The sequence below is a fragment of the uncultured Xylophilus sp. genome, from assembly GCA_913776965.1.
Lineage (GTDB): Bacteria > Pseudomonadota > Gammaproteobacteria > Burkholderiales > Burkholderiaceae_C > Xylophilus.
Genome location: CAJYQL010000101.1, coordinates 1 through 56811, shown reverse-complemented (window position 1 = coordinate 56811; position 56811 = coordinate 1). Strand labels below are relative to the sequence as shown.

The following is a 56811-nucleotide window of genomic DNA, read 5'->3' as shown; positions in this document are numbered from 1 at the left end:
CCTGTAGCACCTGGCGGGTCACGTCGAGCCGGCTTTCGTAGGCGATGGCGGCGAACAGCGCCCCGATGGCCAGCGTGGGCACGGCGGCCAGCACCAGCAGCGCGCGGCGGGAGGACGAGAACAGCGGCATCGGTGAAGGCGGCAGGCGGGGACCGGAAGGCGGCGGGGACGCGCCGATTCTAGGGACGCGCCGCCGGGGCCACCGCCGCACGCACCCCGGCCCCGCGGACCTCGATGCGCACCGTGTCGCGCACGGTCCCGCCGGCATCGACCAGCTCGACACGGTGGCGGCCGGGCCAGGGCAGCCAGTCGACCCGCGCGCCGCGGCCGAGCGGCCGGCCGTCGAGGCGCCACTGTGCCGCGCCTGCCGCACCGGCCGCCTCGAACCGCAGGCGCTGGTGGCGCGGCGGGATGTCCGGGTCGAGCGCCACGATCGTGCCGTCGGCCGGGCCGGCGATGCGCAGCATCTCGGCGTTTTCCGATGATTTTCGGCCTCCAGCGCCCGCTGCGCCTGCGCTTCCAGCTATCGAATCAGGAGCATCCGGCACCGCGAACAACCGCTGCTCGGTGCCGGCGAGAAACCATTCCTCGCGCGGCGCTTCCAGCCCCGGGCCGAAGCGCACCGCGGTGTGCACCAGCCCGGCGGGCGGCGCCGGCGGCTGGCCGGGGGTGCTCCGGTGCAGGAACTGCATCGTCTGCGCCCACACCGGCGCCGCACCCGACACCCCGGACACCGACTGCATCGGCGCGCCCGAGGCGTTGCCGACCCAGACACCGACGGTGTAGCGCGCCGACCAGCCGACCGCCCAGTTGTCGCGCATGTCCTTGCTGGTGCCGGTCTTCACCGCCGCCCATGACCGGGTGGCGAGCACGCTGTCGGTGCCGAAGGTGCGGGCGCGGGCGTTCGGGTCGGCCAGGATGTCGCCGACGATGAAAGCCGCGCGCGGATCGACGGCCGCCCGGGCGGGCGCCGCGGGCGGCGCATCGGCCAGCAGCCGCGTCTCGCCGGCCCGGCCGCCGTTCGCGAGCGTGCGGTAGGCGTTGGCGAGCGACAGCAGCGACACCTCGGCGCTGCCGAGCGCCAGGCTGTAGCCGAAGTAGCCGCCCGACTCCCGCAGCGGCAGGCCGGAGGTGCGCAGCTGATCGAAGAAGGCGTCGGGCGTCACCATCACCAGCGTGCGCACCGCCGGCACGTTGAGCGAGGCCGCCAGCGCGGTGCGGACCGACACATAGCCCTTGAAGCGCCGGTCGTAGTTCTGCGGCACGTACAGGCCGCCGGCGGTGGCGATCTGCTCCGGCGAGTCGAGCACCAGCGACGCCGCGGTGAGCCGCCGCTCGGCGATCGCCTCGGCATACAGGAAGGGCTTGAGTGTCGAGCCGGCCTGGCGCTGCGCCAGCACGCCGTCGACCTCCGCCGCACGGCTCAGCGCGCCCGACGAGCCGACCCAGGCGAGCACGTCCCCGCTCGCGTTGTCGAGCACGACGACCGCGCCGTCCTCCACCTGCCGGCCGCGCAGCTCGCGCAACTGCTGCTGCAGCGCCTGCACCGCGAAGCGCTGCAGCGGCGCCGACAGCGTGGTGCGGACGGTGCCCCCGTCCGGCACGCCGGCACGGCGCAGCGCGAGCCGCGCCAGGTGCGGCGCGATGCCCTCGCTCGGATCGAAGGCGCGCCGCTGCAGCGCCGCGGTGACGAACAGGTCCAGCCCGCCGCAGCCCGCGGGGGTGCTGGCGTCCTGCGCGCGCAGCGCCTCGCAGGCGCGCCGCGTGACCGCTACGGCGCCGGCATTGGGCGCCCGTACCAGGGCGGCGGCGACCGCCGCCTCGCGGGCGTCGAGCCCGTGCGGCGCCTTGCCGAACAGCGTGCGCGCGAGTGCGTCGATCCCCACGATCTCGCCGCGGAACGGCACCAGATTCAGGTAGGCCTCCAGAATCTGGTCCTTGCGCCAGCCGCGTTCGAGCTGCTGCGCGACCACCGCCTGGCCGATCTTCTGCCCGACGCCCCGGCCGCCGGCCCCGCGCTGCAGGTCCTCGTCGAGCAGGCCGGCGAGCTGCATCGTGATGGTCGAGGCGCCGCGGGTGCGCCGGTTCCACAGATTGCCCCAGGCCGCGGCCGACACCGCCCGCCAGTCCACGCCGCTGTGCTCGTAGAACCGCCGGTCCTCCGACAGCACCAGCGCCGTGCGCAGTGCGGGCGAGACGTCGGCGATGCCGGTCCAGTCGCCGCGGCGGGCGGCCGCGTCGGTCCGCAGCCGGTGCAGCAGCGCACCGTCGCGGTCGAGGATGCGGGTGTCGGACGGGCGGAATTCGCGGCGCACGGTGTCGAAGGTCGGCACGGCGGCGACCGCCGTGGCGGCGCAGAGGGACAGGGCCGCACACGCCAGTGCTACCCACTGGGGCCCACGACGGGCCGCCCGCCGCGACGCTGCCAAGGGCGCGAACGCGAAAGGGGAACGGTCAGGCGCGTGACGGGTGGGTCGGGTCATGGAATGAAAGCCGCGGATGGTTGAGTATCGCGCCGGCCCGCGCACAGCCCGTCCGGTTCGCCATCCGGTTTGCGGCATTGGCCGACAGGCCTGCGCCCGGACGCAGCCTAAGGTGACTGTTTCTGATCCCTCTCACCGACCCCACGACCATGACCGGCACTGCCTCGCCCCTCGCCGCCCTTCCGCCCGGCCCGCCCTTTGAACGTACCCGCTACGACGGCGCGGTAATGATCTGCGGCAAATGCCAGAAGCGCGACAGCGGGCCGTCCGGTGTGAAGGCGAAGGACCTGCGCCAGGATTTTCGCGACGCGCTCGGCGAAGCCCGCCGGCACCTGCGCATCGTGCAGACCAGCTGCCTCGGCCTGTGCCCGAAAAAAGCGATCGCGGTGGCGGCACTGGCACCCTCGAACACCAGCCTGCTCGCCGCGGTACGGAACAAGGACGATGTGCGGGCGGTGGCGCAGCGGCTCACTGCTGTCAACGCTGAGCGCTGAGCGGCGCAGGCGGCCGCGCCACGCGTCGTGCCACGATAGCGGCCGCATGACACCTCTTCACTCCTTCCCCCTTCCCCCGCCCGCCGTCGTCGGACAGCCGCTGGCATCGGTCGACACACCGGCGCTGCTGCTCGACCTCGACGCCTTCGAGCGCAACCTGGACCGGATGCAGGCGGCCGCCGACGTGGCGGGCATCGCGCTGCGGCCGCACGGCAAGGCGCACAAGACGCCGGCCATCGCCCACGCCCAGATCGCCCGCGGCGCGGTCGGCATCTGCTGCCAGAAGGTCAGCGAAGCCATCGCGTTCGCCGCGGCCGGCATCGGCGACATCCACATCAGCAACGAGCTGGCGTCGGCGTTCAAGGCCGCGCTGGCGGCCGACTTGGCGGGCCGGGTGCGGCTGAGCGTCTGCGTCGACGACAGCGCCCAGGTCGCGGCGATCGGCAAGGCGGCGTCGCGGGCCGGCACGACCGTCGGCCTGCTCGTCGACATCGACATCGGGCAGGGCCGCTGCGGCGTGGCGGATGCGGACGCCGTCCGACGGCTGCTGGACGCGGCGGCACATCACCCGGGCCTCGATTTCCGCGGGTTGCAGGCCTACCAGGGCAGCGTGCAGCACATCCGCGGCCATGCCGCCCGGCAGGAAGAAGCGCAGCGGGCAGCCGACCGTGCCGGCACGATCCGCCGCGCGCTGGAGCAGGCGGGCATCCGCTGCGCCACCGTGACCGGCGGCGGCAGCGGCAGTGCCGAGTTCGACCTGCAGAGCGGCGTCTACACCGAACTACAGGTGGGCTCCTATGCCTGCATGGACCGCGACTATGCGGACAACGAAAGCGGCGCCACCCTGCCCTTCGAACATGCGCTGTTCCTGGCCGCCACGGTGATGAGCACCGCGTCGGGCCGCCATGCGGTGGTGGATGCGGGCCTCAAGTCGCTCGCCGTGGATTCAGGCCTGCCGACGGTCTGGCCGCAGGATGCGGGACTGGTCTACCGGCAGGCGAGCGACGAGCACGGCATCGTCGAACCGGCGGCCGGTGCTGCGTCCGTGCCCGCGCTCGGCACCCTGCTGCGGCTGGTGCCCGGCCATTGCGACCCGACCTTCAACCTGCACGACACGCTGGTCTGCTTCCGGGGCGACACGGTGGCGGACCTGTGGCCGATCGCCGCGCGCGGCATGTCGCGCTGAGCCGGCCGGCAGGCGGCTGTCGCTACACCAACAAAAAAAGCCGCTCGAGGAGCGGCCTTTTTGTGGGGTGGCGATGCTGCCTTCGGCAGCTGCCGTGCGATCAGCGGAAACGCGGTTCCGGCACCGTCTTCAGCTCGCCGTCGAGCGAACCGATGTAGTTGGCCAGCGCCTTCAGTTCGGCATTGGAGAACTGCTTGGCCACACCGGCCATCACGCCGTTGGAGCGGCCGATGGTGGCGTTGTTCTCGGTCTTGTACGACTTGAGCGCGACGAACAGGTAGTCGGCGTTCTGGCCGGCGATCTTCGGGTACGACGGATCGATCGGCTTGGAGAAGTTGGCGCCGTGGCAGGACACGCAGATGCCCTTCTGCAGCAGGGCGGCGACCTGGGCGCTCGGCTCGCGCGAGGGCTTGTCGGGCAGCGTCTTGGCGGCGTCCTTGCCGTGCTGCTCGTAGTAGGCGGACACGTCGGCGATGTCCTGCTCGCTCAGCGTGTCGGCGATGCCGCGCATGGTCGGATGCTTGCGGTCGCCGGCCTTGTAGGCAGCAAGCGAAGTGGCGATGTACTTACCGCTCTGGCCGGATATCTTCGGCACCTTGTAGACCTCGGGGAAGCTCGCCTGGTAGCCGACGATGCCGTGGCAGCCGATGCACATGGCGATCTTCTTCTCGCCGGCCTTGGCATCGCCCTTGACCTCCTGCGCGTGGGCCGCCGGGAGGAACGTCGTCGCGGAAGCGACGGCCAGGGCGTACATCGTGGTCAACAGCTTATTCATTTTGCGAGCACAATCTGGTGGAGGTTCAGACGTCGAATCAACCTTTGATTATAGCCAGCGGGTCTGTCCCGGCCCGCTCCCCGCAGCACCTCCGGGACGCCTCCGGTCCCGGCTCCAGCCCGACCCGCCCATGAAGTTCCAAGGCTCCCAGAACTACGTCGCCACGCCAGACCTGATGCTGGCGGTCAACGCCGCGGCGGCGCTGAAGCGGCCGCTGCTCGTGAAGGGCGAGCCGGGCACCGGCAAGACGATGCTCGCCGAGGAGGTCGCCCAGGCGCTCGGGATGCCGCTGCTGCAGTGGCACATCAAGTCCACCACCAAGGCGCAGCAGGGCCTCTACGAATACGACGCGGTGAGCCGCCTGCGCGACAGCCAGCTCGGCGACGAGCGGGTCAAGGACATCCACAACTACATCGTGCGCGGCGTGCTCTGGCAGGCCTTCACCGCCGACGAACCGGTGGCGCTGCTGATCGACGAGATCGACAAGGCCGATATCGAATTCCCGAACGACCTGCTGCGCGAACTCGACCGGATGGAGTTCTACTGCTACGAGACCCGCGAGGTGATCCGCGCGAAGAACCGCCCGCTGGTCTTCATCACCTCGAACAACGAGAAGGAGCTGCCGGACGCCTTCCTGCGCCGCTGCTTTTTCCACTACATCCGCTTCCCCGATCCCGAGACGATGCAGCGCATCGTGGACGTGCATTTCCCGACGATCAAGCGGGAGCTGCTCGCCGCGGCGATGAAGACCTTCTACGAGGTGCGCAACCTGCCCGGCCTGAAGAAGAAGCCGAGCACTTCCGAACTGATCGACTGGCTGCGGCTGCTGGTGGCCGAGGACATCCCCACCACCGCGCTGCAGTCGCCCGACCAGAAAGTGGCGGTGCCGCCGCTGGTCGGCGCCCTGCTGAAGAACGAACAGGACACCACCCTGTTCGAGAAGCTGGTGCAGATGAACGCGCGCAACCGCTGATGGCCTTCGTCGAACCGGTCACCCTCGCCGCCCGCGGCATTGCGCTGGTGCCGCTCGCTGCCGGCCATGCCGACGGCCTGCGCGCCGCCGCCTCCGACGGCGAACTCTGGCGGCTGCGCGTGACCTCGGTTCCGGAACCGCAGGACGTGGAGGCCTACATCGCGACCGCGCTGCAGATGCGCGAGGCCGGCTCCCGCTTCCCCTTCGCCGTGACCGACGAGGCGACCGGCGTCGTGCTGGGCACCACCAGCTACCACGACATCCTGCCGGCCGTGCAGCGGCTGGAGATCGGCTACACCTTCTACGGCCGCCGCTGGCAGCGCACCCACGTCAACAAGGTCAGCAAGCTGCTCTTGATGGCCCATGCGTTCGACACGCTCGGCTGCCAGGTGGTCGGCTGGCGGACCGACAACTTCAACTACGCGTCGCAGCAGGCGATCGAGCGGCTCGGCGCAAAGAAGGACGGCGTGCTGCGCGGCCATGCGCTGCGCCGCGACGGCACCATCCGTGACACCGTCATGTACAGCCTGCGCGCCGGCGAATGGCCGGAGGCCCGCGCCCAGCTGCTCGACCGGCTGGACCGCGGCGACCGCGCCTGACCGGAGCGGCGACGTGTCAGGCCGCCGCCTCCGCGTCGTCGAACCGGCCGGCCCGTGCGCGCTGCAGGGCCGGCAGGTGCGGCAGCGGCAGGATTTCGCCGAGGCGCTCCGCGACCTTACCCCCATAACTGTCTGGCGACTTGCGCGCCACGAAGGCCAGCGCGGCGATCAGCTCGCCGAGCAGCGCCGCTTCGTCTGCGGCACCGCGCAGCGCACGGATGCAGTCGCCGGCGAGCGGGTCGCGGATCAGCTCCAGCATGCCGACCATGTACATCTTGGCGGCGACCATCGACCGGCGGGTCGAACCCACGTCGGGCGCCAGATCCGCGACTTGCGGCTCCGCCACCGGTGCGGCCGGCGCGGCCTGCTGCAGGTACCCGGCCTCGACCAGCCGCGCGATCGTCGCGTCGGCCGACGGGCCGAACATCGCCCGCAGATCGTCCGCGCCGTGCCGGCCGTTGCACAGGATCAGCAGCTGGCGCTCGGCCGGCCGCAGTCCGCCGGAGCGGTCCTGCAGCGCGGCGAGCGCGCGGTCGGTCTTCAGGTAGGGCATGCCGGCGGTCCTGCGTTGCGGAAGCCGCAGGCTAGCGGCGGGCAGTGAAACCGACATGACAGGAGCATCGCCACCATGCTGACCGACTTCTTCTACACCCTGCGCAGCGCCCGGCTGCCGGTCTCGGTGAAGGAATACCTGACGCTGCTCGAGGCGCTGCAGGCCGACGTGGTCGGGCCGCAATCCGACGGTGCCTGGACGATCGACGACTTCTACCACCTGGCCCGCACCGTGCTGGTGAAGGACGAGAAACACTACGACAAGTTCGACAAGGCCTTCGGCGCCTATTTCCACGGCGTGCAGCAGGTGACCGACCCGACGCGCGAGATCCCTGCCGACTGGCTGCGGCAGCTCCTGGAACGCGAGCTCACGCCCGAGCAGCGCGCGGCCGTCGCCAAGATGGACTGGGACGAGCTGATGCAGACGCTGCAGAAGCGGCTCGACGAGCAGAAGGGCCGGCACGAGGGCGGCAGCAAGTGGATCGGGACCGGCGGCACCTCGCCCTTCGGCCATGGCGGCTACAACCCGCAGGGCGTGCGGATCGGCGGTGCCGGAAAGAATCGCAGCGCGGTCAAGGTCTGGGACCAGCGGGCGTATAAGGACTACGACGACAGCCAGGAACTCGGCAGCCGAAACATCAAGGTCGCGCTGCGCAGGCTGCGCCGTTTCGCCCGCCAGGGCGCGCCCGACCAGCTCGACCTGGAGGACACCATCCATTCGACCGCCGCCAACGCGGGCTGGCTCGACCTGCGCATGGTCCCCGAACGGCGCAACAACGTGAAGCTGCTGCTGCTGATGGACGTCGGCGGATCGATGGACGAGCACGTCGGCCGCGTGGAAGAACTGTTCTCGGCGGTGAAGAGCGAATTCAAGCACCTCGAATTCTTCTACTTCCACAACTGCGTCTACGACTTCATGTGGAAGAACAACCGCCGGCGGTTCGCCGAGAAGTTCGACACCTGGGACGTGATCCGCCGCTACAACAAGGACTATAAACTGGTCTTCGTCGGCGACGCGACGATGAGCCCCTACGAGATCCTGCAGCCGGGCGGCAGCGTCGAATACAACAACGACGAGGCCGGCGCCGAATGGCTGCAGCGCCTGACCCACGCCTTTCCGCACTACGCCTGGATCAACCCGGAACCGCAGGGTGTCTGGCAGTACCGGCAGAGTATCGGCCTGGTGCAGCAGCTGATGTCGCAGCGCATGTACCCTTTGACACTCGCCGGGCTCGAGGAAGCGACGCGGCTGCTGTCAAAATAGGTCGGATGCGATCGAGTCGACACGCCGTACCCTCCTCCCTCCCAACGCCGGCTCGCTTGCCGGCGTTTCTTTTTGTTGCGGCGCTTTCGCTGCAGGGCTGTAGCGTTTTCAAGAAGAGCGACGACGCCGACGCACCGGCCGACGGCAGCCGCATCCTCAGCAGCGCCGAAGCCGGGCAGGACCCGGAGAAGACGCAGGGCGCCGACCGCCGCGATGCCTTCGTGCTGACCGTGCAGGCACCGCCGGAGATCCGCACCTACCTCACCCGGCATCTCGAACTGCAGCGCTACCGCACGCTCGACGACCTGGATGCGCGCGAACTCTCGCGGCTGCTCGGCGCGGCCGAGGCCAATGCACGCGAACTGCTCGGCACGCTCGGCTACTTCGCGCCGCGCATCAGCCTCGAACTCAACGAAACCCCGGCCAGCGGCAAGGCGCCGCGCGAAGTGCTGCTCGCCGTCGATCCCGGCGAGCAGACGCGCATCACCGACGTCGACATCGCCTTCGCCGGCGAGATCGAGAACGACGCCCGCGCCGCCACGCAGCGCAGCGAGGTGACGTCCAACTGGTCGCTGCGGCCCGGCCTGGGCTTCACCCAGGACGCCTGGGACGGTGCCAAGGCGGGTGGCCTGCGCCGCATCACCGCGTTCCGCTTTCCCACCGCCAGCGTGAAGGCAAGCCGCGCCGAGGTCGACGCCGACACGCAGCGGGCAAAGCTCTCGGTCACCTACGACTCGGGGCCGGCCTTCCGCTTCGGGCCGGTGCAGGTGCGCGGCGCCGAACGCTATCCGCCCGAGGTAGCTCAGCGCCTGTCGCGGCTGCCGGTCGGCGCCGACTACGACCAGGCCAAGCTGCTGGAGGCGCAGCAGCGGCTGGCGAGCAGCGGGTACTTCGACTCGGTGTTCCTGACGCTCGATCCCGACGCGCCGAACCCGCTCGCCGCGCCCGTCATCGCGCAGGTGCGCGACGCCAATTTCCAGAAGGTGGTCTTCGGCATCGGCTTCAGCACCGACAGCGGCCCGCGGGTGTCGCTCGACCACACCCACAACCGGCTGCCGCTGATCGGCTGGCGGGCAGTGTCCAAGCTGTCCTTCGACCGCAAGACCAAGGTGCTGAATTCCGAGCAGACCTCCTTGCCCGACGAGAACCAGTGGCGCTGGGTCACCGCGCAGCGACTGCAGCGCGAGACCACCGGCAGCTACGAGGTCAACAGCGGCCGGCTGCGCGGCGGGCGGGCCAAGGGCACCGACCACATCGACCGCAGCTACTACCTGCAGTACGACTATGCGAAGAGCCAGGGGCCGGACGCGCCGCCCAACGCTTCGGCGCTGAGCGTCAACTACAGCTGGACCGGCCGCTACTTCGACAACAACACCGCACCCACCCGCGGCTACGGCTTGGCGCTGGAAGCCGGCCCCGGCTACACGCTGACCAATGAGCGGGCGCCCTTCGTCCGCACCTATGCCCGCGGCCTGTACTTCGTGCCGCTCGGTACGGTGCAGCCGACCGGCGGCGGCGAGGCGCGCCGCAGCCGCCTGCAGCTGCGGGCCGAAGCCGGCGCCGTCGCGACCCGCGCCACCGCGGACGTGCCCGCGCCGCTGCTGTTCCTGACCGGCGGGGACACCACGGTGCGCGGCTACAGCTACCGCCAGATCGGCGCCCGCACCGTCAACGGCCAGCTGTATGCCGGCCGCTACCTCGGCGTGGCGAGTGCCGAATGGCAGCGCCCGATCGTCTGGAACGGCGAGATGACCGAATTCGAAAGCGCGGTGTTCCTGGATGCCGGCGCGGTCGCCGACCGCATCGGCGACCTGCAGGCCAAGGTCGGTGTGGGTGCGGGCGTGCGCTGGCGCAGCCCGGTCGGGCCGCTGCAGGCGGACGTGGCCTACGGCGTCGATGCGAAACAGCTGCGCCTGCACCTGCGGCTCGGCTTCACCTTCTGATCCGGCGCGGCATGGTGTCTTCTGCTTCCCTTCCTTCTTCCGCGCCGGGCGCCCCGACGGGCACGCTCCCCGGCAGCGATCCGCTGGCCGACGTCCGGCCCGACGCGCCCCGCCCGCCGGCACCGCCGCCGCGCCGCCGCCGTCCGCTGCGCTGGCTCGGCTGGCTGCTTGTGGTCATCGGCCTGCTGGTAGCCGGATTGGTAGCCGGCCTGTGGATCTGGACCGGCTCCGACCAGTCCCTCGCCAGTGCGCTGCACCGCGGCGCCCGCTACCTGCCGGCAGGCCAGACGCTCGAGACCCGCGACGTCACCGGGTCGCTGCGCACCGGCGGCCGCATCGGCTGGCTGCGCTGGCAAAGCCCCACGCTGTCGGTCGAGGTGGAAGACGCCACCCTCGGCTGGACGCTCGCGCCGCTGCTGTCGCGCCAGGTGCGGCTCGGCGAGGTACACGCCGCCCGCATCACCATCGCCCGCCAGGGCACGCCGGACGATAGCCCCACCGAGCCGCTCGCCCAGCTGACGCTGCCGGTGGACATCGACCTGCCGTTCCGGGTCGACCGGCTGCAGTGGACCGGCCCGCCGGAAGTGGAAGCCCTGGCCCTCGCAGGCCGCTACCGGTACGTCGGCGGCCACCACCGGCTGAAGGTCGACGGCGTGAACATCGCCGGCAGCCACTACGCCGGCACGGTGGACCTGCAGGGCGCGGCGCCGATGGCGCTCGACGCGACGCTGCGCGGCCGCATCCGCACGCCGGTGCCCGGCAGCGACGTGCCGCTGGCCGTCGGCGCAGGCGTGGCGGTGCGCGGCACGCTGGCGACGGCCGCCGCGCGGCTCCACCTCGCCGCGGCCGTCCTGCCGGCGGAGACCGATGCGCCGGCGACGGCGCCGTCGTCCGAGACGCAACCCGGCGCAGTGCCCCCCGCCCCGGCTGCCGCGATGCGCGCCCGGGCCGCCGCCGAGGTCGCGCCGTGGCTGCCGCAGCCGCTGCTCTCCGCGCGGGTCGAGGCCGAAGGGCTTGACCTGGCGCGCCTGTGGCCGCAAGCCCCCGCCACGTTGCTCAGCGGCACGGTCGATGCCGGCCCGCAGCCCGGCGCATCCGGCGCCGATCCCGCCTGGCGCGCCCGGGCCGCGCTGCGCAACGACCTGCCGGGCGCCTGGGACACCGGCCGCCTGCCGGTCGCCGCCGTCGATGCCGACGCCCGGCTCGACGCCGGCGTGTGGACCGTCCCGGCCGCCACGCTGCAGCTCGGCGGCGGCACGCTGGCCGTCGAGGGCCGCTGGGGCCCGGCACCGTCCGCACCGCCGACGGTTCCGCCGGCAACCGCGCCTGCCACCCCGTCGTCTGCACCGGCCTCCACGCCGGCCGCCCGTCCGGCCCCGTGGGAAGCCCGCGCCACGCTGCGCGGCATCCGTCCAGGCGAACTGCACACCCAGCTCGACGGCCCTGCCATCGGCGGCACCGCGACCGCCGCGCAGCAGGGCGACGCGATCGACTTCGACGTCGATCTGGCCGCCGACACCACCGCACCGCGCGCAACCACGCCCCGCACCGCCGCACGCCGCGAAGGGTCAGCACCGCCCTCGACACTGCGCAGCCTGAACCTCCGCAGCGCCGCCGCCCAGGGCCGCTGGGAAGCCGGCACGCTCGATCTGCGCACCCTGCGCATCCGCGCAGCCGACGCGTCCGCCGACGGCAGCGCGCAGGTCCGCCCGCAGGACAAGGCCGGCCGAGCCAAGCTGGCGCTCGTGCTGCCCGGCGGCCGCGCGACGGTCGACGGCGCCATGGCTCCGACGAGTGGCGCTGGCACCGCCACCGTCGCGCTGCAGGATGCCGCGCTGCTGCAGCGCTGGGTCGAGGCGCTGCCCGGCCTGTCCACCGCGTTCGGCGGCGTGCGGCTCGATGGCGCCGCCCAGCTCGACGCCCGCTGGACCGGCGGCTGGCAACCGGCGCTCGACCGCTGGCAGAAAGGCACGCTGGCGCCCGCCACAGCGAAGGGCGAACTGGCGCTGCAGGCCACGCTGACCGCTTCCCGGTTCGATCTCGCCCTGCCCGCCACTACTGCGGCTGCAGCACCGACATCCGATGCAAAAGCGGCTCCAGCGCCCGCTGCACCTGCGCAAGCAGCTATCAAATCAGGAGCAAAGCCCGTAGTGACCAACACGCGCGCCGCCACCGTCGCCCTGCGGGGCGTGCGGGCCGAGCTGTCCGGCTCGCTGGCGCAGGCCACGCTGTCGCTGCAGGGCGAAGCCGCCACCGGCACGCAGACCGTCAACCTGCGCACCCGCGCCAGCGGCGGCCTGGCCGGCGCCGGCCTGTGGCGGGCGGCCGTTCAGTCGCTGGCGCTGGAGGCACGCGACACCACCCTGCCCGGCCCCTGGCAGCTGGCGCTCGACACGCCGGTGGACCTGCAGCTGCGCCAGGCGCCCGGTAGCCTGTCGGTCGATGCCTCCGCTGCCTCCGCCGCGCTGCGCGGCCCGGCGCCCGGCACCGTGCGCATCGCCTGGCAGCCGCTGCAGTACCGCCAGACCGGCAGCGGCGGCGCCGCCCGCCACCGGCTGCAGAGCAAGGGCCGGCTGACCGGCCTGCCGATGGCCTGGGCCCAGGCCCTGGCCGAGGGCGGCGACGCGGCCCTCGCCAAGCTCGGCCTGTCCGGCGACCTGGTGTTCGACGGCGAATGGGACGTGGACGCCGGCGATACCCTGCGCGCCCGGGCCCGCCTGGCGCGCACCAGCGGCGACATCCGCATCCAGACCGGCGCCGAGGCCCTGCCGCCGACCACCCGCATCACCAGCAGCGGCACCGGCACCGGCGCGCAGAGCGCAGCCGCGTCGGCCCAGCCGGTTGCTACGACCAGCGCCGGCGTGCGGGAAGCGGCACTGACCGTCTCCGCCGACGGCGACGCGGTGCAGGCCCAGCTCGCCTGGGACAGCGAACGCGCCGGCAACCTGCGCGCGAGCGTCGGCACCCGGCTGCAGAAGCAGGACGGCGGCTGGTCTTGGGCCGAGAACGCGCCGCTGCAGGGCACGATCCGCGCACGGCTGCCCAACATCGGCGTCTGGTCGGTGCTGGCGCCGCCGGGCTGGCGGGTGCAGGGCACGCTGGAAGCGGATGCCGCCCTCGCCGGCAACCGCGCCGCGCCGCAGTGGACCGGCACGCTCGCCGCCGACGGCCTGTCGGTGCGTTCGGCGGTCGAGGGGATCGAACTGCGCGACGGCCGCCTGCGCGCCGCGCTGCGCGGCGACCGGCTGGAGATCACCGAATTCCGCCTGCGCGGCGGCACCGGCGCCAGCACCCGGATCGCCGGCATCGCCGGTAGCCGCGCCACCGCTCGCATGGTGGCGGCGCCGTCGGACGGCGGCCTGCTCACCGCCACCGGCAACGTCAGCTGGGTCAGCGGCATCCGCATGGACGTGCGCGCCGTGGCCGAGGCGCTGCGCGTCTCGGTCCGCACCGACCGTCAGGTCACCGTCTCCGGCACCCTGCAGGCGCGGCTCGACGACGGCCGGCTGGTGCTGCGCGGCGCGCTGAAGACCGACCGCGCGGTCATCATCCTGCCCGACGACAGCGCGCCCACGCTCGGCTCCGACGTGGTGATCCGCTCGGCCGCCAAGGACAAGGAGGCCGCCGAGAAGGCCGCCCGCGCCGGCGCACCGCAGTCCAAGGTCGAGACCGCCAAGCCGCCCGACATCGCCGTCACCTTCGACTTGGGCGACGATTTCGCGGTCCAGGGCCGCGGCATCACCACCCGGCTGGCGGGCCAGCTGGATATCCGCAGTACCGACGGTCTGGCGCTGCCGCCGCGCGTCACCGGCGAGATCCGCACCGTACAGGGCCAGTACCGCGCCTACGGCCAGTCGCTGGACGTGGAATCGGGCGTGGCCCGCTTCAACGGCCCCTACGACAACCCGTCGCTTGACATCCTGGCGATCCGGCCGAACATCGCGGTGCGTGCCGGCGTGCAGATCACCGGCACCGCGCAGGCGCCGCGGGTGCGGCTGTACTCCGATCCGGTGCTGACCGATGCGGAGACGCTGTCGTGGGTGGTGCTCGGCCGCAGTACCGCCAGTGGCGGGGCCGAGGCGGCGCTGCTGCAGCAGGCGGCGCTGGCGCTGCTGTCGGGCAGCAAGGGCAGTTCCGGCAACGTCGCGCAGAAACTCGGCCTGGACGAGATCGGCTTCAAGGGACCGGGCTCCGGCAGCGATGCGAGCAGCGCCGCCCTCACCTTCGGCAAGCGCCTGTCGCAGAACTTCTACGTGACCTACGAACGCAGCCTGTCGGGCGCCTTGGGCACGATCTACATCTTCTACGACCTGACCCGCCGACTGACGCTGCGCGGCCAGACGGGGTCGAAAAGCGCGGTGGATCTGATCTACACGGTCCGGTTCGACTGAGGAACCGAGGAGCGGGCCGCGCCTACAATCGCCGGCTCGCCTCCTCGTAGTTCAATGGATAGAACGAGTGCCTCCTAAGCGCTAGATACAGGTTCGATTCCTGTCGAGGGGGCCATTAAATGGTTCAAAGTCTTCCGGAAAAGTGCAGTTGCGCCACTTTTCCCGATGACAAACCTCCTTTTTGGTCCGCACTTGTGCGCACTGATATGCCGTCATCCGCTGCCCTTTTGGGGGCACATTTGGGGCATATTTTCGGAAGTTGGGGGCACATTAGTGCCGCCGGCAACTCACGCAGCCAGAAGCCGGGTCTGCTCAATGGGCAAAGCGCCCCGATTTGCCCCAGTTCCCAAGGAAAAAGCCTGAACGGAGGCCAAGAGCTGTTGTGCTTGTGACCGCAAACTGCCAGCAGCAGCGGCAGCTTCCTCGACTAGTGCTGCGTTTTGCTGCGTGACCCTATCCATCTGATTGACTGCCTCGCCAACCTGGGCGACGCCAAGAGCCTGCTCCTGGCTCGCGTGGCTGATCTGTTCGACCAGTTCCGCAAGCGCAGTCACTGATCCTGCTGCATCGGTCATCGAGGCCCCCGCCTCTTCAGCCAAGCTGACGCCTTGACCGACCGTGATTACGCTCTGAGAAATCAGTTGTTTGATCTCGCCGGCTGCTCCCGCACTACGCTTAGCCAGATTGCGCACTTCGGCTGCGACAACCCCAAAGCCCTTGCCTTGGTCTCCTGCGCGCGCTGCTTCCACCGCAGCATTCAAAGCCAGTATGTTCGTTTGAAACGCGATGCTGTCAATCACTCCCACGATGTCTTCGATGCGCTTGGAGCTGGCGTTGATATCGCTCATCGAATTGACAACGCGCTGCACTATCGCGTTGCTCCCTTTCACTGCATCGAGCGAGTGAGCCGCCATCCGCGCTGCTTGGGCTGAATTCGCCGCATTGTTCTGGACCGTGCTGGCGATCTGATCCATCGTCGCCGCCGTCTCTTCAAGTGCGCTGGCCTGCTCTTCGGTACGCTGGCTCAGGTTTTCGTTACCGCTGGCGATTTCTGCGGCGCCGGTGAAGATGGATTCGGCTGCCTGGCGAACGTGCAATACCGTCATCTGCAAACTGCGCTGCATCTCTGCGAGTGATGCCAGGACGCTGGACTTGCGAACGGTCGGGGCTTCGTGAACATCGCTCAGGTCGCCAGACGCCACGACCCGAGCGACCGCGCTCAACTGTGCCGGCTCAGATCCAAGCGTATGGATGAGCGATCGAACGATGGCCCAGCCGCACAGGATGGCGAATGCCAAGGCCAATGAGGCTGCTGCTATCAAGGTATTTCGGTCGAACAGGTAAGCGCTCTGGGCTTGCTCGACCAGCGCTGTTGATCGCTCTGCCGTGTATTCGCGGTAGGCATTGGTCGAGGCAATCAGCTCGGCTAGAAGGGGCCGGCACTCATCCAAAATTTTCTGCGTGGCTTCGACGCTCTGGCGCCGATTCGCCAAGTCCACCACGCCCAATGCGACGGGTGCATACCGGCTCTCCACTTCAGCGATGCGATCAATTAGTTCCGCAGCCTTTGGACTGGCGTCTTTCGCTTCCCGCACCAGTCTTTGCAAGCGCGCTACCCGCTCCTGTACGGCCTTGTGTGCTGCGAGCACTTCTTTGTATTCCGCAGTCATGTCGCCCGACGCTCCCAACAGCGTCATGTTGCGCGCGGCAATCGCCCGGCGGTCAACGGCAGTCCGCACCTGCTCGGCCAGCAATGCACGTGCATTGATGCCATGTACATAGGAATAGAACTTCTGGTTGCCCGCGTTCAGGAGATAGGTGGCAAAGCCTGCCACTAGTGCGATAAGCACAACCAACGCACCAAAGGTGAGCGTGAGTTGCTTTTTGACTGTCATCGGGGATTTCATGATGTTTAGGTGTGTTTTATGAGACCGCGAGATTGAACCGTGCAATCGTGTAAAGGACGTGTAAAAACTTCTGCGCAAGGAACGTGCGCATGCAATACGTGGGCTGTACCACGTCGGATTCGACCTGCACCCCAAACGCGCAGACGAGACCCCGCCCCGCCGGATTCCTAAATCCCCCTGCTTTCACGAAGGTGCCGCGCAGTCTCCTCGTGGCCCCGTGGCAGGCCCCGCGCGGCTTGGCGCGAAGTAGAGCATGTTGGGCGCGGTGACGGGATTTGGCGGCTTTTTATCGCTTCAGCCGCATCCAGTCGGGCGTCCGTTACGTAACGACAGAAGAGCGACAGGTGCCGACCATCCGGCGCATGTTCCGGTGCTCGCCGGCAGCGCGTTTTCCGTAGGGTCGCGCTGTGCGGAGCATCGTTCGTACCCAGCGGCGTTGGCGCCGCGGCGTCGGCTTCCTGGGCCTTCTGTTTTTCTGTTTTTGCGATAGATCGCCTATGCGAATCCAACTGCCTTGGCGCATTGAGCGCAGCGCAGTGCGTGTGATCCTGGTGGACGATGCAGGTGCCGTTCTTCTCCTGTCGAGTTGCGAGGCCGGCAACGCTGCAGACGGGCCGGTCTGGCAACTCCCCGGCGGCAGCGTCGCATCTGGCGAGACGCTGACCGAAGCGGCCTTGCGCGAGGTGCATGAGGACACGGGTCTCGCCCTCTCCCCCGACGATGTGAGCCCTGCGCTGTGGCGCCGCGACGTGCTGCGCCGTGCGCGCGGTCGCGCCCTGCTACAGCACGAAGCCATCTGCACCGTCAGGGTCAAGGGAGTCGCACCTGATGTCGACCCAGCCGCCTGCAGCGAAGAGAGGTCAGACGATCCACGTCAATACCGTTGGTGGCATCCCGGGGAGATCGGCAGCTCGACCGACAGCTTCTATCCGAGCAACCTGCCGCAGCACCTGCCGGCGCTGCTGCGCACCGAGCCGGTCGAGGAGCCGTTCGAGCTCGTGGAGTAGAAACAGCACGGCCAACAATAAGGGCGCCCGCAGGCGCCCCGATGGATCCGATGCTGGCGAGGATCAGGTTGGCAGCGCGTCCGACTGCTGCGGCTCGGCCGCCTGGCCGATGCCCACCATCTTGCGCGCGAGCGGCGCCTCGGCCGACGTCACGAAGTTGCCGCCGGCGAACGGCCCCAGCTCCAACGGCCCGAGCGCATCGACCTGCGGCCGGACCGCCCATGCGTCGCTCTGCTCCGCCGCGCGCTTGAGCGCATCCCACACGAAGCCCATGCGGTGCTCGCGGGTGTCGGTAGCGATGACATTGACGCCATCGCCCATGGGCGCATGCGACAGCAATGCCACCGCCTCGGCAATCGCCGGGCCGAGCTCCTGCAATGCCCGCCACGCTTCGCGCCGGGCATAGGCCACATAAGCGGTGCCATCGGCCCGCAGGAAGCCCTGCGCATCGCGGCTGGCCGTGTGCTTCGGCTCGATGCTCTCGGCCTCGACCTGCTGCAGGGCCGTGCGCAGCTCGTCGACCATCGAGAGCGCGTCGTTCTTCTCAAAGAGCGCGGCCTTCACCTTTTTCGTGCGGGTGTAGTTCGCTTGGGCGAAGACGTGCTTGAAGGTGGCCTCAGGCGTTCATCTGCGCCGGCTTGGGGTCCTGGACCGGCAGGTTCGTGCCCGGGTCCGATGGCGGGTCTCCCACCGGTGTTTCTGCAGGGGCTGGCGTCGGCGGCGTCTGAATCGGCGGCACGGGGATCGGGGCTTCGGTCGGCATGGTGGCTCCTTGCAAAAAATCCATCATGCGCAGCGCGTGGCGCTGCACCGTTTCCGCGTGCTACGACCCGCCGTCGCGCCGCTCAGGAGCGAGGCGCATACCGGCGGTCGTTGAAATACTGCGTCATGTCAGGCCCTGCGCCGCCCGCCGGGCTGCGCGGAGTCCCCTGCACGCCGGCAAAACCACCCGGTCCGGGGATGCCGCGCAGTTCCGGGCAGTTGTCGTTGTTCTGCCCGAACACCATCACCGAAGCGGTCGGAAACCGGCGGTACAGCGTGTCCCCGATCTGCCGCGTCAGATCGACCGGCGCAGTGCGCGACTGGTAGATGGTACGGTTGGCGCGGTCGAGTACCGTGAAGCACACGTCGGCGGATGCGCCGCTGCAGGCGCAGAGCGCCAGCATGCAGACGGCGGAGGACAGACGGACAGCGGCCATGACGACTCCTGCGAACGGATCGGAAGAGTGTCGATGCTATCGACGCCCGCAGGGTGTAGGCCCCGGACGGACACCGGAAACGGTGTCGTCCTGCACCCCGTACACGCCTGCCCGGCTGGAATGCAGGGCACTATCACAAATCATTGATGAGACCCCCCGTCTCCTCTTGGGCCCGCTCCGGCGGGTCTTTTTTTGCCCGTTCGCGCAGGAGCGGTCAGACGTTGAACAGGAAGTTCATCACGTCGCCGTCCTTGACGACGTATTCCTTGCCTTCCGAACGCATCTTGCCCGCGTCCTTGGCGCCCTGTTCGCCGCCGTGGGCGATGTAGTCGTCGAACGCGATGGTCTGCGCACGGATGTAGCCGCGCTCGAAATCGCCGTGGATCACGCCGGCCGCCTGCGGGCCGGTGTCGCCGATGCGGATGGTCCAGGCGCGGACTTCCTTCACGCCGGCGGTGAAGTAGGTCTGCAGTCCGAGCAGCTTGAAGGCGGCGCGGATCAGGCGGTTCAGGCCCGGCTCTTCCTGGCCGATCTCGGCGAGGAACATCTTCTTGTCCTCGTCGTCCATCTCGGCCAGGTCGGCTTCGATCTTGGCGCAGATGGCCACCACCGGCGCGCCCTGCTTGGCCGCGTATTCGCGCAGGCGGTCCAGATAGGGGTTGTTCTCGAAGCCGTCCTCGGCCACGTTGCCGACGAACATCGCCGGCTTGGAGGTGATGAGCGTGAAGCTCTTGACCAGCGGCATTTCCTCCTTGGTGAACTCCAGCGCCCGCACCGGGATGTTGTCGTTCAGCGCCTTCTGGCAGCGCTCCAGCAGGCCGACCAGCTTCTGCGCATCCTTATCGCCGGACCGCGCGACCTTGGTGTGGCGGTGCAGCGCCTTCTCGACCGTGGCCAGGTCGGCCAGGCAGAGTTCGGTCTGGATCACCTCGATGTCGGAAATCGGGTCCACCCGGCCGGCGACGTGGATCACATTCTCGTCGTCGAAGCAGCGCACCACGTTGACGGTCGCATCGGTCTCGCGGATGTGCGCGAGGAACTTGTTGCCCAGGCCTTCGCCGGTGCTGGCGCCGGCCACCAGGCCCGCGATGTCGACGAACTCGACGATCGCCGGCACGACGCGCTCGGGCTTCACGATCTCGCTCAGCTGCGCGAGGCGCGGGTCCGGCACCTCGACCACGCCGACGTTCGGCTCGATCGTGCAGAAGGGATAGTTCTCGGCGGCGATGCCGGCCTTGGTCAGCGCGTTGAAAAGGGTGGACTTGCCGACGTTGGGCAGGCCCACGATGCCGCATTGGAGGCTCATGGCGGGGCTTTCAGGAAACGGGGGGAAACCGGGAAACGGAGGGCACAGAGGCCGGCGCGGCAGGCGCGGGGCCGGCGCCGCGGACCCGGGATTTTACCGGCCGGGGCCGTGCGCTCAGTCGAAGCGGTAGTCCGCCGACACCGGCTGACCGACCCGCAGCACCTGCCCCGCCCCGGCGTGCAGAATCGCGTTCATGCCGAAGGTGACGCCGCCGCCCAGCCGGGCATCGGCCCGGTAGGTCTGCAGCGTGTCGCCGACCGCAGGGTCGCTCAGCGCGGTGGCCGGGTCGATGTTGGGCACCGGGCAGCGCACGCAGGGCTTGACCGGCTGCAGCCGCACTTCGTTCTCCGGCGGGCCGATGTGCAGCATCTCCAGCCGGTCCTCGTCGTGGGCCTCCAGGCCCGACAGCACGATGTTGGGCCGGAACCGGTCCATGCCCACCGGCGCATGGCCGGCCCGCCGGAGCCGCTGGTTCAGGCCGTCGAGCGACGCCTGGCTCGCCACCAGCAGCGGATAGCCGTCGGCGAACAGGTACGGTGCCGCCAGGCCGCCGGTCCAGTCGGTGCTGGCCATGCGCGGCCGCTCGGGGTCGGCGCGCACCAGCCGCAGCGGCTGGCCCAGGAAATCGCTGAACCACTGGGCCGCCAGGTCGCCCATGTCCCAGGCCTGGACCGTATCGCGCCAAACCCGCACCGCACGCGGCGACTCGGCGCTCTCGAGCGGCAGATGCAGCGCCAGCATGCCGGGCGCCCGCAGCACCATGTCGTAGCGGCGCAGTTGCGGCCGGACCAGCGCCATGCGCGGCAAGGTCCGCTGGGTGACGAATTCGCCCGTCGGCGTCACCACCATCCACGCGCGGTCCCAGGCGAGGCCGGTGTCGTCGAGTTCCGAGGCGTCCAGCGCGATGCCGGCGCAGGACTTGATCGGGTACACGTACAGGCCGGCCAGCACGGCGGTGAGGTGGAAGTCGCTGTCGAAAGTGTCCACAGGAGGCATGGCGGAGGAAGGCTTGGGCCGGGCGGAAAGCCGGCCATTGTGCCGTTACGTCGCCCCGGGAGCCGCTCCCTACAATGGTCCGATGGCGCACACCCTCGACGTATGTATCCGCGGAGCCGGCGTGGTCGGCCGCACCCTGGCACTCCTGCTGGCCCGCGAACGGCTGCGCGTGGGGCTGGTCGGCACCCCGGCCGGCGACCCTGGCGCGTCGCCCGACGTGCGCGCCTATGCGCTCAATGCCGCATCGCGCACCTTGCTCGCCTCGCTGCGCAGCTGGCCGGATGCGCCGCACTGCACGCCGGTCTCCGGCATGGAAGTGCACGGCGACGAAGGCGCCACGGTCCGCTTCGACGCCGCCGGCCAGGGTGCCGATGCACTCGCCTGGATCGTGGATGTGCCGGCGCTCGAAACCCGGCTGGCCGATGCGTTGCGGTACCAGCCGCAGGTCGAATTGCTGGACGCGCCGCGCCCGGCTGCCCTGACGGTGGTGTGCGAAGGCCGCGCGAGCGCGACCCGTGCCGAATTTGGTGTCGGGTTCGAGACCACACCCTATGCCCAGCGCGCGATCGCGGCGCGGCTGCAGGCGGCCCGGCCGCACGGCGGCGTCGCCCGGCAGTGGTTCCTGGCCGACGGCGTGCTCGCGCTGCTGCCGCTGGGCGGGGCCGATGCCCATGCGGTCGCCCTGGTCTGGTCGGCGGATACGCCCCGGGCCGACGCCCTGATGGCCCTCGACGATGCAGCCTTCGCCCAGGAAGTCGATGCCGCGACCGGCCACGCGCTCGGCCCGCTGACACCCGACAGCCGCCGCTGCGACTGGCCGCTGCAGCTGGCCCGCGCCGACCGCTGGACCGGCCCGATGCCCGCGGGCGCCGGCATGCCGGCCGGTGCGAGCTGGGTGCTGGCCGGCGATGCAGCGCACACCGTGCATCCGCTGGCCGGCCAGGGCCTGAACATCGGCCTGGCCGATGCCGAGGAACTCGCGCGGGTGCTGCACGAGCGCGACTACTGGCGCAGTCCGGGCGATGCGCGGCTGCTGCGCCGTTACGAACGTGCTCGCAAGGCGGGACTGGCGCCGATGCGGCTGGCGACCGATGGCCTGCAACAGCTGTTCGCCCAGCCGGGCCGGCCCTGGCAGACCCTGCGCAACTGGGGCATGCGGGGCTTCGACGGCAGCGGCCCGGTGAAGTCCTGGGTCGCACGCCAGGCCATGGGTGCCTGAGCGCCTGCCACCGTCGCTTTCCTTTTTCCGGACACGCTCTCATGCCCTTCTTCCGTTTCCTGTCGGCGGCACTGGCTGCCGCGGTCGTCACCTTCACGCTGCCTGCCGCCCATGCGCAGGAAGCCGCGATCCGCAAGGCCCTGGCCGAGCGGGTGCCCCAGATCCAGCCGATCGACGAGGTCAGCCGCACGCCGATGCCCGGCCTGTGGGAAGTGCGGGTCGGCACCGACATCTTCTACACCGACGCCAACGGCGATTACCTCGTCCAGGGCGAGCTGCTCGACACCCGCCAGCGGCGCAACATCACCGCCGACCGCATCGCCAAGCTGACCGCGGTGGACTTCGCGACGCTGCCGGTGAAGGACGCCGTCACCATCGTGCGCGGCAACGGCAAGCGCAAGCTGGCGGTGTTCGAGGACCCGAACTGCGGCTACTGCAAGCGCTTCGAGAAGGACCTGCAGAACATCGACAACGTCACTGTCTACCTGTACCTGTACCCGATCCTCGGCAACGACTCGACCGAGAAGTCGCGCAACCTGTGGTGCGCCAAGGACAAGGCCCGGGCCTGGAACGACTGGATGGTCGAGAACAAGCCGGTGGTCCCGGCGAAGTGCGACAGCGCCGCGGTGGACCGCAACGTCGCCCTCGGCCGCAAGCTCAAGATCACCGGCACGCCGACGCTGATCTTCACCGACGGCACCCGGGTCCCCGGTGCCATCGGCGCCGACGAGATCGAAAAGCGCCTGGCCGCCGCCCGCTGACCACCCGCACCCCCGCATGCCCGCCCCCACCCCGATGCCGTACGACACATCGCCGATCCACTACCGCGTCGAACCGGCCGACCGCCATGCCCACCTGTTCCGGGTCACGCTCACGATCGCCGAACCCGCGGCGGGGCAGCAGGTCTCGCTACCGGTCTGGATACCCGGCAGCTACCTGGTGCGGGAATTCGCCCGGCATCTGCAGCGCCTGACCGCCCGGCAGGCGGGCGCCGACCGGGCGGTCGCGCAAATCGACAAATGCAGCTGGCGCATCGACTGCGCCGCCGGCAGCCCGCTCACCCTGACCTACGAGGTCTACGCCTTCGACAACTCGGTCCGCGCCTGCTGGCTCGACAGCCGGCGGGGCTTCTTCAACGGCACCGGCCTGTGCCTGCGGGTGGAAGGTCAGGAGGACCGGCCGCATGCACTGGACGTCGTCGCGCCGCCGGCTGACGACAACTGGAAAGTCGCGACCGCGCTGCAGCCTGTCGCGGTCGATGCGCAGGGCTTCGGCACCTACCGTGCCGACGGCTACGACACCCTGGCCGACAGCCCAGTGGAAATGGGCGACTTCTGGAGCGGCGATTTCGTCGCGGCCGGCGTGCCGCACCGCTTTGTCGTCGCAGGCGCTGCCCCCAGCTTCGACGGTGCCCGGCTGCTGGAGGATGCGCGCCGCATCTGCGAGACGCAGATCGGCTTCTGGCATCCCGACGGCACCGCCGCACCGCACGACCGCTATGTGTTCATGCTCAATGCGGTGGACGACGGTTACGGCGGGCTGGAACACCGGCACAGCACCGCGCTGATCTGCAACCGCCGCGACCTGCCGCGCACCGGCGATCCGCGGTCGTCCGAGGGCTACACCACGCTGCTCGGCCTCATCAGCCACGAGTATTTCCACACCTGGAACGTCAAGCGACTGCGGCCCGCGGAGTTCGCCCGCTACGACTACACCCGCGAGAACTACACCGGGCTGCTCTGGTTCTTCGAAGGGTTCACCAGCTACTACGACGACCTGCTGCTGCGCCGCGCCGGCCTGATCGACGACGTCGGCTATCTGCGCCTGCTCGGCAAGACGATCAATCAGGTGCTGCAGGCGCCCGGCCGCCAGGTGCAGTCGGTCGCCGAGGCGAGCTTCGATGCCTGGGTCAAGTACTACCGCCAGGACGAGAACACCGCCAACGCGACGATCAGCTACTACACCAAAGGCGCCCTGGTCGCGCTGTGTCTGGACCTGACGCTGCGCCAGTCGGGCCACGACCGCGCCACGCTCGACACAGTGATGCGCACGCTGTGGCAGCGCTGCGCAGGCGGCCCGCTGACCGAGGACGATGTCGCCGCCGTACTGCAGGACATCTCCGGACGCAGCTTCGCCGCCGAACTCGCCGCCTGGGTACACGGCACCGACGAGCTGCCGCTGGCGGCTCTGCTGAAGGCGCAGGGCGTCGGCGTCCACGATGATCCTTCCCAGCCGGCGCAGCGGCTGGGGGTGCGTGTCGCCGAGTCGGACGGCAGCGTCCAGGTGAAGGTGGTGTTGCGCGGCGGGGCTGCCGAAAAGGCGGGGCTGTCGGCGGGCGACGAATGGATCGGCGTGCGGGCCGAGGGCGCTGCAGACACCTGGCGCCTGGGCAAGCTGGATGATCTGACGTTTTACCTCGGCGATGCGCGGCGCGCGACGGTTTGGGTGGCACGGGACCGGCGGATCGTCGAACTGCCGCTGGAGCTGCCTGCGGCGGATACCACCTTGCGCCTCACTGCCGACGATGCCGCCAAGCTGGCGACCTGGCTCGGCGCAAGTACGCCGAGCGTTTAAAACCAGACAGGGGCGAGGCGGCAAAACCGCTCCGCCCGCATCTGTTCCCGGCGGTGCCTCAATCCATCGGCTGCTGCTGCCGCTCGTATTCCCGGCGCTTCATCGCGACATAGGTCGCACGGTCCATCTCGTGGAGCTGTTCCGGGTAGCGCTCAGTCGCGGTGAACCACTGCTGGATGCGCCGCTCGCGTCGCGCTTCGGGCGCCACGGCCAGCGCTTCGAGCGCGGTGTCGACCGCCAGGTAATAGCGCATCGCGTTGCGCTCGACGGCCCCGCGCACGCCGCCGATGCGCTGCGGGCGCCCCTCCACGTCCTGACCGACGACGGAGAAGCCGATCTTGTCGGCACCGGCCGTCGCCAGATAGGCCTGCATCGCCAGTCGGCCCGCCACGCCGCTGGCATAAGCATAGCGCAGGTGCATGAAGCTCCGGCCGCCGTCGAGCGGGATCGCCTCCACGCTGATACGGTAGTCCTTCGTACCGAGCGGCCCGGTCGGCGCCGTGACGCGGCTCTCGGAATAGTCGTCGGTGGCTGCGGCCTTCTGCCAGGTGAAGCTCAGGCGATAGGCCTGCTCGGCCGGCTGGTCGGCGCGCCGTCCGATGCGCACGTCGAGCATCGCCGGCCCGCCCTCCTCGCCCCGGGCGCGGCAGTACTTGGTGTTGAACGGCAGGATCAGCACGTCGCACCAGAGGGCGGGCTCCGACAGCCCCTGCACGACGCGCTGGAACGGATAGTCGAGCACCGCGAAGACGTCGCCCTGCAACCGCCCGCTCTGCTCGGTGGATTCGATGACCATCGGCCGCTGGAAATCGTTGCGCCGCAAGGCAGGTCGCAGGCTGTCGTAGCGCGCCCGCAATTCGGCCGCATCAGCATGGGCCGGCTGCAGGCCCGGTCCGAATTGCAGTGCACAGACTGCAAGAAAGGTGAGTACCGCTGTGCGCATCGTCGCGTGTCCTCCGGTTGGTGCACCGGAGGATGTTCTCGTACCGTTGCGCCAGGTTGTAGGACGCTGCAGAGAACCCAGGTGCGGCCAGCGGACGAGCGCACCCCATCGTGGATACCAAGGAGGTTAGGGCTGACGCACTTCTCATAAAATGAGGTCATGCGTCATTAACCCGACGGTCCATGGCCACGTACCAACAACTTCTCGCCCAACCCCGCCCGCTCGACGGCTCCTCCGATGCCGCACGCCGGCAGCAGATGTCGGACGCCATCGCCTCGGTCCAGCGCATGATCGAAGCGTTCGAACTGGCCCGCAGCGACGTTTATGCGCCAGCCGAAAAGGAGCCGCGTTCGACCAAGGGCCGCACGGTGCCGCCCAAGTACCGTGATCCGGCCACGGGCGTGACCTGGACCGGCCGGGGCAAGACACCCCGCTGGATCGCCGGTCGGGACCGCGCGCCGTTCCTCATCACCTGAATCTCCGCCATCGGAGAAGTCCGGGCGCAGAAAAACGCCCGGCCACGTACAGTGGCGTCCTGTCTTCCAGGAACCCGACGTGACCGCTTCCGCCCCCTCCACTACTTCCCCCGCGTCCCCCACAAATTCATCGCCGGCCCTCGCGGCACTGCCGCTCATCCAGAAGTGGGTGTCGTTCGCCTCGGTGTCGCGCGACAGCAATCTGTCGATCATCGAATGGACGCGCGACTATTTCGCCTCCTACGGGATCCACAGCCAGCTCACCCACGACGACACCGGGCGCAAGGCCAACCTCTGGGCCACCCTGCCCGCGGATGACGGCGAAACGCACAAGGGCGGAATCGTCCTGTCCGGGCATACCGACGTGGTGCCGGTGGACGGCCAGCCGTGGGACACCGATCCGTTCCAGGCCCAGGTCGTCGGCGACCGGCTGGTCGGCCGCGGGGTCACCGACATGAAGGGTTTCGGCGCCACCGTGCTGTCGGTCGTGCCCGAACTGGTCCGCCGCCGCCGGAATCGGCCGGTGCACTTCGCATTCAGCTACGACGAGGAGGTTGGCTGTATCGGCGTGCGACGGATGATCGCGCAGATGGTCGACCGGGGTTTCCGGCCGGCGGGCTGCATCGTCGGCGAGCCGACCGGCATGCAGGTGGTGATCGCCCACAAGGGCAAGCACGGCTACCGCACCACGGTGCGCGGCCACGAGGCGCATTCGTCGCTCACGCCGCTCGGCGTGAACGCGGTCGAGATCGCCTGCGAGTTCGTCGCGCACCTGCGGTCGATGGCCCGGCGGCTGGCGACCGACGGTCCGTTCGATCCCCTGTTCGACGTGCCGTACACCACGATCCACACCGGCGTGATTCAGGGCGGCACCGCTCTGAACATCATCCCGCGCCAGTGCGAGCTGCTCTGGGAAATCCGCCACCACCACCTCGACTCCCCGGTCAAGCTCTTCAACGAGGCCAAGGCCTTCGGCGATGCGCTGGTCCCCGCCATGCAGGCCGTGGCGCCGGACACGGGCATCACGCACCAGTCCACCTCGGTCCTTCCGGGCTTCGCCACCGACGCGCAGAGCGACATCGCGCAGCTGTCGTTCCGCTGTGCCGGCGTGGACGGCACGGTCGAGGGCGCGGCCGGCAAGGTGTCCTTCGGCACGGAAGCTGCTTTGTTCCACCAGGTCGGCGTGCCGACCGTGGTCTGCGGCCCGGGGCACATCGCCCAGGCCCACCAGCCCAACGAATGGATCAGCCTGGAGCAGCTCGCCTGGTGCGAACGCTTCATGCAGCGCTTGGTCGACGAAGTCACCGTGCGCTGATCCCGAGGCGCCCTGCGCCGTCCGTTTTTCCGTCTGTTCCGCTTTTCCGGAGAGTCCATGAGCATCGTCCGCCGCCGTTTCCTCGGCACCCCTCTCGCCGTCGCCGCCGCCGGGCTTGCCGGCCGGGCCTTCGCGCAGGCCGCATCGCCCGGCGTCCGCACCGAACGCATCGTCGTGCCGTTCGCAGCGGGTGGCGTTCAGGACATCCTGGCTCGTTCGGTCTCCAACGAACTCGGCACCGCCCTGGGTCAGACGGTGATCGTGGAGAACCGCGCCGGCGCCGGCGGGACCGTGGGCACCGGCTACGTGGCGCGGTCGGCTCCGGACAGCGGCACGATGGTGATGGCGGCCGCCAGCCACAACATCGCCGGCTCGCTCTACACCAAGCTCGCCTACGACCCGCAGAAGGACTTCGCGCCGATCGCCCACATTGGCACGGCCGACTACGTGCTGATGGTCCACGCGGACGTGCCGGCGCGGACGGCAGCGGAATTCATCCGCCATGCCAAGGCGAACCCCGGCAAGATGAACTACGCCACCAGCGGCGTCGGCAGCGCCACGCACCTGGCGATGGCGTATTTCAACGGCCTTGCCGGCATCGACGTGGTCCACATCCCGCTGAAGGCGACCGGCGAGGCGATCAACGAGGTGATCTCCGGCCGCGCCCAGGCGGTGATCGCGGCCAGCATCGGCGCCCTGGCCTTCGCCAACGACAACCGGGTCCGCCTGATCGGCGTGACCTCGACCCGCCGGTCCAAGTACCTGCCGTCCGTCCCGCCCATCGCGGACAGCGGCCTGCCCGGATACCGCTTCGATTCCTGGTTCGGCTTGCTCGGACCGGCGGGTACGCCGCCGGCGCAGATCGCCAGGGTCAATGCCGCCGTCGCCTCGCTGCTCGAGAACCCGGTGATCCTGGAACGCCTGGACAAGCAGGGCATCCGGCCGCAGGCGATGAGCGCGGCCGACTTCGGAAAGCTGTTGGCAGCCGACTATGTGCGGATGGCCGAGGTGGTGAAAGCGTCGGGCGCGAAGATCGACTGACGCCGCCCCTACGGCCGACATGGTCCGAGAGCCCTGGGGCTCACGTCGCTTTCAGCGCGTTGAACGCCTCATCAGCGGATCGGACCGAATCCGAAGACGGAACGCTTCTGGGCGCCGTTGTCCGGCTCGGAAGCGTTCGAATCGCCAGTCTCCTGCACCGAGATGCGTGAAACGTCTGCGCGCCGTGGGCCCCGATCGAGGTCGGGTGTGAGCCGCTGGAGTGCATGCAGGCCCGCCGCCATGGCGGCGTGATAAGTGGAAAGGGTGGTGGAGGCACGGTCGATCTCGTGCCAGTCGCCCTCGCTCTGCTCCGTCAACACCCATTCGAAATGGTTGCGGCGGGGCTCTTCGACATGGATGGCGATCACTCTGAGGGTGTCCATGCCGCCATCGTATGGAGCAGCAGCCGGCAGAGTGCAACAGGAATCCACCATCCCCGCGCTCAAAGAAAAAGGGGCTACGTGTGCACATAGCCCCTTCCGGATGTTGGTGGCGCTTCACGGACTCGAACCGCGGACCTGTGGATTATGATTCCATCGCTCTAACCGACTGAGCTAAAGCGCCGAGCCTCGAATTATAGCCTGCTTCGGCAGGACGACAAGCGGAGGCCGCGGAGAACGATCACCTTTTTGCGAGTGCCTGCCATGGACCTTCATCTCCAGGACCGCCACGTACTGATCACCGGAGGCAGCAAGGGCATCGGCCTGGCCTGCACGCTGGGCTTTCTGCAGGAAGGCGCCCGAGTCAGCCTCGTCTCCCGCGACGCGGGCCATCTGACACAGGCGCGCGACACCTTGCGGGGCCAGTTCGCAGACGCGGCGGACCGGATCGGCCTGTACCCGGCCGACCTGCGCGACCCCGCATCCGCCGTCGCGGCGCTCGATGCGGCCGAGGCGGCCTTCGGGCCGGTCGACGTGCTGGTCAATTCCGCCGGTGCCGCCCGCCGCGCCGCGCCCGCCGACCTCGATGCCGCCGCCTGGCATGCGGCGATGGACGCCAAATACTTCACCTACATCCACATGCTCGACCCGGCGGTCAAGCGCATGGCGGCACGGGGCCAGGGCGCGATCGTCAACGTGGTCGGCATGGGCGGCAAGGTCGCGAACCCGGCCCACATGGCAGGTGGTGCCGCCAATGCCGCGCTGATGCTGGTGAGTGCCGGCATGGCGGCCGCGTACGGACCGCGCGGCGTGCGGGTGAATGCCGTGAATCCGGGGCTGACGCTGACCGCCCGTCTCCAGCAGGGCCTGGAAGCCGATGCCAAGGTGCAGGGCATAGCACCCGAGGCCGCGCTGCGGCAGGCCACCGCCCGCATGCCGCTCGGCCGCGTGGCGGAGCCGGAGGAAATCGCCAACGCGGTGGTGTTCCTCGCCTCGCCGCGCGCCAGCTACATCACCGGCGCAATCCTCGCGATGGACGGCGCGGTCACGCCGATGATCTGACGGCCGGCGGCAGACCCGCGGCTAGGGCGCGTAGTCCTGCAGGCTGCGGGCAATCAGCATGCGCTGGATCTCGCTGGAGCCCTCGTAGATCTGCGTGATCCGCGCATCGCGGTAGTAGCGCTCGACCGGATAGTCCTCCAGGTAACCGTAGCCGCCGTGGATCTGCACCGCCTTGGAGCAGACCCGCTCGGCCATCTCCGAGGCGAACAGCTTGGCCTGCGACGCCTCCGACAGGCAGGGCAGCCCCGCGCTGCGCAGCCGTGCCGCATGCAGCACCAGCAGCCGTGCGGCGTTGATCTGCGTGTGCATGTCGGCCAGCATGTGGGCGATCGCCTGGTGCCCGGCGATTGGATGCCCGAACTGCACCCGGTCGTTCGCATAGGCGAGCGCCGCCTCGAAGGCCGCCCGGGCGATGCCGAGCGCCTGCGCCGCGATGCCGATGCGCCCGCCCTCCAGGTTCGACAGCGCGATCGCCAGGCCACGCCCGGGCTCGCCGAGCATGTGGTCCTCCGGCACCGCGCACTGGTCCAGCGTGATCGCGCAGGTGTCGGAGGCGCGGATGCCCATCTTGTGCTCCACCCGGTTCACGATGAAGCCGGGCGTGTCGGTCGGCACCAGGAAGGCGGAGATGCCCTTCTTGCCGGCTGCCGGGTCGGTCACCGCGAAGACGATCGCGAGGCCGGCGCGCTTGCCGTTGCTCACGAACTGCTTGGCGCCGTCGATCACCCAGCGACCGTCGCGCAGCACCGCGCGGGTGCGCAAGTTGTGCGCCTCGGAGCCGGCCTGCGGCTCGGTCAGGCAGAAGCAGCCGATCGTCTCGCCGCTCGCGAGCGACCGCAGCCAGCGCTGTTTCTGCGCGTCGGAGCCGTGGCGCAGCAGCGGGCCGCAGCCGACCGAGTTGTGGATGCTCATCAGCGCGCCGGTGGCGCCGTCGGCGACGGAGATTTCTTCCACCGCCAGCGCGTAGGCGACGTAGTCGGTGTACGAACCGCCCCACTCCTCCGGCACCACCATGCCCAGCAGCCCGAGCGCACCCATCTGCGCGACCACGCCGTCGTCGATCCAGCCGGCGCGGCTCCAGGCCTCGGCATGGGGCGCGATCTCGCGGCGGGCGAAGTCGCGCACCATGTCGCGGACCATGGTCTGCTCTTCGGTGAAACCCGTGTTCGTTTCAGTGCCCATCGGCGGCTCCTGCGGCCGCCAGCATCGGCGGTGTTTCCTCGTCGACGAAGAAGGACTGGACCAGCGCCTCGTCGACCTCGGCGAGCGTGGCCGGCGTCCAGCGCGGCCGCTTGTCCTTGTCGACGATCAGCGCACGAACGCCTTCGACGATGTCGCCGCGCGGGAACCACTGGCGGTCGAGCGCGTATTCCATCTGCAGGCATTCGGGCAGCGTGAGCAGCGCGCCGCGTCGCAGCGCCTCGAGCGTGACGCACATCGCGAGCGGCGAACGGGCCTGCATCGTCGCGAGCGTCTTCGCCGCCCAGTCCGCGAACGCCGGCCGCGTCTCGGAGGCGAGCGAGCGCAGGATGGCCGGCACGTCCGGGGCGCCGAAATGCAGGTCGATCGCCTCGCGCAGCGCGGCCAGCGGTGCCTGCGTCGGATCGGGCGCCGTAAGGCCGAGCGCCGTGCGCGCCGCCTCCACCGGCGGTTGGGTCCAGTCTGCTTGCGCTAGTGCGGCTGCAGCATCCGCGATCCCCGCCGACGGCATCTGCAGATCCGCCAGGCCGCAGTACAGCGCATCGGCCGCCTGGATCTGCACGCCGGTCAGCCCGAGATACAACCCCACCGCCCCCGGCAGCCGCGATAGGAACCAGGTGCCGCCCACGTCCGGGAAATAGCCGATGCCGACCTCAGGCATCGCTATACGGGTGCGTTCGGTCACGATCCGCACTGCCGTGCCCTGCGCGATGCCCATGCCGCCGCCCATGGTGTAGCCGTCCATCAGCGCGACGGTCGGCTTGGGGTAGCGGTGGATCGCCAGGTCGAGCGCGTATTCCTCCTCGAAGAAGGTCATGTGCGCGTCGGTGCCGGCCTTGAAGCTGTCGTGCAGCGCGCGGATGTCGCCACCGGCGCAGAAGCCCTTCTCGCCCGCGCCGCGGAACACGACGGCGCGCACAGCGTCGTCGGTCGCCCAGCGCGACAGCGCCTGCTGCAGCCCGCGCACCATGTCGAGCGACAGGGCGTTCAGCGCGGCGGGCCGGTTGAGGGTCAGGACGCCGATGCCGTCCTGCACGGTCGCCAGGACGACCGGTGCGTTCGCAGGTTCGCCCATGGACTCAGCCCTTCCGGTACTGGCGGATGATGGCCGAGAAGTCGAGCGCGCCGTGGCCCTGCAGGCTGAAGCTCTGGTAGAGCTGCTGCGCCACCGCGCCGAGCACCACCGGCTGCTTCGCCAGCCGCGCCGCCTCGGTCGCGAGGCCCAGGTCCTTCAGCATCAGGTCGGCGCCGAAGCCGCCGGTGTAGCCGCGCGACGCCGGTGCGGTCGCCAGCACGCCGGGGAACGGGTTGTAGGTATCGCTGCTCCAGCAGCGGCCGCTGGAGGTGTTGATCACCCCGGCCAGCACCTGCGCGTCCATGCCGAGCGCCACGCCGAGCGCCATCGCCTCGGCCACGCCGACCATCGAGATGCCGAGCAGCATGTTGTTCGCGACCTTGGCGACCTGCCCGTTGCCGGGGCCGCCGCAGTGCACGATGTTCTTGCCCATCGCGGCCAGCACCGGCTGCACCGCCGCGAAGTCGGCCTCGCTGCCGCCGACCATGAAGGTCAGCGTGCCGGCCTCGGCGCCCCCAGTGCCGCCGGAAACCGGCGCATCGACCATCGGGTTGCCCTGCACAGCCGCCGCGGCGGCCACCTCGCGGGCGGTATGGGGGTCGATGGTGGAGCAGTCCACGAGGCGCACGCCGGGCCGCACCCGCGCCAGCAGGCCGTCCGGGCCGAGGTACACCGAGCGGACATGGGCCGACGCCGGCAGCATGGTGACGATCAGCTCGGCATCCGATGCGGCCAGGGCGGCAGGGCTGTCGGCGGTCGCAGCGCCTGCTTCGGCCAGCGCCGCCACGGCCGCCGGCACCAAGTCCAGCACGGTCAGCGTGTGGCCGGCCTTGAGCAGGTTGCGCGCCATGGGTGCGCCCATGTTGCCCAGGCCGAGAAATCCGATCTTCATGCGTTGTCTCCTTGTTCTGGTACCGCGGCCGTCGGTCAGCGGTTCTGGAACGACGGTTTGCGCTTTTCGGCGAAGGCGTTCATGCCCTCCTTCTGGTCCTCGACCGCGAAGGTCGAATGGAACAGCCGGCGCTCGAAATGCACGCCCTCGGCGAGCGTGGTCTCGTAGGCGCGGTTGACCGCGTCCTTGGCCATCATCACGATCGGCTGCGACAGTTCGCCGATGCGTTCGGCCACGCGGATGGCCTCGTCCACCAGCTCGGCCGCCGGCAGCACGCGCGACACCAAGCCGCAGCGCTCGGCCTCGGCCGCGTCCATCGTGCGGCCGGTCAGCACCATCTCCATCGCCTTGGATTTGCCGACGAAGCGGGTCAGCCGCTGAGTGCCGCCGGCGCCGGGGATGGTGCCGATGGTGATCTCCGGCTGGCCGAACTTGGCGGTATCGGCGGCCAGGATGAAGTCGCACATCATCGCCAGCTCGCAGCCGCCGCCGAGGGCGTAGCCGGCGACCGCAGCGATGGTCGGCTTGCGGAAGCTGGCGATGCGCTCCCAGGTCGCGGTGATGAAGTCGGACTTGTAGACGTCCATGTACGTCCAGTCCTTCATCACCTTGATGTCGGCCCCGGCCGCGAACGCCTTCTCGCTGCCGGTCACGACCACGGCGGCGACGCCTTCGTCCTGCTCCAGCAGGTCGAGTGCCTCGCCGAGCTCGCGGGTCAGGTCGGGCGACAGGGCGTTGAGCGCCTTCGGCCGGTTGAGCGTGATCAGCGCGACCTTGCCGCGTCGTTCGAGCAGGATGTTCTCGTAGGTCATGGGGATGCGTCCTTCACTTCAGGCTGATAGTGGTGTTCACGCCGTGGGCGACGGTGCTGTCGTCGAACCAGCGGGCGGTCACGGTCTTGGTCTGCGTGTAGAACAATACAACCTGCTTGCCGTAGGGGCCCAGGTCGCCGAGCTTCGAGGCCCGGGAGCCGCTGAACGAGAAGATCGGCACCGGCACCGGGATCGGCACGTTGATGCCGATCTGGCCCACGTCGATGTCCTCCTGGAAGCGGCGGGCCGCGGCGCCCGACTGGGTGAAGATCGCGGTGCCGTTGCCGTTGGGATTGGCGTTGATGAAGGCGATGGCCTCGTCGATGTCGGCTGCGGCCGCCAGCGCCAGCACCGGGCCGAAGACCTCCTGGTCGTAGATCGACATACCCGGCTTCGCGCCCGAGAAGATCGTCGGGCCGACGAAGTGGCCCTTCTCGAATCCGGGCACCTGCGGGTTGCGGCCGTCGAGCTCCAGGGTCGCGCCGTCGGCCACGCCCCGCTCGATCAGGCCGACGACGCGTTCGTGCGCAGCGCAGGACACCAGCGGCCCCACATCCACGCCGGCCTCGGTGCCGGCGCCGATCTTCAGCGTTTTTGCCTTGGCGACCAGTTCCGGCACCCACTGCTGCGCCTCGCCGACCAGCACCACCACCGACAGCGCCATGCAGCGCTGGCCGGCGGCACCGAAGGCCGCGCCGGCGATGGCGTTGAGCGTCTGCTCCTTGTTCGCATCGGGCAGCACGATCGCGTGGTTCTTCGCGCCCATCATGCATTGCGCACGCTTGCCGGCGAGCGTCGCGCGCTGGTAGACGTGGGTACCGACCCTGGTCGAGCCGACGAAGGAGATGGCCTTGATGTCCGGGTGGTCGCACAGGGCGTTGACGACGTCTTCGCCGCCGTGCACCACGTTCAGCACGCCCGGCGGGATGCCCGCCTCCAGCGCCAGCTCGCACAGCCGCATCGTGACCATCGGGTCCTGCTCGGAGGGTTTGAGCACGAAGGTGTTGCCGCAGGCGATCGCCATCGGAAACATCCACAGCGGGATCATCGCGGGGAAGTTGAACGGCGTGATGCCGGCGCAGACGCCCAGCGGCTGCAGCAGGGTGTAGGTATCGACGCCGCCGGCCACGTTGTTGGCCAGTTCGCCGAGCTGCAGGTTGCCGATGCCGGCGGCATGCTCCACCACCTCCAGGCCGCGGAACACGTCGCCCTCGGCATCGGCCAGGGTCTTGCCCTGCTCGGCCGTGAGGATCGCGGCCAGTTCCTTCATGTTCTCGCGGATCAGCTGCTGGTACTTCAGGAAGATGCGGGCGCGGGCGCCGATCGCCGTCTTGCGCCAGGTCTTGAAGGCGCGCTGCGCCGCGGCGACCGCCTGGTCCACCTCGTCCTGCGTGGCGAAAGGCACGCGCGCCAGCACTTCCTGGGTCGCGGGGTTGATCACGTCGCGCCACTGGGTGGAACGCGATTCGACGAAGCGGCCGTCGATCAGCAGCTTGACGGTCAGCGCAGTGGCGGCGCTGGGCAATGCGGACATGGGTGTGTCTCCTTCTCGGGAATGGTCACGGGTCAACGACGCATGCTATGTCTGCAAATTTGCCGAGACAATAGGCATCACTGCATGCGGCTTTGCATTTCTGCACAGCACGACGCGGCACACACCGCATGGACTGGGACAACCTCCGCTTCTTCCTCGAACTCGCCCGCACCGGCACGCTGGTCGCCGCCGCCCGGCGTCTGGCGGTCGACCACACTACCGTCTCGCGCCGCATCCAGTCGCTGGAGAAGCACCTGGGCGCCGCGCTCTTCACCCGGCAGGCGGCCGGCATGGTGCTGACCGAGCGCGGCCGTGAACTGCTGCCGCGCGCCGAAGCGATGGAGCACGCCGCGCTGGCCTTGCAAGGCGCGAGCGACGACCGGCAGGAGACCCTCGCCGGTGCGATCCGCATCGGCGCGACCGAGGGTTTCGGCACGGTGGTGCTGGCGCCGCGCTTGGCGCTGTTCGCGGCCGGGCATCCCCGGCTGGCCATCGACCTGGTCGCCGTTTCCAAGACGGTCAACATCTCGCGCCGGGAAGCCGACATCGTGGTCGCGCTGGAGCGGCCGGTGCGCGGCCCGTTCGTGGTGACGCGGCTCTGCACCTATGCGCTCTATCCCTATGCGTCGCCGGCCTACCTCGACGCCCAGGGTATGCCCGCATCGCCCGACGAACTGCGCCGCCACGGTTTCATCGGCTACGTGGACGACCTGATCTTCAGCAAGGAACTGCAGTACCTGCAGGAGCTCGGCGGCCCGCAGCGCTTCGTATTGCGCAGCACCAGCGTGGTCGCGCAGCAGCATGCGGCGGCGGCCGGCGCCGGGGTGGCGGTGCTGCCCGCCTTCCTCGCCGACCGCGACCCGCGGCTGGTGCGCCTACTGCCCGGCCAGGTCGCCTTCGAACGCACCTTCTGGATGTCGATGCCGCAGGAGATCAAGCACCTGCCGCGCATGCGCGCGGTGTGGGATGCCCTGCGCGGTATCGCCGAAACACAGCGCGACCTCCTGCTGCCTCCGTAGTCGGCACCCCGCTCCTCCGCCGACGCCCACAGCGGTCGTTTCACGCGGGACGCCACGGGTCCGGCTCCGCCGGTCCGCCAGCGTCGCCCCCCTTGCGCAGCAAAGGGGGGGAGCGGCGCAGCCGCTCGGGGGGTTTCCCTTTAGAACCCGGCAGCGAGGCCGTCGCGCCGCGGATCGCTGGCTACGAGGTAGCCCTCGGTCGCCGGATCGCCCATGCGCCAGATGAACTGGCCGGCGCCGAAATCCTGGTACGGATCGTCGATCACCGCGACCTGGTGGCCGAGCGCCTGCAGTCCCTGCACCGTGGCCGGGTCCATCGCCGCCTCGACGTTGATCTCCAGGCCCTCGTTGAAGCGCCAGCGCGGCGCGTCGCAGGCGATCTGCGGGTTCTGCTGGTAGTCGAGCATGCGCACGACGGTCTGCATATGGCCCTGCGGCTGCATGTTGCCGCCCATCACGCCGAAGCTCATCACCGGCTGGCCGCTGTGGGTCAGGAAGGCCGGGATGATCGTGTGGAACGGCCGCTTGCCGGGCGCCACCAGGTTGGCACGGTTGGCGCCGCGCGGATCAGTGTTGAAGCCGTGGCCGCGGTTCTGCAGGCTGATGCCGAAGGTCGGCTCGACCACGCCGGAGCCGAAGCCGGCGAAGTTGCTCTGGATGAAGCTGACCATCATCCCGCTCTCGTCGGCGGCGGTCAGGTAGATCGTGCCGCCCTTGACCGGGTTGCCGGCCTTGAAGTCCTGCGCGCGCTTTGGATCGATCAGCTTCGCACGCTCGGCGAGGTAGCCGGCGTCCAGCATCTGCTCGGGCGTGACCTCCATGCCGCCCGGCTCGGCCACGTAGCGGTACACGTCGGCGAAGGCCAGCTTCACCGCTTCGATCTGCAGGTGCTGCGACGCGACCGAATCGACCGGCAGCGACGCCAGGTCGAAGTTGCCCAGGATGCCGAGCGCGATCTGAGCGGCGATGCCCTGGCCGTTCGGCGGGATCTCGTGCAGCGTAAAGCCGCGGTAGTCCTGCGCCAGCGGCGTCACCCATTCGGGCCGGTGCGCGGCCAGGTCGGCGGCGCTCAGGCAGCCACCGTGCTGCTGCACGAAGGCCGCGACCGCCGCGGCGATCTCGCCCTCGTAGAAGCTGCGGCCTTTGGTCTCGCCGATGCTGCGCAGCGCACGGGCCGCTGCCGGAAACTGGAACAGCTCACCGACGCGCGGCGCCCGGCCGCGGGGCAGGAAGGAGTCGGCGAAGCCCGGCTGCGCCTGCAGCTCCGGCGCGCCGGCGGCCCACTTCTGCTGCACCACCGGCGGCACCAGGTAGCCGCGTTCGGCGATCTCGGCGGCCGGCGCCATCAGGTCGGCGAACGGCAGCTTGCCGAAGCGCTCCGACAGCGCCACCCAGGCGCTGACCGCGCCCGGCACGGTGACCGAGTCGACGCCCCGGCGCGGCGGCGCGGCCTTGTCGGCGCCGTAGCGGCCGTGGAAGTATTCGGGCGTCCAGCCCTGCGGCGCGCGGCCCGAGGCGTTCAGGCCGTGCAGTTCCTTGCCGTCCCACAGGATGCAGAACGCGTCCGACCCCAGGCCGTTGCTGACCGGCTCGACGATCGTCATCGCCGCCGCGGCCGCGATCGCGGCATCGACCGCATTGCCGCCCTGCCACAGCATGCGCAGCCCGGCCTGCGCGGCCAGCGGATGCGAGGTGGAGACGGCGTTGCGCGCGAAGACCGGGATGCGCAGGGACGAGTAGGCGTTGGCGTGCTGGAAGTCGATCATCGGAAGGATCCTCGTGTCTCGGTGATGGATGGCAGGGCGGGCGGGAGACGGCGTGGTCAGTCGAGGCTGATGCCCATCGCCTTCACGTCGCGGGTCCAGCGGGTGAGTTCGCGGTCGATCTGCGCGGCGAAGCTCTTCGGATCGCTGGTGACCGGCTCCACGCCTTGCACCGCGAACTGTGCCTGCACTTCGGGCTTGGCGACGATCTTCTTCACCTCGGCCGCGAGCCGCGCCACGATCGCCGGGTCGGTGCCGCCGGTGGTGAACAGGCCGTACCAGGAGGCGAACGCATAACCTGGCACGCCGGCCTCGGCGATGGTCGGCACGTCGGGCAGCGACTTGACCCGCTGCGCGGTCGTCACCGCCAGGATGCGGGTCTGGCCGGTCTTGGCCGATGCGATCGCCGGCGGGATGCCGGAGAAGATCGCCTGCACCTGGCCGCCCGACACGTCGGTGATCGCCTGGCTGTTGCCCTTGTACGGGATGTGGACCAGGTCCACGCCCGCCTGCTGCGCGAACAGCGCGCCCGCCAGGTGCAGCGTGGAGCCGCTGCCGGACGAGGCGTAGTTGATGCTGCCCGGCTGCTTCTTCGCTGCCGCGATGAAGTCGCGCACGTTGCGGTACGGCAGTTGGGCGTTCACCAGCAATGCGTTGCCGGATTCGGCGACCAGCGAGATCGGCGCCAGGTCCTTGCGCGGGTCGAAGGTCAGCTTCTTGGCCAGCACCGGCGCGATGGTGTTGCCGCCGATCGAGCCGAGCAGCAGCGTGTGACCGTTGGCCGGCGCCTTGGCGACCACCTCGTCGGCGATCAGGCCGCCGGCGCCGGCGCGGTTCTCCACCACCACCGTCTGGCCCAGGTTCTGCTGCAGTTCCTTGGCCATGATGCGCGCCAGGATGTCGTTGGCGCCGCCCGGGGCGAAGCCGACGATCATCTTCAGCGGCTGCGACGGCCAGGGTTCGGCGGCAGCGGCACCGCCTGCGGCGAGGCCGGCGGCCGCCGCACAGGCGGCCTGCAACAGGGTGCGCCGGGCGGCGCGGAAGGACGGGCGGGCGGGACGGTGCATGGCGACTCCAGCGCAATCGAGGACGATGCCGGCCATTGTTGGCAAAGAAAGCCTTGGGCGACAGCGGAAAATGCTTGGGCATCTCCGAAGAAAAACTTGTCCATCTGCGGGAGCCCCCATGCCCAGCCTGCGTGTCCTGCGCACCTTCCTCGCCGTCGCGGCGGAAGGCTCCTTCACCGCCGCCGCCCATCGGGTGGCGCTCACCGCCTCAGCCGTCGGGCTGCAGATGCGCACGCTGGAAGCCGACCTGCGGCGGACGCTGTTCACCCGGCACGGCAAGGTGGTCGCGCTCAACGAGCATGGCCGGGCGCTGCTGCCGGTCGCCGCGCAGATGGTCGCGCTCTACGACGGGGTGCTGCACGGCGCGATGGCCGATGCGCCGATGGCCGGCACGGTGCGCTTCGGTGCGGTGGTGTCGGCGCTGGCGCGGCTGGTGCAGGCGACGCTCGCGCTCAAGGGGCGGCATGCGGCGCTCGACCTGCACGTGTCTTCCGGCAAGTCCGACCGGCTGATCGCGCAGGTCGAGGCCGGCGAGATCGACGCCGCCGTGGTGGTGCAGGACCCGGCGCTGCGCCGGCCGAGCCTGGCCTGGACGCCGCTCTACACCGAGCCGATGGTGCTGCTCGCCCCCGCCGCCTGGCCGGCCACCGGCGCGCGTGCGGCCGTCGAGCGCCATCCGTTCATCCGCTTCGCCCGCGACGAGCACACCGGCCAGCTGGTCGAGCGCACGCTGCGCCGGTTGCGTGCCCGGCCGCAGGAGTTCCTGGAGCTGAACTCGATCGAGGCGATCGTCGACCTGGTCCGCTCGGGCCTCGGCGTGACGGTGCTACCGCAGCTCGGCGACGGCACGGCCTGGGCGACCGACCGCCGGCTGCGCATGGCGCCGATCGCGCAGGCGACCGAGCCGCGCACCCTGGCGCTGGTGCAGCTGCGCACCACGCCGCGGTCGGCGGTGATCGCCGCGGTCGGGCAGCGGCTGCTGCACGGTGCGGATACCGCCGGCAGGTCCGGCGCCGCATCGGGGGCGGCCCCTAGAATTGCGGGTTCACCAGCCTCTGGATGACACCATGAACCGCTGCGGCCCGCCTTCTTCTTCCCTCCCCGCCCCCGCCCGATCCGCCCGCCTGTCCCGGCGCGCGGCCGCGCAGGTGCTGTGCGCCGCTGGCCTGCTCGCCACCGGCGCCGCGCATTCGCAGACCCGCCCGTTCCCCGAATCCGCGCTGCGCGGCCGGCTGCGGATCGTCGCGCCGCCGCAGGTGCAGATCGACGGCCGCGATGCGCAGCTCGCCCCCGGCGCCCGCATCCGCAACGCGCAGAACATGCTGGTCATGTCGGGCACGCTGATCGGCCAGGAACTGGCGGTGAACTACCTGCGCGACCCGGCCACCGGCCTGATCGGCGACGTGTGGCTGCTGAGTCCCGAGGAAGCCGCGGTGAAGCGCCGCGGCGCCGAGCAGCCTTCGTGGTTCGGCAGCCTGTTCGGCTCCTGATCCTGCCGATATCGGAGGCCAATCGGCCTCCTGCGCCCGTCCCATCTGCGCATCCAGCTCTCATTTTCATAGCACACACAATATTCCCGGACCCCGCGCCGCCATGAGCAAGAAAGTCTTCATCAAAACCTTCGGCTGCCAGATGAACGAGTACGACTCGGACAAGATGGCCGACGTGCTGGGCGCCGCCCAGGGCTACGAGCCGACGCAGGACGTGGAGGAAGCCGACCTGATCCTGTTCAACACCTGCTCGGTCCGCGAGAAGGCGCAGGAGAAGGTGTTCAGCGACCTGGGCCGCGTCAAGCACCTGAAGGCGCGCGGCGTGAAGATCGGCGTCGGCGGCTGCGTGGCGAGCCAGGAAGGCGCGGCGATCATCGCGCGCGCGCCGTTCGTCGACGTGGTGTTCGGCCCGCAGACGCTGCACCGCCTGCCCGAGATGCTCGCCGCCCGCGAACGTCAGGACCGGCCGCAGGTCGACATCAGCTTCCCCGAGATCGAGAAGTTCGACCACCTGCCACCGGCCCGGGTCGAGGGGCCGAGCGCCTTCGTCTCGATCATGGGAGGCTGCTCCAAGTACTGCAGCTACTGCGTGGTGCCCTACACCCGCGGCGAGGAAGTGAGCCGGCCGTTCGACGACGTGCTGGTCGAGGTGGCGGGCCTGGCCGACCACGGCGTGCGCGAAGTCACGCTGCTCGGCCAGAACGTCAATGCCTACCGCGGCCGGATGGGCGATACCGACGAGATCGCCGACTTCGCGCTGCTGATCGAGTACGTGGCCGAGATCCCGGGCATCGAGCGCATCCGATACACGACGAGCCATCCGAACGAGTTCACGCCGCGGCTGATCCAGGCCTATGCCGAAGTGCCGAAGCTGGTCAGCCACCTCCATCTGCCGGTGCAGCACGGCAGCGATCGCATCCTGATGGCGATGAAGCGCGGCTACACCGCGATGGAATACAAGAGCACGATCCGCAAGCTGCGTGCGATCCGGCCCGACCTGGCGATGAGCAGCGACTTCATCGTCGGCTTCCCCGGCGAGACCGACGAGGACTTCCAAAAGATGATGCGGCTGATCCACGACGTCGGCTACGACACCTCGTTCAGCTTCATCTTCAGCCCCCGGCCCGGCACGCCGGCGGCCAACCTGCCGGACGACACGCCCCACGCGGTGAAGCTGGCGCGGCTGCAGGAACTGCAGGCGGCCATCGAGGACAACGTCCGCCGGATCAGCGCCTCGCGCGTCGGCACCGTGCAGCGCATCCTGGTCGAGGGGCCGTCGAAGAAGGCCGGCCCCGGCCGTCCCGAACTGATGGGCCGCACCGAGTGCAACCGGGTGGTGGTGTTCGACGCGCCGCCGCGGCTGGTCGGCCAGATGGTGGACGTGCGCATCGCCGAGACCGCCGGCTATTCGCTGCGCGGCGAGGTACTGTTGCGCGAGGACGACCGGGCGCCGGTTGCCGCATGACGGTGCCGCACCGCCGGCGCCGGCCGACCTTCGGTTCCTTCCAGCAGTTCCTGCTGCTGGCCTTTCTGCTGATCGCCGCGCTGCTGGGCGGCATCTCGCTGCGGGCCGTGTTCACCTTCGACGGACTGATGGCGCAGAGCCGCGGTTTCTCGGCCCGCGCGCTGCAGCTGAGCGCCGCGGTCCAGGCGATCGCCGACCGCAGCGCGACGATGGAGCGCGCCGGCCGCCAGTCGCTGATCCTGAACGACGCGATGCTGCGTCGCCGCTTCGACGAGGCGGCGCGCGAGGGCGCCGCCCAGCTTGCCGACCTGGAGCCCGGCGACGTGCCGCCGGACGTCGCGACCCGCTGGCGCGCCCAGCTCGCGACCATCTCCGCCCTGTTCGCCGGCCCGCCGGAGACGGCGCTGGACCGCGAGCGCGCCATGGCCGCCGCGTTCCGCGAGCTGGAGCAGGTCAACGCGGCCGTTGCCCAGGAGGTGCAGCGGGCGATCGAGGAACGCAACCGCGCCCTCGCTGCCCAGCTCGACGACAGCCGGGCCCGCCTGACGCGCATGGTGATCGGCACCATCGGCCTGGCGGTGGCGCTGGCCGTGGCGCTCGGCGTGTGGCTGGCGCGGCCGTTCAAGCGGCTGGAGCGCGCGATCGTCGGGCTCGGCGAGAACCGGCTGGAAGACCCGATCGACATCCGCGGTCCGGCCGACGTGCGCCGGGTCGGCCAGCAGCTGGAATGGCTGCGGCTGCGGCTGACCGAGCTCGACGCCGACAAGGCGCGCTTCCTGCGGCACATCTCGCACGAACTGAAGACGCCCCTGGCCGCGCTGCGCGAAGGCGTGGCGCTGCTGGAAGACGGCGTGGCCGGTCCGCTGACCGACAACCAGCGCGAGGTCGCGCGCATCCTGCAGCAGAACACCATGGTGCTGCAGAGCCAGATCGAGGCGCTGCTGCGCTTCAACGCCGCCGCCTTCGAGGCCCGGCAGCTGCAGCGCGAGAAGACCGACCTGCTGCAGCTGGTCGAGGAGCAGGTCGACGGCCAGCGGCTGCAGTGGCAGGCGCGCGGCCTCGCGGTGCGGGTCGAGGGCCGGCCGCTGGTGCTGCAGATCGACGCGGCCAAGATCGCGACGGCGGTCGCCAACCTGCTGTCGAACGCGATCCGCTTTTCGCCGCGCGGCGGCACCATCGTGCTGCGCGTCGGCCAGGCCGAGGGCCGCGCCCGCATCGAAGTGCAGGACGACGGCCCCGGCGTGCCGGAAGGCGACCGCGACCGCATCTTCGAACCCTTCTACCGCGGACAGCTGCAGCCCGAGGATGCCGCCCGCGGCAACGGCATCGGCCTGTCCATCGTCCATGAATACATCGCCGCCCATGGCGGTCAGATCGCGCTGCTCACCGACAGCGCGGGCGCCCATTTCCGGATCGAATTGCCCCATGCCCTTTAGCCGACCGTTCCCGCCGCGCCTGGCGGCGCTCTGGCCTGCGCTGCTGGTCGCCGGCTGCGCGACGACGGCGGTGCCGCCGCCGGCCCCGCCGCTCGCGGCCGCCGCGCCCGCCGTGTCCGCGACGCCCGCAGCCGCCGCGCCCGCCGTGGCCGACACCGCGCGCAGCGAACGCGCGGCCGCCGCCGCAGAGGCACGGGCCGAAGCGCGCGCCGAATCGCTCGCGCTGGCCCGCCCGCCCGATTCGCCGGTGCTGCGGCCCACCGAAGGCAATGTCTCGGTGCTGGCTTATGCCGACCGCCTGCGGTCGATGGCGCCGGGCGAACTGACGGCCGAGATCGCCCGGCTGGGCGACCTGCCGGACAGCCTGCGCTCGCCGTTCCACGACCTGCAGATGGTGCTGGCGCTGGCCCAGACCCGGGCGCCTCAGGACCTGCAGCGCGCCCAGGGCCTGCTGCAGAAAATCCTGGCCAACACCACCGAGGATGCCCGGCGGCTGCAGCCGATGGCCCGCCTGCTGGCCGCACGGTTCGCCGAACAGCGCCGGGTGGAGGACGCGCTGGACCGGCAAAACCAGCAGGTGCGCGACCTGCAGCGCCGCATCGATCAGCTCAACGACCGGCTGGAGGCGGTGCGCGCGATCGAGCGCAGCCTGACCCGTCCGGGCGGCAACGGCGCACCCGCGGCCAAACCCTGAGGACCCGCCGATGAGCCCCGCTTCCGCCGCTTCCCCCTCCGCCGGCGGCGCCGGCCACAGCATCCTGGTGGTCGACGACGATGCCGACATGCTGCGGCTGCTGTCGATGCGGCTCACCGCGGCCGGCTACCGGGTCACCGCTGTCAGCTCGGCCGAATCGGCCCTGAACCAGCTCGACATCGCGGTGCCGCAGGTGGTGCTGTCGGACGTGCAGCTGCCCGGCAAGGACGGCCTGGCGCTGTTCGACACGGTTCGCGCCCGCCATCCGTCGCTGCCGGTGATCCTGCTGACCGCGCACGGCACCATTCCCGACGCGGTCGAGGCCACCTCGCGCGGCGTCTTCAGCTACCTCACCAAGCCCTTCGACGGCCGGGAACTGCTCGACAAGATCGGTCAGGCCCTGGCGCTCGGAGCCGCCATCGAGACGCCGGTGAAGGCCGACGAATCCTGGCGCGCCGAGATCGTCAGCCGCTCCAGCCGCATGGCCGAGGTGCTGGCAGAGGCGCGGATGATCGCGCAGTCCGACGCCTCGGTGCTGCTGCGCGGCGACAGCGGCGCCGGCAAGGAGCTGCTCGCCCGCGCGATCCACCGGGCCAGTCCGCGCGCGAAGAAGCCGTTCGTCGCGGTGAACTGCGGCGCCATCCCGGAGAACCTGCTCGAGTCGGAACTGTTCGGCCACATGAAGGGCGCCTTCACCGACGCCCACAGCAACCACAAGGGCCTGTTCCAGGCGGCCGACGGCGGCACGCTGATGCTCGACGAGATCGGCGACATGCCGCCGGCCCTGCAGGTCAAGCTGCTGCGGGTGCTGCAGGAGCGCGCGGTGCGGCCGCTCGGCTCCAGCCAGTCGATCCCGGTCGATGTGCGCATCGTCTCGGCGACCCACCGCGACCTCGATGCCGCGATGGCCGCCGGCCAGTTCCGCGAGGACCTCTACTACCGCCTGAACGTGGTGACCCTGGCGCTGCCGACGCTCGGCGAGCGCCGGGAGGACATCCCGCTGCTGGCCAACCATTTTTTGCAGAAGCTGGCCGGCAAATACGGCAAGCGGCTGTCCGGCTTCGCGCCGGAAGCCCTGAAGGCGCTCACCACCGCCGCATGGCCGGGCAATGTGCGACAGCTCTACAACGTGGTCGAGCAGGTGTGTGCCCTGTCGTCTACCCCGCTGGTGCCGCTGGCACTGGTCCAGCGAGCGCTGCGCGCGCCGTCGGTCGAGGTGCTGAACTATGCCGACGCCAAGCAGAAATTCGAACGCGAGTACCTGGTCGGGCTGCTGAAGCTCACCGACGGCAACGTCGCCGACGCCGCCCGGCTGGCCGACCGCAACCGGACCGAGTTCTACCGGCTGCTGCAGAAACACGCGTTGACGCCCGGCCACTTCAAGGCGGACGGTGTCGCTGCCGGCAGCGAGGGTGTCGCCTGATCCCGACGCGCGCAACACCTTGATTTCATTGCGTTTTCCATAGGGACTACAAGCAGCTGTCGCCGCCCGGCGACAAATTCGAGGGTTTTCACGGGGGCGCTGCTGTTTTTTCGTGCAAACGACATGAGATTTTTCTTCCATGTCGTTGTTTTTGAATAATATTTTTTGATTGGCACGGGCTTTGCAATGAAGCTCGCATGCGAATCACCTCCGCCCCCCTCCGCCGCCTCGCTGTCGCCTCCCGCCGCAGCGCACTGCGCGAAGAACGCCATCCCAACGCCGTCACCGCTCCGCCGGTGAACCGCGGCTCCATGGTGCCGTTGCCGTGGCGCGGTTTCTGGAACAGCGTCGGCACCGCGCTGCTGCTGGCCGTGACCGGCCGGGGCCGCGGCGCCGACACCCCGCTCGATGCCGAGAAGCGCAACCCCGAACCCTGGCAGAAGGCCGCTTCCCGCCGCCGCCTGGCCTTCCTGCTGATCACGGTGCTGACCACCGTGGTCGCCACCACGCTGTTCGCCGGCATCCAGCCGCAATACGACAGCGCCTGGCTGCAGTACGGCCAGACCGCGCTGTTCGCGCTGCTGTCGGCCTGGGTGGTGACCGGCTTCACGACGGCGCTGATGGGTTTCTGGGTGTCGCTGCGCGGCGATCCGTTCACGCTGTCGGCCCAGGAGGTGCAGGGCCATACGATGAACCCGGACGCCCGCACCGCGATCATCATGCCGATCTGCAACGAGGACGTCGCCACCGTGTTCGCCGGCCTGCGCGCCACCTGCGAATCGGTCGCCGCGACCGGCAACAGCCGGGTGTTCGACGTGTTCGTGCTGTCCGACAGCTACGACCCCGAGATCGCCCGTGCCGAGCGCGCCGCCTGGGAAGACCTGCGCGCCGCCCTCGCCGCCAACCCGGACCAGCCGCAGGTCGAGGTGTACTACCGCCTGCGCACCCGCCGCAGCCACCGCAAGGCCGGCAACGTGGCCGACTTCTGCCGCCGCTGGGGCAAGGACTATCGCTACATGGTGGTGCTGGATGCGGACAGCGTGATGAGCGGCGACTGCCTGTCCAACATGGTCAAGCTGATGGAAGCCCACCCAAAGGCCGGCATTATCCAGACCGCCACCCAGTCGATCGGCCATGCCACGCTGCATGCCCGCTCGCAGCAGTTCGCCTCCCGCATGACCGGCCGCCTGTTCACGCTCGGCATGCAGTACTGGCAGCTCGGCGAGTCCCACTACTGGGGCCACAACGCGATCATCCGCGTCGAGCCGTTCATGCAGCACTGCGCGCTGGCCCCGATCAAGGGCACCGGCGGCATGGCCGGCGGCATCATGAGCCACGACTTCGTCGAAGCCGCGCTGATGCGCCGTGCCGGCTACCAGGTGTGGCTGGTGTCCGATCTGGTCGGCAGCTACGAACAGCAGCCGCCGGACCTGCTGTCCGAGCTACAGCGCGACCGCCGCTGGTGCCAGGGCAACCTGCAGAATGCCCGCCTGATGGCCGAGCCCGGCCTGCACCGGGTGCACCGCGCGATGTTCGTCACCGGCGCCCTGTCGTATGTGTCGGCCCCGCTGTGGCTCGCCTTCCTGACACTCGGCACCGCCCTGTGGCTGTCGGGCAGCAAGATCGCCAGCACCAACCTGAGCGTGCTGCCGGCCGAACTGCTGGGCCTGTGGGCCTTCACCGTGTCGATCCTGTTCCTGCCGCGCATCCTGGGCATCGCCGCGGTGCTGATGAAGGGCGAGCAGCGCATGTTCGGCGGCACCTGGGGCCTGCTGAAGAGCTCGGTGCTTGAAAGCGTCATGGCGCTGCTGCAGTCGCCGGTCCGGATGCTGGCGCACTCGCTGTTCGTGCTGATCGCCGTGACCGGCTGGAAGCTGGAGTGGAAGTCGCCCCCGCGGGAAGCGCTGGCGCTGTCCTGGCGCGACGCCGCCGCCAGCCTGGCCCCGATGACCGCCGTCATCGCCGCCTTGGCCGCCGGCATCGCCGCGATCGACGCGAGCGCCCTGGTCTGGCTGCTGCCGGTCGGCCTGCCGTTGCTGCTGGCGATCCCGGTCAGCGTGGCCACCAGCCACATCGAACTGGGCAGCATGATGCGCAGCCGCGGCTTCCTGCTGATCCCGGAAGAGCGCTGGTCGCCGTCGGTGCTGCGCCGGGCCCGGCTGCATGCGAGCCGTCTGTCCCGGCCGCGCCTGGCGGCACCGGTCGCGATCGCCGCCTGATCGCGGCGCATCCGCCCAACAAAAAAGCCGGCATCTGCCGGCTTTTTTGTTTGCTCCTGATTCGATAGCACGTTGCGCAGGCAGGACCTGCGCAAAAGGCCCGAAAGCTTCAGAATTGGCCTAGAACGGCAGCTTGGGCATGCCGCCGCCGCCCAGGCCCTTCATGCCGCCCATGCGCTTCATCATCTTCATCAGGCCGCCGCCCTTCATCTTCTTCATCATGGTCTGCATCTGCTCGAACTCCTTGAGCAAGCGGTTGACCTCCTGGACCTGCACGCCGGCACCGGCGGCGATGCGCTTCTTGCGCGTCGCCTTGATCAGGTCGGGCTTGCGGCGCTCCAGCGGCGTCATGCTCTGGATGATCCCTTCCTTCCGCTTGATGTCCCGCTCGGCCTTGTCCATGTCGACCTGACCGGCCTTGGCCGAGAGTTCGGCCGGCATCTTGTCCATCAGACTCGACAGCCCCCCCATCTGCTTCATCTGCTGCAGCTGGCCGAGGAAGTCGCTCAGGTCGAAACCGTCGCCGCTCTTGACCTTGGCGGCGAGCTTCTGCGCCGCCTCCATGTCCACGCCGGCGGTGACCTGCTCGACCAGCGCCACGATGTCGCCCATGCCGAGGATGCGGCCGGCATGGCGCTCGGCGTCGAACACTTCCAGGCCGTCGATCTTTTCGGACACGCCGGCGAACTTGATCGGCGCGCCGGTCACCTGCCGCACCGACAGCGCCGCACCGCCGCGGGAATCGCCGTCGAGCTTGGTCAGCACGATGCCGGTCAGCGGCAGCGCCTCCTTGAACGCCTTGGCGGTGTTGACCGCGTCCTGGCCCTGCATCGCATCGACGACGAACAGCGTCTCGGTGGGCTTCAGGAAGCCGTGCAGTTCCTGGATCTCGCGCATCAGCACCTCGTCGATCGCGAGGCGGCCGGCGGTGTCGACCAGCAGCGCGTCGAAATAGTGGCGCTTGGCATGGTCGAGTGCGGCCTGGGCGATCGCGAGCGGCTTCTGGTCCGGCGTGCTGGGGAACCATTCGGCGCCGGCCTGCTTCGTCACGGTCTTCAGCTGCTCGATCGCGGCTGGACGGTACACGTCGCCCGACACGGTCAGCACCTTCTTCTTTCGTTTCTCGATCAGGTGCTTGGCCAGCTTGGCGGTGGTGGTGGTCTTGCCGGCGCCCTGCAGGCCGGCCATCAGGATCACCACCGGCGGCTGGGCCTGCAGATTGATGTCGGCGATCCCTTCGCCCATCGTCGCCGCGAGTTCGCGGTTGACGATGCCGACCAGCGCCTGGCCCGGCTTGAGCGAGCCCATGACTTCCTGGCCGAGCGCCTTTTCCTTGACCCGCGCGATGAAGTCGCGCACCACCGGCAGCGCGACGTCGGCCTCGAGCAGCGCCATGCGCACCTCGCGCATCATGTCCTGCACGTTGGACTCGGTGATGCGGGCCTGGCCGCGCATTTCCTTGACGAGCCGGGAGAGTTTGTCGGTGAGTGCGGATGCCATGCGGAGGGGGGGGGTCGGAAGGTGAAGAGGGCGGGCGCCGGCGGGCGTTGCCGCGGGCCGGGCGACGGGGGAAACGCCACTAAACTCGGGCCATGATTCTAGCCAGCGTGCCCCCCGCCAGCATGGTCCTGGGCCTTGCCGCGGCGCTGGCCTATGCGCTGCCCGCCGCGCTCGCCGGCCGCATCGCCGCGAGCGCCGGGCGCGCGGTGCTGGTCATCGCCTGGCTGCTGCACGGGGCGCTTCTGGCGCGGGGACTGCTCGGACCGGCGCCGCTCTTCGGCTTCGCGCCGGCGCTGTCGATCACCGCGTGGCTGGTGCTGACCGTCTACGGCGTGGAAAGCCGGCTCTATCCCCGCATGCAGGCGCGCTGGACGCTGTCGGGCCTCGGCGCGGTCGCGGTGCTGCTGTCGCTGGTGTTTCCCGGCACGCCGCTGCACGTCGAGGAATCGCCGTGGCTGCCGCTGCACCTGGCGCTCGGCATCGCCTCCTACGGGCTGTTCGCCGCCGCGCTGGTCCACACCTGGCTGATGACCCGCGCCGAGCGGCAGATGCGCCGCGCCGCCGAGCCACAGAGCGGCATGCCGCTGCTGACGCTGGAGCGCCTGACCTTCCGCTTCGTCACGGCCGGCTTCGTGCTGCTGACCGCCACGCTCGCCGCCGGGCTGCTGTTCGGCGAAGTGCTGTACGGCCGCGCCTGGCGCTGGGACCACAAGGCGGTGTTCTCAGTGCTGTCGTGGGCGACGTTCCTGGTGCTGCTGCTCGGCCGCATGCGCTTCGGCTGGCGCGGACGCACCGCGTTGCGCTGGCTGTACGCGGGATCGGCGCTGCTGCTGCTGGCCTATGTCGGCTCCCGGTTCGTGCTCGAAGTGGTGCTGGGCCGTCCATGAAGCTGCTGGTGCTGCTCGCGGCGATCGCCCTGCTGCTGTGGCTGCTGCGCGGCGGGCGCAACCGGGTCGGCCGCGATGTGGCGCCGCCGCCCGCCGCGCCGCGCATCGCCGCACCGGAGCCGATGGTCGCCTGCGACTGGTGCGGCCTGCACCTGCCGCAGACCGATGCGCTGCCCGCACCGGACGGTCGCCATTTCTGCTGCACCGACCACCGGCAGCGCGCGATCCGCGGCTGACCCCGGACACGATGGTCGCGATGAACGCCGGCCTGCGCTGGTTCGGCTCCTTCGATCCGACCGAACTGCGCATCTGGAACGGCTTCACCACCGCGCGGCTGCTGGTCGCCGTGGCGGTGCTGCTGCTGCAGGGGCTGACCTACGCGATGGGGCAAGGTTTCGACCCCGCCTTCCTCCTGCTGTGCATCGCCTACGTCGGCGCCACCCTCTTCGTGCGGGCGGCGCTGCGCCCCCGGCCGGGCGAGCGGCTCGCCGCGCGGCTCTGGGTGCCGACGGTCGGCGTGGACCTGCTGGCCTTCGCCGCGATGCAATCGCTGCAGTCGGGCGCGGCGAACTACACACCGCTCTTCGGCCTGCCGGTGCTGATGGCGGCGGTGCTCGGCACCCGCCGCACCGCCTGGGGCACGGCGGCGGGCGTCACGCTGCTGCTGCTCGCCGATGCGGTCGCGTTCTGGTGGCAGGTGCCGGGCGCCGCCGCACCGCGCTTCGTGCAGGCGGGCCTCACCGGCATCGGGTACTTCCTGGTCGCGATCCTGGTCCATCCGCTGGCCGCCCGCCTCGCGCGCGAGGAGGAAGCCGCACGCCGCAGCGAGCATGCGGCCGCGGTGCAGGCGCAGGTCAACGAACTGGTGATCGAGTCGCTGGCCGACGGGGTGCTGGTGATCGATGTGCACGACACGGTCCACGCGGCCAATCCGGCGGCACGGCAGCTGCTCGGCACCGCCGCCCGGGCCGTGCCGCCGCCCTTCTCGCTGCGCAGCACACCGGTCTGGCAGCCGCTGGCCGAGCTGGCCGGGCGCACCCTCGCGGGTGGAGGGCGGCAGGCGGCGGACGTGACGCTGCAGTACGAAGGGGCCGGCCCGCGCCGACTGCATGTCAAGACGCGCCCCACGCCGCCCGACGGCCAGCTCGCCGGCGGGCTGTGCGTCATGTTCCTGGAAGACCTGCGCGAAACCGAGGCGCGCCTGCGTACCGAAAAACTCGCGGCGATGGGCCGCATGTCGGCGGCAGTGGCGCACGAGATTCGCAACCCGCTCGCCGCCATCGTGCAGGCCAACCAGTTGCTCGACGAGGAACTGCACGATCCGGGCCAGAAGCAGCTCGCCCAGCTGGTGCGCCAGAACGCCCAGCGCCTGGTGCGCATCGCCGAGGAGGTGCTCGACGTCTCGCGTGCACAGCGCCGCTTCGATTTCGACGGCGCCCGGCTGGTGCTGGACGACAGCGTCTCGATCGTCTGCCTCGACTGGCACGTCCATGCCGGCCGGGGCTGCGGCCTGCAGTGGATCGGCGAGGCGCCCGGCACGGTGGTCGAGTTCGACGCCGAGCACCTGCGCCGCGTGCTGGTGAACCTGCTCGACAACGCGCTGCGCTACATCACGCCGCACGACGACGCATTGCAGGTCCGCACCTGGACGGTATCCGGCGGCCAGGCGCTGCTGGAGGTGTGGAGCGACGGCCCGCCGCTGGAGCCGACGGTCGAGCAGCGGCTGTTCGAGCCGTTCTTCTCGTCGGAAAGCCGCTCCAGCGGACTCGGCCTGCACATCTGCCGCGAGCTGTGCGAACGCCACGGCGCGGCGATCGGCTACCGCCGCATCGCCCGCCCGACCGGGCGTGGCGACCTGCCCGGCAACGCATTCACCATCGCCTTCCGCCCGCCGGCGCCTGCGTCGGGCGAGGCCGTGTTCGACACGCCACAATAGAACGATGAGTTCCGCCGCCAGCAGCCGCCCGTCTGCCGCCGCCCTGCCCATCCTGGTGCTGGACGACGAACCCGATCTGCGCATCCTCTACGAACTCACGCTCCTGCGTGAGGGCTACCAGGTCACCTCGGCCGCGACGGTCGCCGAGGCCCGCGACCATCTGGCGCAGCAGGCGTTCGGCGCGGTGATCTCCGACATGCGCCTGCCCGACGGGTCCGGGCTGGAGGTGCTGCAGTTCCTGCGCAGCCACGGCCGCCGCGAGCGCTGCGTCGTCATTACCGCCTACGGCTCCGCGGAGAACGCGGTGGAGGCGCTCAAAGCCGGCGCCTTCGACTACCGGACCAAGCCGGTGGACCTGAAGCAGTTCCGCACGGTGGTGGCCGCAGCCGTGCGGACCGGAGCGGAGGCGCCCGTCGCTTCGGCGGCACCGGCGCGCACGGCCGGAGGCGCGCCATCGGCCGCGCCCGGCAGCGACGCCGCGCTGGCGAAGCTCGTCGGCAGCTCGGCTGCGATGGCAACGGTCAAGCAGCGCATCGCCAAGGTCGCCCGCAGCATGGCGCCGGTGCTGGTCCGCGGCGAATCTGGCACCGGCAAGGAACTGGTGGCGCGGGCGCTGCATGCCTGCAGCCACCGGGCGGACGGGCCGCTGGTCGCGGTGAACTGCGGCGCGATCCCCGAAAGCCTGCTCGAAGCCGAGTTCTTCGGCGCCCGCAAGGGCTCCTACACCGGCGCCCTCGCCGACCGCGACGGATTTTTCCAGGCCGCGCGCGGCGGCACCCTGTTCCTCGACGAGATCGGCGAACTGCCGCTGGCGATGCAGTCCAAGCTGCTGCGGTCGATCCAGGAGCGCAGCGTGCGGCCGCTCGGCGCCACCCAGGAAGAGCCGGTCGATGTGCGCATCGTCAGCGCGACCCACCGCGACCTGGCGGCCGACGTGAAGGCCGGCCGGTTCCGGCAGGATCTCTATTACCGGCTCAACGTGATCGAGATCGTGGTGCCGCCGCTGCGCGAACGCCGCGAGGATCTGCCGCAGCTCGCCGCCGCGCTGCTGGCACGCATCGCCGGCGAATCGGGCCTGCCGGTGCCTGCGTTGTCGCCGGAGGCCCTGGACCGGCTCGCCGCCCATCCGCTGGCCGGCAACGTGCGCGAACTGGAAAACCTGCTGCACCGTGCAGTCGCGCTGAGCGAGGGCGACCTGCTGCAGATCGATCTGGATGAACCCGCGTTCAACCTGCCGGACCCCGGCCCGCCGGCCGCCGCTGCGGCGGAAGGCCGGCCGGTCCCCCTGTCGGCGTCGAGCCCCTCCGGTACCACGGCGTCCACGCCGACCATCGTTACCCCGGCCGTCGGCCGCGATACGCCGGTCCCGATGCCCGACGATCTCCAAGGCTACCTCGACGCCCGCGAGCGGGAGATTCTCGTCAAGGCATTGCTGGAGAACCGTTTCAACCGCACCGCGACGGCCGCGCGGCTCGGCATCAGCCTGCGGCAGATCCGCTACCGGATCGAGCGGCTCGACATCGCCGGCCCGCGCGACAGCAGCGACAACGGGGCCGACGACGACGGTACACCGCGTGTTTGAGCCATCCGGCGACTGGGACGGCGGCTGGTGGCAGCCGGCCGAGCGGCGCCCGTCGCCGAACCACGGACCGCGGCCGGCCGATGCCTGCATCGACCTGATCGTCGTGCATTCGATCAGCCTGCCGCCCGGCGTCTACGGCGGCGGCGAAGTGGAGGCGCTGTTCGCTAACACGCTCGACTGGGATGCCCACCCCTACTTCGCCACGATCCGCGGCATCGAAGTCTCTGCCCACTTCTTCGTGCGTCGCGACGGACAGGTGCTGCAGTTCGTCGACGGCGACCGCCGCGCGTGGCACGCCGGCCGGTCGTCCTACCGCGGACGCGACAACTGCAACGACGACTCGATCGGCATCGAGCTGGAAGGCCTCGAAGGCGACACCTTCGATCCGCGCCAGTACCCGGTGCTGGCGCGCCTGTGCGCCGCGATCGGCCACCGTTATCCGATCCGGCATGTCGCCGGCCATTCCGACATCGCGCCGGGCCGCAAAGGCGATCCGGGTGACGGTTTCGACTGGGGTGCGTTACGCAGGTCGCTCGACTGGACCCTGTCAGCCTTTCCCCGCCACAAGATGTAATAAAACGACCGTGGCGTGGCGGCTTCCCGGCGCCATGGTCCGGCGGGTCGGGCAGTCCGGCAAAGGCCAGCAGCCATGCGGCTTTCCAAGCCAAATCGACCGCTGCACCGCGCCAGCGTTGGCAGGGCCGGCGACGACGCAGCACCCGTGCGCGCTGCCGTCCGATATGGCCGGAAGCGATGGCGGAAACAGGCGTTTTCGCCCGGCTGGTCCGGCAGCCGCTTTCCACGCCGCTACACTATAGGTAGCGTTTGAAAACCCGCGACACCCTAGATATAGTGGGTCGCAGCCGGTCTCGCTTCAAGCTTTTTCGTGTGCCGCATCCCGGTTCCATCCGTGCGGCGCCTCTCTTTCCACCGCCTTCGTCCAGAGGACATTCAATGCAAACTGTCGCCTCGACCAGCCCCGCCACGGGCGCTTCCCGCCATCCGCTCGCCGCGCGTATAGAGCCGTCGCCCGCCGCGACCGCACCCGGCGCCGTGTCGCAGTACCAGCTCATTCGCCGCAACGGTGCAGTGGTGCCGTTCACCCCGCAGAAGATCGCGGTCGCGATGATGAAGGCATTTCTCGCTGTCCACGGCACCCAGGGCGCCGCATCGGCCAGCGTGCGGGAAACGGTGGATTCGCTGACCGAGGCGGTGGTGCGCGCCCTGATGCGTTCGCGTCCCGGCGGCGGCACCTTCCATATCGAGGACGTGCAGGACCAGGTCGAACTCGGCCTGATGCGGGGCGGCCACCACGAGGTCGCGCGCGCCTACGTGCTCTACCGCGAGCGTCATGCGCAGGAACGCGCCCAGCAGCAGAAGGACGCCACCCCCTCCACGCCCGCCCTCACCGTCACCGACGGCGACCAGCGCTTCGTGTTGGACGTGCAGCGGCTGCAGGGCCTGATCGAGGCAGCCTGCGAAGGTCTGGGTGCCGATGTGAAGGCCGAGCCGATCGTCGCCGAGACGATGCGCAACCTCTACGACGGCGTGCCGGTCGACGAGGTGTACAAGGCCTCTATCCTGGCCGCGCGGACGCTGATCGAGAAGGATCCCGACTACACCTACGCCACCGCCCGGCTGCTGGCCCACACCATCGCCAAGGAAGTGCTCGGCCGCGACGTGACCCAGGCCGAGATGCCGGCGGCGTACGCCGAGTATTTCCCGGGCTTCGTCCAGAAAGGTGTCGAGGCCGAACTGCTCGATCCCGCCCTGCTCACCTACGACCTGCCGCGCCTCGCAAAGGCCCTGAAGGCCGAACGCGACATGCAGTTCGACTACCTCGGACTGCAGACGCTGTTCGATCGTTATTTCCTGCACATCCGCAAGACCCGCATCGAGCTGCCGCAGGCCTTCTTCATGCGCGTGGCGATGGGCCTGGCCCTGAAGGAGACCGATCGCGAAGCCCGCGCTATCGAGTTCTACGAGGTGCTGTCCTCGTTCGACTTCATGTCGTCCACCCCCACGCTATTCAACAGCGGCACGCTGCGTTCGCAGTTGTCTTCGTGCTACCTGACCACCGTGCCCGACGCGCTCGACGGCATCTACGACGCGATCAAGGAAAACGCGCTGCTGTCGAAGTTCGCCGGCGGCCTCGGCAACGACTGGACCCGGGTGCGGGCGCTCGGCTCCCACATCAAGGGCACCAACGGCGAATCGCAAGGCGTGGTGCCGTTCCTGAAGGTGGTGAACGACACCGCCGTGGCGGTGAACCAGGGCGGCAAGCGCAAGGGCGCCGTCTGCACCTACCTGGAAACCTGGCACCTCGACATCGAGGAGTTCCTGGAGCTGCGCAAGAACACCGGCGACGACCGCCGCCGCACGCACGACATGAACACCGCCAACTGGATCCCCGACCTGTTCATGCGCCGTGTGATGGAAAAGGGCGCTTGGACGCTGTTCTCGCCCTCCTCCGTACCGGACCTGCACGACCTGTTCGGCGCGGCGTTCGAAACCGCCTACGTCGCCTACGAAGCGCAGGCCGCCCGCGGCGAGATCAAGCCGAGCAAGACCGTCCAGGCGACCGACCTGTGGCGCAAGATGCTCACGATGCTGTTCGAGACCGGCCATCCCTGGATCACCTTCAAGGACGCCTGCAACGTGCGCTCGCCGCAGCAGCATGCCGGCGTGGTGCACTCGTCCAACCTCTGCACCGAGATCACGCTCAACACCAG

Annotated in this window: 49 protein-coding genes and 2 tRNA genes (1 of these 51 only partly in view); 30 read left to right on the top strand and 21 right to left on the bottom strand. The window is 69.9% G+C overall.

Annotation, left to right across the window (positions count from 1 at the left end):
• Together QZ500_RS14400 and pbpC are read right to left on the bottom strand one after the other, a co-directional pair.
• Positions 1-130 carry the 5' portion of a diguanylate cyclase gene (locus tag QZ500_RS14400; RefSeq protein WP_295856093.1) on the bottom strand. It extends 2147 nt beyond the left edge of the window, so only the first 130 of its 2277 coding nucleotides appear in the window; it begins with the start codon at positions 128-130; its stop codon lies off the left edge, out of view.
• A 49-nt stretch (positions 131-179) separates the two neighbouring features.
• Positions 180-2381 carry a penicillin-binding protein 1C gene (gene pbpC / locus QZ500_RS14395; protein ID WP_295856104.1) on the bottom strand — a complete coding sequence of 734 codons (2202 nt, stop codon included), beginning with the start codon at positions 2379-2381 and terminating at the stop codon, positions 180-182.
• Between the two features lie 251 nt (positions 2382-2632).
• Here pbpC and QZ500_RS14390 point away from each other — a divergent pair, with 251 nt between their 5' ends.
• Both QZ500_RS14390 and QZ500_RS14385 read left to right on the top strand, forming a co-directional pair.
• The gene (locus tag QZ500_RS14390; RefSeq protein WP_295856092.1) at positions 2633-2977 is read left to right on the top strand and encodes a hypothetical protein; all 345 of its coding nucleotides are present in this window, start codon (positions 2633-2635) and stop codon (positions 2975-2977) included.
• A gap of 46 nt (positions 2978-3023) precedes the next feature.
• Positions 3024-4163, top strand: a complete 1140-nt coding sequence (locus QZ500_RS14385) for a DSD1 family PLP-dependent enzyme (RefSeq protein WP_295856091.1) — start codon at positions 3024-3026, stop codon at positions 4161-4163.
• 100 nt (positions 4164-4263) lie between these two features.
• Here QZ500_RS14385 and QZ500_RS14380 read toward each other — a convergent pair whose 3' ends face one another.
• Positions 4264-4938 (bottom strand): c-type cytochrome, encoded by a 675-nt coding sequence (locus tag QZ500_RS14380; RefSeq protein WP_295856090.1) that lies wholly within the window; start codon positions 4936-4938, stop codon positions 4264-4266.
• A 130-nt stretch (positions 4939-5068) separates the two neighbouring features.
• Between QZ500_RS14380 and QZ500_RS14375 the strand changes: the two genes are divergently transcribed.
• Positions 5069-5911 (top strand): MoxR family ATPase, encoded by an 843-nt coding sequence (locus QZ500_RS14375; protein WP_295856089.1) that lies wholly within the window; start codon positions 5069-5071, stop codon positions 5909-5911.
• Positions 5911-6510 carry a GNAT family N-acetyltransferase gene (locus QZ500_RS14370; RefSeq protein WP_295856088.1) on the top strand — a complete coding sequence of 200 codons (600 nt, stop codon included), beginning with the start codon at positions 5911-5913 and terminating at the stop codon, positions 6508-6510. Before QZ500_RS14375 ends, QZ500_RS14370 begins: the two co-directional genes overlap by 1 nt.
• Positions 6511-6526: 16 nt before the next feature.
• On the opposite strand, the gene QZ500_RS14365 is transcribed toward QZ500_RS14370, so the two are convergent.
• Complete coding sequence (locus QZ500_RS14365; protein WP_295856087.1) at positions 6527-7063, bottom strand: hypothetical protein; 537 nt, start codon at positions 7061-7063, stop codon at positions 6527-6529.
• A gap of 75 nt (positions 7064-7138) precedes the next feature.
• On the opposite strand from QZ500_RS14365, the gene QZ500_RS14360 reads away from it, so the two are divergent.
• The 4 genes from QZ500_RS14360 to QZ500_RS14345 all read left to right on the top strand — a co-directional run bounded on the left by QZ500_RS14360 (position 7139) and on the right by QZ500_RS14345 (position 14775).
• Entirely contained in the window at positions 7139-8326 is a 1188-nt protein-coding gene (locus QZ500_RS14360) for a VWA domain-containing protein (RefSeq protein ID WP_295856086.1), read from the top strand.
• Positions 8327-8331: 5 nt separating this feature from the next.
• Positions 8332-10269, top strand: coding sequence for a BamA/TamA family outer membrane protein (locus QZ500_RS14355; RefSeq protein ID WP_295856085.1), 1938 nt, complete (start codon positions 8332-8334; stop codon positions 10267-10269).
• An 11-nt stretch (positions 10270-10280) separates the two neighbouring features.
• A complete protein-coding gene (locus QZ500_RS14350; RefSeq protein ID WP_295856084.1) occupies positions 10281-14660 on the top strand; it encodes a translocation/assembly module TamB domain-containing protein in 4380 nt (1459 codons plus the stop codon).
• Positions 14661-14700: 40 nt separating this feature from the next.
• A tRNA-Arg gene (locus tag QZ500_RS14345) sits at positions 14701-14775 on the top strand.
• A gap of 172 nt (positions 14776-14947) precedes the next feature.
• On the opposite strand, the gene QZ500_RS14340 is transcribed toward QZ500_RS14345, so the two are convergent.
• Positions 14948-16567: a methyl-accepting chemotaxis protein gene (locus tag QZ500_RS14340; RefSeq protein WP_295856083.1), complete on the bottom strand. Its 1620-nt coding sequence runs from the start codon at positions 16565-16567 to the stop codon at positions 14948-14950.
• A 497-nt stretch (positions 16568-17064) separates the two neighbouring features.
• Here QZ500_RS14340 and QZ500_RS14335 point away from each other — a divergent pair, with 497 nt between their 5' ends.
• Positions 17065-17574 (top strand): NUDIX domain-containing protein, encoded by a 510-nt coding sequence (locus QZ500_RS14335; protein ID WP_295856082.1) that lies wholly within the window; start codon positions 17065-17067, stop codon positions 17572-17574.
• A gap of 63 nt (positions 17575-17637) precedes the next feature.
• Here QZ500_RS14335 and QZ500_RS14330 read toward each other — a convergent pair whose 3' ends face one another.
• The 5 genes from QZ500_RS14330 to QZ500_RS14310 all read right to left on the bottom strand — a co-directional run bounded on the left by QZ500_RS14330 (position 17638) and on the right by QZ500_RS14310 (position 21075).
• Positions 17638-18138, bottom strand: a complete 501-nt coding sequence (locus tag QZ500_RS14330; protein WP_295856081.1) for a hypothetical protein — start codon at positions 18136-18138, stop codon at positions 17638-17640.
• A 52-nt stretch (positions 18139-18190) separates the two neighbouring features.
• Positions 18191-18337 (bottom strand): hypothetical protein, encoded by a 147-nt coding sequence (locus QZ500_RS14325; RefSeq protein WP_295856080.1) that lies wholly within the window; start codon positions 18335-18337, stop codon positions 18191-18193.
• 82 nt (positions 18338-18419) lie between these two features.
• On the bottom strand, positions 18420-18773 hold the full coding sequence (locus QZ500_RS14320) for a hypothetical protein (RefSeq protein ID WP_295856079.1): 354 nt from the start codon (positions 18771-18773) through the stop codon (positions 18420-18422).
• A gap of 214 nt (positions 18774-18987) precedes the next feature.
• A complete protein-coding gene (gene ychF / locus QZ500_RS14315) occupies positions 18988-20079 on the bottom strand; it encodes a redox-regulated ATPase YchF (protein WP_295856078.1) in 1092 nt (363 codons plus the stop codon).
• 114 nt (positions 20080-20193) lie between these two features.
• On the bottom strand, positions 20194-21075 hold the full coding sequence (locus tag QZ500_RS14310) for an MOSC N-terminal beta barrel domain-containing protein (RefSeq protein WP_295856077.1): 882 nt from the start codon (positions 21073-21075) through the stop codon (positions 20194-20196).
• Between the two features lie 82 nt (positions 21076-21157).
• Here QZ500_RS14310 and QZ500_RS14305 point away from each other — a divergent pair, with 82 nt between their 5' ends.
• Genes QZ500_RS14305 through QZ500_RS14295 form a run of 3 tightly spaced genes read left to right on the top strand, consistent with a single transcriptional unit; the run spans position 21158 to position 24868 of the window.
• Positions 21158-22294: an FAD-dependent monooxygenase gene (locus tag QZ500_RS14305; protein ID WP_295856076.1), complete on the top strand. Its 1137-nt coding sequence runs from the start codon at positions 21158-21160 to the stop codon at positions 22292-22294.
• A gap of 41 nt (positions 22295-22335) precedes the next feature.
• Complete coding sequence (locus tag QZ500_RS14300; RefSeq protein WP_295856075.1) at positions 22336-23055, top strand: DsbC family protein; 720 nt, start codon at positions 22336-22338, stop codon at positions 23053-23055.
• A gap of 16 nt (positions 23056-23071) precedes the next feature.
• Positions 23072-24868: a peptidase M61 gene (locus QZ500_RS14295; protein ID WP_295856074.1), complete on the top strand. Its 1797-nt coding sequence runs from the start codon at positions 23072-23074 to the stop codon at positions 24866-24868.
• 58 nt (positions 24869-24926) lie between these two features.
• On the opposite strand, the gene QZ500_RS14290 is transcribed toward QZ500_RS14295, so the two are convergent.
• Entirely contained in the window at positions 24927-25811 is an 885-nt protein-coding gene (locus QZ500_RS14290) for a hypothetical protein (RefSeq protein WP_295856073.1), read from the bottom strand.
• A 182-nt stretch (positions 25812-25993) separates the two neighbouring features.
• Between QZ500_RS14290 and QZ500_RS14285 the strand changes: the two genes are divergently transcribed.
• The 3 genes from QZ500_RS14285 (at position 25994) to QZ500_RS14275 (ending at position 28643) form a co-directional block, all read left to right on the top strand.
• Positions 25994-26287 carry an H-NS histone family protein gene (locus QZ500_RS14285; RefSeq protein ID WP_295856072.1) on the top strand — a complete coding sequence of 98 codons (294 nt, stop codon included), beginning with the start codon at positions 25994-25996 and terminating at the stop codon, positions 26285-26287.
• A 79-nt stretch (positions 26288-26366) separates the two neighbouring features.
• On the top strand, positions 26367-27602 hold the full coding sequence (gene argE, locus QZ500_RS14280; RefSeq protein ID WP_295856071.1) for an acetylornithine deacetylase: 1236 nt from the start codon (positions 26367-26369) through the stop codon (positions 27600-27602).
• Positions 27603-27659: 57 nt separating this feature from the next.
• Entirely contained in the window at positions 27660-28643 is a 984-nt protein-coding gene (locus QZ500_RS14275) for a tripartite tricarboxylate transporter substrate binding protein (protein ID WP_295856070.1), read from the top strand.
• A 71-nt stretch (positions 28644-28714) separates the two neighbouring features.
• Here QZ500_RS14275 and QZ500_RS14270 read toward each other — a convergent pair whose 3' ends face one another.
• Both QZ500_RS14270 and QZ500_RS14265 read right to left on the bottom strand, forming a co-directional pair.
• Complete coding sequence (locus QZ500_RS14270; RefSeq protein WP_295856069.1) at positions 28715-29026, bottom strand: hypothetical protein; 312 nt, start codon at positions 29024-29026, stop codon at positions 28715-28717.
• 104 nt (positions 29027-29130) lie between these two features.
• Positions 29131-29207: transfer RNA gene (locus QZ500_RS14265), tRNA-Met, on the bottom strand.
• An 80-nt stretch (positions 29208-29287) separates the two neighbouring features.
• Here QZ500_RS14265 and QZ500_RS14260 point away from each other — a divergent pair.
• A complete protein-coding gene (locus tag QZ500_RS14260; RefSeq protein WP_295856068.1) occupies positions 29288-30085 on the top strand; it encodes an SDR family oxidoreductase in 798 nt (265 codons plus the stop codon).
• 21 nt (positions 30086-30106) lie between these two features.
• On the opposite strand, the gene QZ500_RS14255 is transcribed toward QZ500_RS14260, so the two are convergent.
• The 5 genes from QZ500_RS14255 to QZ500_RS14235 are packed head-to-tail and all read right to left on the bottom strand — an operon-like array spanning position 30107 to position 35598.
• Positions 30107-31267, bottom strand: coding sequence for an acyl-CoA dehydrogenase family protein (locus tag QZ500_RS14255; protein WP_295856067.1), 1161 nt, complete (start codon positions 31265-31267; stop codon positions 30107-30109).
• Positions 31257-32360, bottom strand: coding sequence for an enoyl-CoA hydratase/isomerase family protein (locus QZ500_RS14250; protein WP_295856066.1), 1104 nt, complete (start codon positions 32358-32360; stop codon positions 31257-31259). Before QZ500_RS14250 ends, QZ500_RS14255 begins: the two co-directional genes overlap by 11 nt.
• A 4-nt stretch (positions 32361-32364) precedes the next feature.
• A complete protein-coding gene (gene mmsB, locus QZ500_RS14245; RefSeq protein WP_295856065.1) occupies positions 32365-33252 on the bottom strand; it encodes a 3-hydroxyisobutyrate dehydrogenase in 888 nt (295 codons plus the stop codon).
• 35 nt (positions 33253-33287) lie between these two features.
• Positions 33288-34064: an enoyl-CoA hydratase gene (locus tag QZ500_RS14240; RefSeq protein WP_295856064.1), complete on the bottom strand. Its 777-nt coding sequence runs from the start codon at positions 34062-34064 to the stop codon at positions 33288-33290.
• A gap of 13 nt (positions 34065-34077) precedes the next feature.
• Positions 34078-35598 (bottom strand): CoA-acylating methylmalonate-semialdehyde dehydrogenase, encoded by a 1521-nt coding sequence (locus tag QZ500_RS14235; protein ID WP_295856063.1) that lies wholly within the window; start codon positions 35596-35598, stop codon positions 34078-34080.
• A 128-nt stretch (positions 35599-35726) separates the two neighbouring features.
• Here QZ500_RS14235 and QZ500_RS14230 point away from each other — a divergent pair, with 128 nt between their 5' ends.
• Positions 35727-36617, top strand: a complete 891-nt coding sequence (locus tag QZ500_RS14230; protein ID WP_295856062.1) for a LysR family transcriptional regulator — start codon at positions 35727-35729, stop codon at positions 36615-36617.
• A 140-nt stretch (positions 36618-36757) separates the two neighbouring features.
• On the opposite strand, the gene QZ500_RS14225 is transcribed toward QZ500_RS14230, so the two are convergent.
• Positions 36758-38383: a gamma-glutamyltransferase family protein gene (locus QZ500_RS14225; protein ID WP_295856061.1), complete on the bottom strand. Its 1626-nt coding sequence runs from the start codon at positions 38381-38383 to the stop codon at positions 36758-36760.
• A gap of 56 nt (positions 38384-38439) precedes the next feature.
• A complete protein-coding gene (locus QZ500_RS14220) occupies positions 38440-39447 on the bottom strand; it encodes a tripartite tricarboxylate transporter substrate binding protein (protein WP_295856060.1) in 1008 nt (335 codons plus the stop codon).
• Between the two features lie 118 nt (positions 39448-39565).
• Here QZ500_RS14220 and QZ500_RS14215 point away from each other — a divergent pair, with 118 nt between their 5' ends.
• The 7 genes from QZ500_RS14215 to mdoH all read left to right on the top strand — a co-directional run bounded on the left by QZ500_RS14215 (position 39566) and on the right by mdoH (position 48174).
• Complete coding sequence (locus tag QZ500_RS14215) at positions 39566-40510, top strand: LysR family transcriptional regulator (RefSeq protein WP_295856059.1); 945 nt, start codon at positions 39566-39568, stop codon at positions 40508-40510.
• Positions 40511-40514: 4 nt separating this feature from the next.
• Entirely contained in the window at positions 40515-40937 is a 423-nt protein-coding gene (locus QZ500_RS14210) for a hypothetical protein (RefSeq protein WP_295856058.1), read from the top strand.
• Positions 40938-41040: 103 nt separating this feature from the next.
• Positions 41041-42402 carry a tRNA (N6-isopentenyl adenosine(37)-C2)-methylthiotransferase MiaB gene (gene miaB / locus QZ500_RS14205; protein ID WP_295856057.1) on the top strand — a complete coding sequence of 454 codons (1362 nt, stop codon included), beginning with the start codon at positions 41041-41043 and terminating at the stop codon, positions 42400-42402.
• The gene (locus tag QZ500_RS14200; RefSeq protein ID WP_295856056.1) at positions 42399-43838 is read left to right on the top strand and encodes an ATP-binding protein; all 1440 of its coding nucleotides are present in this window, start codon (positions 42399-42401) and stop codon (positions 43836-43838) included. Before miaB ends, QZ500_RS14200 begins: the two co-directional genes overlap by 4 nt.
• Positions 43828-44532 carry a hypothetical protein gene (locus QZ500_RS14195; protein ID WP_295856055.1) on the top strand — a complete coding sequence of 235 codons (705 nt, stop codon included), beginning with the start codon at positions 43828-43830 and terminating at the stop codon, positions 44530-44532. The genes QZ500_RS14200 and QZ500_RS14195 overlap by 11 nt, the downstream gene beginning before the upstream one ends.
• A 10-nt stretch (positions 44533-44542) precedes the next feature.
• The gene (locus QZ500_RS14190) at positions 44543-45955 is read left to right on the top strand and encodes a sigma 54-interacting transcriptional regulator (RefSeq protein WP_295856054.1); all 1413 of its coding nucleotides are present in this window, start codon (positions 44543-44545) and stop codon (positions 45953-45955) included.
• 197 nt (positions 45956-46152) lie between these two features.
• Positions 46153-48174 carry a glucans biosynthesis glucosyltransferase MdoH gene (gene mdoH, locus QZ500_RS14185; RefSeq protein WP_295856053.1) on the top strand — a complete coding sequence of 674 codons (2022 nt, stop codon included), beginning with the start codon at positions 46153-46155 and terminating at the stop codon, positions 48172-48174.
• Positions 48175-48294: 120 nt separating this feature from the next.
• Here the strand turns inward: mdoH and ffh are convergent, their stop codons facing one another.
• Positions 48295-49674 (bottom strand): signal recognition particle protein, encoded by a 1380-nt coding sequence (gene ffh / locus QZ500_RS14180; protein ID WP_295856052.1) that lies wholly within the window; start codon positions 49672-49674, stop codon positions 48295-48297.
• A 92-nt stretch (positions 49675-49766) separates the two neighbouring features.
• Here ffh and ccsA point away from each other — a divergent pair, with 92 nt between their 5' ends.
• The 6 genes from ccsA to QZ500_RS14150 all read left to right on the top strand — a co-directional run.
• Entirely contained in the window at positions 49767-50561 is a 795-nt protein-coding gene (gene ccsA / locus QZ500_RS14175) for a cytochrome c biogenesis protein CcsA (RefSeq protein WP_295856051.1), read from the top strand.
• Entirely contained in the window at positions 50558-50797 is a 240-nt protein-coding gene (locus QZ500_RS14170) for a PP0621 family protein (RefSeq protein WP_295856050.1), read from the top strand. The genes ccsA and QZ500_RS14170 overlap by 4 nt, the downstream gene beginning before the upstream one ends.
• An 11-nt stretch (positions 50798-50808) precedes the next feature.
• Positions 50809-52497 carry an ATP-binding protein gene (locus QZ500_RS14165; protein ID WP_295856049.1) on the top strand — a complete coding sequence of 563 codons (1689 nt, stop codon included), beginning with the start codon at positions 50809-50811 and terminating at the stop codon, positions 52495-52497.
• 4 nt (positions 52498-52501) lie between these two features.
• Entirely contained in the window at positions 52502-54079 is a 1578-nt protein-coding gene (locus QZ500_RS14160; protein WP_295856048.1) for a sigma-54 dependent transcriptional regulator, read from the top strand.
• Entirely contained in the window at positions 54072-54653 is a 582-nt protein-coding gene (ampD, locus tag QZ500_RS14155) for a 1,6-anhydro-N-acetylmuramyl-L-alanine amidase AmpD (protein WP_295856047.1), read from the top strand. Before QZ500_RS14160 ends, ampD begins: the two co-directional genes overlap by 8 nt.
• Positions 54654-55033: 380 nt before the next feature.
• A partial coding sequence (locus tag QZ500_RS14150) for a ribonucleoside-diphosphate reductase subunit alpha (RefSeq protein WP_295856046.1) occupies positions 55034-56811 on the top strand: 1778 nt, incomplete at its 3' end.

Coding starts and splice junctions, on each gene's coding strand:
- QZ500_RS14390 (WP_295856092.1), top strand. CDS start 2,633: ATGACCGGCACTGCCTCGCCCCTCGCCGCCCTTCCGCCCGGCCCGCCC.
- QZ500_RS14385 (WP_295856091.1), top strand. CDS start 3,024: ATGACACCTCTTCACTCCTTCCCCCTTCCCCCGCCCGCCGTCGTCGGA.
- QZ500_RS14380 (WP_295856090.1), bottom strand. CDS start 4,938: ATGAATAAGCTGTTGACCACGATGTACGCCCTGGCCGTCGCTTCCGCG.
- QZ500_RS14375 (WP_295856089.1), top strand. CDS start 5,069: ATGAAGTTCCAAGGCTCCCAGAACTACGTCGCCACGCCAGACCTGATG.
- QZ500_RS14370 (WP_295856088.1), top strand. CDS start 5,911: ATGGCCTTCGTCGAACCGGTCACCCTCGCCGCCCGCGGCATTGCGCTG.
- QZ500_RS14365 (WP_295856087.1), bottom strand. CDS start 7,063: ATGCCCTACCTGAAGACCGACCGCGCGCTCGCCGCGCTGCAGGACCGC.
- QZ500_RS14360 (WP_295856086.1), top strand. CDS start 7,139: ATGCTGACCGACTTCTTCTACACCCTGCGCAGCGCCCGGCTGCCGGTC.
- QZ500_RS14355 (WP_295856085.1), top strand. CDS start 8,332: ATGCGATCGAGTCGACACGCCGTACCCTCCTCCCTCCCAACGCCGGCT.
- QZ500_RS14350 (WP_295856084.1), top strand. CDS start 10,281: ATGGTGTCTTCTGCTTCCCTTCCTTCTTCCGCGCCGGGCGCCCCGACG.
- QZ500_RS14340 (WP_295856083.1), bottom strand. CDS start 16,567: ATGAAATCCCCGATGACAGTCAAAAAGCAACTCACGCTCACCTTTGGT.
- QZ500_RS14335 (WP_295856082.1), top strand. CDS start 17,065: ATGCGAATCCAACTGCCTTGGCGCATTGAGCGCAGCGCAGTGCGTGTG.
- QZ500_RS14325 (WP_295856080.1), bottom strand. CDS start 18,337: ATGCCGACCGAAGCCCCGATCCCCGTGCCGCCGATTCAGACGCCGCCG.
- QZ500_RS14320 (WP_295856079.1), bottom strand. CDS start 18,773: ATGGCCGCTGTCCGTCTGTCCTCCGCCGTCTGCATGCTGGCGCTCTGC.
- ychF (WP_295856078.1), bottom strand. CDS start 20,079: ATGAGCCTCCAATGCGGCATCGTGGGCCTGCCCAACGTCGGCAAGTCC.
- QZ500_RS14310 (WP_295856077.1), bottom strand. CDS start 21,075: ATGCCTCCTGTGGACACTTTCGACAGCGACTTCCACCTCACCGCCGTG.
- QZ500_RS14305 (WP_295856076.1), top strand. CDS start 21,158: ATGGCGCACACCCTCGACGTATGTATCCGCGGAGCCGGCGTGGTCGGC.
- QZ500_RS14300 (WP_295856075.1), top strand. CDS start 22,336: ATGCCCTTCTTCCGTTTCCTGTCGGCGGCACTGGCTGCCGCGGTCGTC.
- QZ500_RS14295 (WP_295856074.1), top strand. CDS start 23,072: ATGCCCGCCCCCACCCCGATGCCGTACGACACATCGCCGATCCACTAC.
- QZ500_RS14290 (WP_295856073.1), bottom strand. CDS start 25,811: ATGCGCACAGCGGTACTCACCTTTCTTGCAGTCTGTGCACTGCAATTC.
- QZ500_RS14285 (WP_295856072.1), top strand. CDS start 25,994: ATGGCCACGTACCAACAACTTCTCGCCCAACCCCGCCCGCTCGACGGC.
- QZ500_RS14275 (WP_295856070.1), top strand. CDS start 27,660: ATGAGCATCGTCCGCCGCCGTTTCCTCGGCACCCCTCTCGCCGTCGCC.
- QZ500_RS14270 (WP_295856069.1), bottom strand. CDS start 29,026: ATGGACACCCTCAGAGTGATCGCCATCCATGTCGAAGAGCCCCGCCGC.
- QZ500_RS14260 (WP_295856068.1), top strand. CDS start 29,288: ATGGACCTTCATCTCCAGGACCGCCACGTACTGATCACCGGAGGCAGC.
- QZ500_RS14255 (WP_295856067.1), bottom strand. CDS start 31,267: ATGGGCACTGAAACGAACACGGGTTTCACCGAAGAGCAGACCATGGTC.
- QZ500_RS14250 (WP_295856066.1), bottom strand. CDS start 32,360: ATGGGCGAACCTGCGAACGCACCGGTCGTCCTGGCGACCGTGCAGGAC.
- mmsB (WP_295856065.1), bottom strand. CDS start 33,252: ATGAAGATCGGATTTCTCGGCCTGGGCAACATGGGCGCACCCATGGCG.
- QZ500_RS14240 (WP_295856064.1), bottom strand. CDS start 34,064: ATGACCTACGAGAACATCCTGCTCGAACGACGCGGCAAGGTCGCGCTG.
- QZ500_RS14235 (WP_295856063.1), bottom strand. CDS start 35,598: ATGTCCGCATTGCCCAGCGCCGCCACTGCGCTGACCGTCAAGCTGCTG.
- QZ500_RS14230 (WP_295856062.1), top strand. CDS start 35,727: ATGGACTGGGACAACCTCCGCTTCTTCCTCGAACTCGCCCGCACCGGC.
- QZ500_RS14225 (WP_295856061.1), bottom strand. CDS start 38,383: ATGATCGACTTCCAGCACGCCAACGCCTACTCGTCCCTGCGCATCCCG.
- QZ500_RS14220 (WP_295856060.1), bottom strand. CDS start 39,447: ATGCACCGTCCCGCCCGCCCGTCCTTCCGCGCCGCCCGGCGCACCCTG.
- QZ500_RS14215 (WP_295856059.1), top strand. CDS start 39,566: ATGCCCAGCCTGCGTGTCCTGCGCACCTTCCTCGCCGTCGCGGCGGAA.
- QZ500_RS14210 (WP_295856058.1), top strand. CDS start 40,515: ATGAACCGCTGCGGCCCGCCTTCTTCTTCCCTCCCCGCCCCCGCCCGA.
- miaB (WP_295856057.1), top strand. CDS start 41,041: ATGAGCAAGAAAGTCTTCATCAAAACCTTCGGCTGCCAGATGAACGAG.
- QZ500_RS14200 (WP_295856056.1), top strand. CDS start 42,399: ATGACGGTGCCGCACCGCCGGCGCCGGCCGACCTTCGGTTCCTTCCAG.
- QZ500_RS14195 (WP_295856055.1), top strand. CDS start 43,828: ATGCCCTTTAGCCGACCGTTCCCGCCGCGCCTGGCGGCGCTCTGGCCT.
- QZ500_RS14190 (WP_295856054.1), top strand. CDS start 44,543: ATGAGCCCCGCTTCCGCCGCTTCCCCCTCCGCCGGCGGCGCCGGCCAC.
- mdoH (WP_295856053.1), top strand. CDS start 46,153: ATGCGAATCACCTCCGCCCCCCTCCGCCGCCTCGCTGTCGCCTCCCGC.
- ffh (WP_295856052.1), bottom strand. CDS start 49,674: ATGGCATCCGCACTCACCGACAAACTCTCCCGGCTCGTCAAGGAAATG.
- ccsA (WP_295856051.1), top strand. CDS start 49,767: ATGATTCTAGCCAGCGTGCCCCCCGCCAGCATGGTCCTGGGCCTTGCC.
- QZ500_RS14170 (WP_295856050.1), top strand. CDS start 50,558: ATGAAGCTGCTGGTGCTGCTCGCGGCGATCGCCCTGCTGCTGTGGCTG.
- QZ500_RS14165 (WP_295856049.1), top strand. CDS start 50,809: ATGGTCGCGATGAACGCCGGCCTGCGCTGGTTCGGCTCCTTCGATCCG.
- QZ500_RS14160 (WP_295856048.1), top strand. CDS start 52,502: ATGAGTTCCGCCGCCAGCAGCCGCCCGTCTGCCGCCGCCCTGCCCATC.